The 57,671-nt window shown below is 47.3% G+C and carries 47 protein-coding genes and 8 pseudogenes (2 of these 55 cut by a window edge); 21 read left to right on the forward strand and 34 right to left on the reverse strand.

Annotation, left to right across the window (positions count from 1 at the left end; translation table 11 throughout):
* A protein-coding gene (locus TZ48_RS02690) for an Ig-like domain-containing protein (protein ID WP_112478168.1) crosses the window boundary here: on the forward strand, positions 1–398 show its final stretch. The gene continues 2,200 nt to the left of window position 1, outside the view; only the last 398 of its 2,598 coding nucleotides appear in the window; the start codon falls outside the window, past its left edge; its stop codon occupies positions 396–398.
* Positions 399–484: 86 nt separating this feature from the next.
* On the opposite strand, the gene elyC is transcribed toward TZ48_RS02690, so the two are convergent.
* Complete coding sequence (elyC, locus tag TZ48_RS02695) at positions 485–1,393, reverse strand: envelope biogenesis factor ElyC (protein WP_112478169.1); 909 nt, start codon at positions 1,391–1,393, stop codon at positions 485–487.
* 114 nt (positions 1,394–1,507) lie between these two features.
* On the opposite strand from elyC, the gene cmoM reads away from it, so the two are divergent.
* The 4 genes from cmoM to mukB are packed head-to-tail and all read left to right on the forward strand — an operon-like array spanning position 1,508 to position 8,808.
* Positions 1,508–2,290 carry a tRNA uridine 5-oxyacetic acid(34) methyltransferase CmoM gene (cmoM, locus tag TZ48_RS02700; protein WP_112478170.1) on the forward strand — a complete coding sequence of 261 codons (783 nt, stop codon included), beginning with the start codon at positions 1,508–1,510 and terminating at the stop codon, positions 2,288–2,290.
* 11 nt (positions 2,291–2,301) lie between these two features.
* Positions 2,302–3,639 carry a chromosome partition protein MukF gene (mukF, locus tag TZ48_RS02705; RefSeq protein WP_112478171.1) on the forward strand — a complete coding sequence of 446 codons (1,338 nt, stop codon included), beginning with the start codon at positions 2,302–2,304 and terminating at the stop codon, positions 3,637–3,639.
* Positions 3,620–4,363, forward strand: coding sequence for a chromosome partition protein MukE (gene mukE / locus TZ48_RS02710; protein ID WP_112478172.1), 744 nt, complete (start codon positions 3,620–3,622; stop codon positions 4,361–4,363). Before mukF ends, mukE begins: the two co-directional genes overlap by 20 nt.
* A complete protein-coding gene (gene mukB, locus TZ48_RS02715; RefSeq protein WP_112478173.1) occupies positions 4,360–8,808 on the forward strand; it encodes a chromosome partition protein MukB in 4,449 nt (1,482 codons plus the stop codon). Before mukE ends, mukB begins: the two co-directional genes overlap by 4 nt.
* Before the next feature lie 115 nt (positions 8,809–8,923).
* Here mukB and rsmS read toward each other — a convergent pair whose 3' ends face one another.
* The 4 genes and pseudogenes from rsmS to dinG all read right to left on the reverse strand — a co-directional run bounded on the left by rsmS (position 8,924) and on the right by dinG (position 12,489).
* A complete protein-coding gene (gene rsmS, locus TZ48_RS02720) occupies positions 8,924–9,100 on the reverse strand; it encodes a pleiotropic regulatory protein RsmS (protein ID WP_112478174.1) in 177 nt (58 codons plus the stop codon).
* On the reverse strand, positions 9,100–9,603 hold the full coding sequence (gene priC, locus TZ48_RS02725; RefSeq protein ID WP_112478175.1) for a primosomal replication protein PriC: 504 nt from the start codon (positions 9,601–9,603) through the stop codon (positions 9,100–9,102). Before priC ends, rsmS begins: the two co-directional genes overlap by 1 nt.
* Before the next feature lie 25 nt (positions 9,604–9,628).
* The gene (locus TZ48_RS02730) at positions 9,629–10,399 is read right to left on the reverse strand and encodes a sulfite exporter TauE/SafE family protein (protein ID WP_112478176.1); all 771 of its coding nucleotides are present in this window, start codon (positions 10,397–10,399) and stop codon (positions 9,629–9,631) included.
* A 15-nt stretch (positions 10,400–10,414) separates the two neighbouring features.
* A pseudogene (gene dinG, locus TZ48_RS02735) lies at positions 10,415–12,489 on the reverse strand (ATP-dependent DNA helicase DinG).
* Positions 12,490–13,023: 534 nt separating this feature from the next.
* Between dinG and TZ48_RS02740 the strand changes: the two are divergent.
* The 4 genes from TZ48_RS02740 to TZ48_RS02755 all read left to right on the forward strand — a co-directional run bounded on the left by TZ48_RS02740 (position 13,024) and on the right by TZ48_RS02755 (position 17,454).
* On the forward strand, positions 13,024–14,037 hold the full coding sequence (locus TZ48_RS02740) for a porin (RefSeq protein WP_112478177.1): 1,014 nt from the start codon (positions 13,024–13,026) through the stop codon (positions 14,035–14,037).
* 175 nt (positions 14,038–14,212) lie between these two features.
* Positions 14,213–14,908: a DUF2057 family protein gene (locus tag TZ48_RS02745; protein WP_112478178.1), complete on the forward strand. Its 696-nt coding sequence runs from the start codon at positions 14,213–14,215 to the stop codon at positions 14,906–14,908.
* Between the two features lie 240 nt (positions 14,909–15,148).
* A complete protein-coding gene (locus tag TZ48_RS02750) occupies positions 15,149–16,432 on the forward strand; it encodes an efflux RND transporter permease subunit (RefSeq protein WP_112478179.1) in 1,284 nt (427 codons plus the stop codon).
* Positions 16,423–17,454, forward strand: coding sequence for an MMPL family transporter (locus TZ48_RS02755; protein ID WP_112478180.1), 1,032 nt, complete (start codon positions 16,423–16,425; stop codon positions 17,452–17,454). The genes TZ48_RS02750 and TZ48_RS02755 overlap by 10 nt, the downstream gene beginning before the upstream one ends.
* 23 nt (positions 17,455–17,477) lie before the next feature.
* On the opposite strand, the pseudogene TZ48_RS02760 reads toward TZ48_RS02755, so the two are convergent.
* The 4 genes and pseudogenes from TZ48_RS02760 to TZ48_RS02775 form a co-directional block, all read right to left on the reverse strand.
* Positions 17,478–18,322, reverse strand: a pseudogene (locus TZ48_RS02760) (TonB-dependent receptor).
* A 144-nt stretch (positions 18,323–18,466) separates the two neighbouring features.
* Positions 18,467–19,267 carry a DUF4397 domain-containing protein gene (locus tag TZ48_RS02765; RefSeq protein ID WP_162674471.1) on the reverse strand — a complete coding sequence of 267 codons (801 nt, stop codon included), beginning with the start codon at positions 19,265–19,267 and terminating at the stop codon, positions 18,467–18,469.
* A 101-nt stretch (positions 19,268–19,368) separates the two neighbouring features.
* The gene (locus TZ48_RS02770; RefSeq protein ID WP_112478182.1) at positions 19,369–19,839 is read right to left on the reverse strand and encodes a DUF4397 domain-containing protein; all 471 of its coding nucleotides are present in this window, start codon (positions 19,837–19,839) and stop codon (positions 19,369–19,371) included.
* Positions 19,840–19,959: 120 nt separating this feature from the next.
* Positions 19,960–20,396 (reverse strand): annotated as a pseudogene (locus TZ48_RS02775) (dCMP deaminase family protein).
* Positions 20,397–20,698: 302 nt separating this feature from the next.
* Here TZ48_RS02775 and TZ48_RS02780 point away from each other — a divergent pair.
* Together TZ48_RS02780 and TZ48_RS02785 are read left to right on the forward strand one after the other, a co-directional pair.
* The gene (locus TZ48_RS02780; RefSeq protein ID WP_112478183.1) at positions 20,699–21,169 is read left to right on the forward strand and encodes a tetratricopeptide repeat protein; all 471 of its coding nucleotides are present in this window, start codon (positions 20,699–20,701) and stop codon (positions 21,167–21,169) included.
* A 5-nt stretch (positions 21,170–21,174) separates the two neighbouring features.
* A complete protein-coding gene (locus TZ48_RS02785; protein WP_112478228.1) occupies positions 21,175–21,477 on the forward strand; it encodes a tetratricopeptide repeat protein in 303 nt (100 codons plus the stop codon).
* Between the two features lie 86 nt (positions 21,478–21,563).
* Here the strand turns inward: TZ48_RS02785 and TZ48_RS02790 are convergent.
* A pseudogene (locus TZ48_RS02790) lies at positions 21,564–22,486 on the reverse strand (1-aminocyclopropane-1-carboxylate deaminase/D-cysteine desulfhydrase).
* Positions 22,487–22,932: 446 nt separating this feature from the next.
* On the opposite strand from TZ48_RS02790, the pseudogene TZ48_RS02795 reads away from it, so the two are divergent.
* From TZ48_RS02795 to arnF, 8 genes and pseudogenes are all read left to right on the forward strand, one after another.
* Positions 22,933–24,092, forward strand: a pseudogene (locus TZ48_RS02795) (aminotransferase class I/II-fold pyridoxal phosphate-dependent enzyme).
* Positions 24,093–24,265: 173 nt separating this feature from the next.
* The gene (locus tag TZ48_RS02800) at positions 24,266–25,093 is read left to right on the forward strand and encodes a glycosyltransferase (protein ID WP_275426402.1); all 828 of its coding nucleotides are present in this window, start codon (positions 24,266–24,268) and stop codon (positions 25,091–25,093) included.
* Between the two features lie 24 nt (positions 25,094–25,117).
* Entirely contained in the window at positions 25,118–25,876 is a 759-nt protein-coding gene (locus TZ48_RS24685; RefSeq protein ID WP_239670678.1) for a formyltransferase, read from the forward strand.
* Positions 25,824–27,101 carry a bifunctional UDP-4-keto-pentose/UDP-xylose synthase gene (locus tag TZ48_RS24690; RefSeq protein ID WP_239670679.1) on the forward strand — a complete coding sequence of 426 codons (1,278 nt, stop codon included), beginning with the start codon at positions 25,824–25,826 and terminating at the stop codon, positions 27,099–27,101. The genes TZ48_RS24685 and TZ48_RS24690 overlap by 53 nt, the downstream gene beginning before the upstream one ends.
* Positions 27,101–28,015, forward strand: a complete 915-nt coding sequence (gene arnD / locus TZ48_RS02810) for a 4-deoxy-4-formamido-L-arabinose-phosphoundecaprenol deformylase (RefSeq protein WP_112478184.1) — start codon at positions 27,101–27,103, stop codon at positions 28,013–28,015. The genes TZ48_RS24690 and arnD overlap by 1 nt, the downstream gene beginning before the upstream one ends.
* 82 nt (positions 28,016–28,097) lie before the next feature.
* Entirely contained in the window at positions 28,098–29,750 is a 1,653-nt protein-coding gene (arnT, locus tag TZ48_RS02815) for a lipid IV(A) 4-amino-4-deoxy-L-arabinosyltransferase (RefSeq protein WP_112478185.1), read from the forward strand.
* Positions 29,750–30,097, forward strand: a complete 348-nt coding sequence (locus tag TZ48_RS02820) for a DMT family transporter (protein WP_112478186.1) — start codon at positions 29,750–29,752, stop codon at positions 30,095–30,097. Before arnT ends, TZ48_RS02820 begins: the two co-directional genes overlap by 1 nt.
* A gap of 108 nt (positions 30,098–30,205) precedes the next feature.
* Positions 30,206–30,520, forward strand: a complete 315-nt coding sequence (arnF, locus tag TZ48_RS02825; RefSeq protein ID WP_239670680.1) for a 4-amino-4-deoxy-L-arabinose-phosphoundecaprenol flippase subunit ArnF — start codon at positions 30,206–30,208, stop codon at positions 30,518–30,520.
* Positions 30,521–30,557: 37 nt separating this feature from the next.
* Here the strand turns inward: arnF and TZ48_RS02830 are convergent, their stop codons facing one another.
* From TZ48_RS02830 to TZ48_RS02925, 20 genes and pseudogenes are all read right to left on the reverse strand, one after another.
* On the reverse strand, positions 30,558–31,199 hold the full coding sequence (locus tag TZ48_RS02830; RefSeq protein WP_112478187.1) for a sugar transferase: 642 nt from the start codon (positions 31,197–31,199) through the stop codon (positions 30,558–30,560).
* Positions 31,186–32,391 (reverse strand): glycosyltransferase family 2 protein, encoded by a 1,206-nt coding sequence (locus TZ48_RS02835; RefSeq protein WP_112478188.1) that lies wholly within the window; start codon positions 32,389–32,391, stop codon positions 31,186–31,188. The genes TZ48_RS02830 and TZ48_RS02835 overlap by 14 nt, the downstream gene beginning before the upstream one ends.
* 30 nt (positions 32,392–32,421) lie before the next feature.
* Positions 32,422–33,558: a glycosyltransferase gene (locus TZ48_RS02840; RefSeq protein ID WP_112478230.1), complete on the reverse strand. Its 1,137-nt coding sequence runs from the start codon at positions 33,556–33,558 to the stop codon at positions 32,422–32,424.
* Between the two features lie 176 nt (positions 33,559–33,734).
* Complete coding sequence (locus TZ48_RS02845) at positions 33,735–35,162, reverse strand: GumC family protein (protein WP_112478189.1); 1,428 nt, start codon at positions 35,160–35,162, stop codon at positions 33,735–33,737.
* Entirely contained in the window at positions 35,159–36,280 is a 1,122-nt protein-coding gene (locus TZ48_RS02850) for a glycosyltransferase (protein WP_112478190.1), read from the reverse strand. Before TZ48_RS02850 ends, TZ48_RS02845 begins: the two co-directional genes overlap by 4 nt.
* Positions 36,281–36,292: 12 nt before the next feature.
* Positions 36,293–37,021, reverse strand: coding sequence for an acyltransferase (locus TZ48_RS02855; protein WP_112478191.1), 729 nt, complete (start codon positions 37,019–37,021; stop codon positions 36,293–36,295).
* Positions 37,022–37,132: 111 nt separating this feature from the next.
* Positions 37,133–38,542 carry an O-antigen ligase family protein gene (locus TZ48_RS02860; RefSeq protein WP_112478192.1) on the reverse strand — a complete coding sequence of 470 codons (1,410 nt, stop codon included), beginning with the start codon at positions 38,540–38,542 and terminating at the stop codon, positions 37,133–37,135.
* A 169-nt stretch (positions 38,543–38,711) separates the two neighbouring features.
* Positions 38,712–39,761, reverse strand: coding sequence for a glycosyltransferase family 4 protein (locus tag TZ48_RS02865; protein WP_162674473.1), 1,050 nt, complete (start codon positions 39,759–39,761; stop codon positions 38,712–38,714).
* Positions 39,751–41,262 (reverse strand): sigma-54-dependent transcriptional regulator, encoded by a 1,512-nt coding sequence (locus TZ48_RS02870; protein ID WP_112478194.1) that lies wholly within the window; start codon positions 41,260–41,262, stop codon positions 39,751–39,753. Before TZ48_RS02870 ends, TZ48_RS02865 begins: the two co-directional genes overlap by 11 nt.
* A 130-nt stretch (positions 41,263–41,392) precedes the next feature.
* On the reverse strand, positions 41,393–42,112 hold the full coding sequence (locus tag TZ48_RS02875; RefSeq protein ID WP_338062245.1) for a P-loop NTPase family protein: 720 nt from the start codon (positions 42,110–42,112) through the stop codon (positions 41,393–41,395).
* A pseudogene (locus TZ48_RS02880) lies at positions 42,109–44,170 on the reverse strand (SLBB domain-containing protein). Before TZ48_RS02880 ends, TZ48_RS02875 begins: the two are co-directional and overlap by 4 nt.
* Before the next feature lie 133 nt (positions 44,171–44,303).
* Positions 44,304–45,081: pseudogene (locus TZ48_RS02885) on the reverse strand (OmpA family protein); the annotation flags it as partial.
* Positions 45,082–45,127: 46 nt separating this feature from the next.
* Complete coding sequence (locus TZ48_RS02890; RefSeq protein WP_112462038.1) at positions 45,128–45,460, reverse strand: STAS domain-containing protein; 333 nt, start codon at positions 45,458–45,460, stop codon at positions 45,128–45,130.
* Positions 45,461–45,733: 273 nt separating this feature from the next.
* Positions 45,734–46,669, reverse strand: coding sequence for a glycosyltransferase family 2 protein (locus TZ48_RS02895; protein ID WP_112478196.1), 936 nt, complete (start codon positions 46,667–46,669; stop codon positions 45,734–45,736).
* Between the two features lie 11 nt (positions 46,670–46,680).
* Positions 46,681–48,099, reverse strand: coding sequence for a lipopolysaccharide biosynthesis protein (locus tag TZ48_RS02900; RefSeq protein WP_112478197.1), 1,419 nt, complete (start codon positions 48,097–48,099; stop codon positions 46,681–46,683).
* Positions 48,096–48,773, reverse strand: coding sequence for a glycosyltransferase (locus TZ48_RS02905; RefSeq protein WP_112478198.1), 678 nt, complete (start codon positions 48,771–48,773; stop codon positions 48,096–48,098). The genes TZ48_RS02900 and TZ48_RS02905 overlap by 4 nt, the downstream gene beginning before the upstream one ends.
* A 35-nt stretch (positions 48,774–48,808) precedes the next feature.
* Entirely contained in the window at positions 48,809–49,282 is a 474-nt protein-coding gene (locus TZ48_RS02910) for a hypothetical protein (protein ID WP_112478199.1), read from the reverse strand.
* Positions 49,283–49,291: 9 nt separating this feature from the next.
* Positions 49,292–50,209, reverse strand: coding sequence for a hypothetical protein (locus TZ48_RS02915; RefSeq protein ID WP_112478200.1), 918 nt, complete (start codon positions 50,207–50,209; stop codon positions 49,292–49,294).
* 113 nt (positions 50,210–50,322) lie between these two features.
* Positions 50,323–50,958, reverse strand: coding sequence for a hypothetical protein (locus TZ48_RS02920; RefSeq protein WP_112478201.1), 636 nt, complete (start codon positions 50,956–50,958; stop codon positions 50,323–50,325).
* A 132-nt stretch (positions 50,959–51,090) separates the two neighbouring features.
* A pseudogene (locus TZ48_RS02925) lies at positions 51,091–53,545 on the reverse strand (YgiQ family radical SAM protein).
* A 161-nt stretch (positions 53,546–53,706) separates the two neighbouring features.
* Here TZ48_RS02925 and TZ48_RS02930 point away from each other — a divergent pair.
* Together TZ48_RS02930 and TZ48_RS02935 are read left to right on the forward strand one after the other, a co-directional pair.
* Positions 53,707–54,390 (forward strand): hypothetical protein, encoded by a 684-nt coding sequence (locus tag TZ48_RS02930; protein WP_112478202.1) that lies wholly within the window; start codon positions 53,707–53,709, stop codon positions 54,388–54,390.
* 77 nt (positions 54,391–54,467) lie between these two features.
* Complete coding sequence (locus TZ48_RS02935; RefSeq protein WP_112478203.1) at positions 54,468–54,668, forward strand: DUF4250 domain-containing protein; 201 nt, start codon at positions 54,468–54,470, stop codon at positions 54,666–54,668.
* A 90-nt stretch (positions 54,669–54,758) separates the two neighbouring features.
* On the opposite strand, the gene TZ48_RS02940 is transcribed toward TZ48_RS02935, so the two are convergent.
* The 4 genes from TZ48_RS02940 to TZ48_RS02955 form a co-directional block, all read right to left on the reverse strand.
* Complete coding sequence (locus TZ48_RS02940) at positions 54,759–55,247, reverse strand: YchJ family metal-binding protein (protein WP_112478204.1); 489 nt, start codon at positions 55,245–55,247, stop codon at positions 54,759–54,761.
* A 28-nt stretch (positions 55,248–55,275) separates the two neighbouring features.
* Positions 55,276–56,508 carry an EAL and HDOD domain-containing protein gene (locus TZ48_RS02945; protein WP_162674476.1) on the reverse strand — a complete coding sequence of 411 codons (1,233 nt, stop codon included), beginning with the start codon at positions 56,506–56,508 and terminating at the stop codon, positions 55,276–55,278.
* Positions 56,509–56,598: 90 nt separating this feature from the next.
* On the reverse strand, positions 56,599–57,330 hold the full coding sequence (gene lpxH, locus TZ48_RS02950) for a UDP-2,3-diacylglucosamine diphosphatase (protein WP_112478206.1): 732 nt from the start codon (positions 57,328–57,330) through the stop codon (positions 56,599–56,601).
* Positions 57,331–57,369: 39 nt separating this feature from the next.
* Positions 57,370–57,671 carry the 3' portion of a peptidylprolyl isomerase gene (locus tag TZ48_RS02955; RefSeq protein WP_112478207.1) on the reverse strand. The gene runs 193 nt beyond the window's last position, so 302 of the gene's 495 nt are visible here — the last part of the coding sequence; its start codon lies off the right edge, out of view — the gene reads right to left on this strand; its stop codon occupies positions 57,370–57,372.

The following is a 57,671-nucleotide window of genomic DNA, read 5'->3' on the forward strand; positions in this document are numbered from 1 at the left end:
ATGTTCAGCTTTACAACAACGGTGGGCTTGCAAACCCTTATACGACAGGAGCCGCACCTGAAGGGTCTGTGGATATGATGGTAGCAGCGTCGAGAATGCTCACAGAAGGTTTTGAGCTTGCAGATGGTAGTCAGTTTTTACCACTTCGAGATGACCAAGTTGCTATTGGACTGCCGTCTGGCCCCAGTAGCGCGAATTCAGGACAAGCGCCAATTGCCAATATTGAAGCGGCGCTCGACTGTATGATTTCGCTGAATCGTTGTGGAACGGTAGTACCTACTAAAACCTCGCCTAACTTTGGTGGCGTCATGACGTGGTCGATCAACTGGGATCAGCATGACGGTTTTAACTTCTCTGTTCCAGTGAAGGCGAAGTTGGATCAACTGAACGCGCGATAATCAGTACTTGTGGTGACAAATGTGAGTTTGACATAGTAAAAGAGCCTCGCGATGAGGCTCTTTATTTTTCGAGGAACTTTTTAGACTTACTGACTGGTAGCCGCTGCTTCACCGTTCGCGGACTCATCATTTGGCGCAAGCTGTTGTTCAATTTCTTGCTGATCTAATTGCGCGGGCTCAGCTGACTCAGTTTCAAATTCAGAGACTGAAAATGACAAATCTTGCATGCTCTCATTCGCAACCCAATCTCGAAGGCGCTGCCAAAGCTGACCTAAGGTTTCATGCCAATAGCGCTCGGTCTGTTCAAGATAACGAGCTTGAGGTGTGTAGCGACTCCAAGCTTGCTCTACATTCTCTTGAGCTAAAAAGTTAGTCGGCGCTGGATAAGGATTAAGGCCGGCAGCCTCAAACTCATACATTGCTCGCTGCATATGACTGGCTGACGTGACTAAGACTAGCTTTTTGCTTTGTACAAACGCCGACGCTTGCCTTGCTTCTTCCCAAGTATCTTTTGCCCCTTCAAGCAATATTATGTCGGGTTTTGCTACGCCAAGTGCGAGCGCTACTTTTGCCATGACTCTAGCGTGACTGACATCAGTGCCACCCGCATAACCGGACAAAATTAGTTTACTGCCAGGATACATACGCATGACGCGGATGCCCTCAGTTAAGCGCATTAACGAAGCGCGCGATAATTCTGACGTTGGAGGAACATCGTCATCGACGACGTGGCCGCCGCCAAGCACCATGACGTAATCAATGGATTCTTTAATAGGCAAAAAGGCGCTGTATTGACGCTCAAGCGGCATCAACAAACGGCTTGAGATCGGCTGGAATGCAATAAGAAATGTCCCACATAGCGATACGAGAACCAACAAGCTGCCAAACTTACGTCTTGCGGTAAACATGATAAGAAGCAATCCCAAGAAACCAAGGATTAGCATAGCGGGTAAAGGCATTAGTAATGCAGACACCAGCTTTTTCAGCTCAAACATAGAATAATAGTCCGAAAAAACACCACTTAACGCTAAAAAAGGGAGTTGCCCCTTTATTCCTGTCACTTATATGACAGAATAGCTGTACGACTGGTTATCTTAACTCAATAAACCGTGATGCAAGACCGTAATTTCGACGATATCGCCCACAAATTTGCAAAAAATATTTACGGCTCCGAGAAGGGAGAAATCCGCCAAACCATTGTTTGGGAAGATTTAACCCAAGCTCTCGCCGAGCTGGATGATACTAAAAAAACGCTGAAAGTATTAGATGCAGGTGGTGGACTCGGTCAAGTTTCGCAGCGTATCGCTGAGCGCGGGCACCATATCACCTTGTGTGACCTTTCTTCTGAAATGCTCAAGTTAGCCAAAGCAGAGGTTGAAAAAAACGGGTTACTCTCGCAATATCACTGGATCCACAGTCCAGTACAGCGTATTGCTGAGCATATGGAGCAGCAAGTTGACCTCACTTTGTTTCATGCGGTGATGGAGTGGCTGGCTGATCCAAGACCTGCCCTCGAAGCGGTATTACAACAAGTGAAACCTGGCGGTATCGCTTCTGTCATGTTTTACAATCATCATGGATTGGTATTTAAGAATGTCATTTGTGGCAATATTCCTCATGTATTAGAGGGAATGCCACATAGAAAAAGATTTAAGCTTCAACCACAAAAAGGGTTGAAGCCAGAGGACGTGTATCAGTGGATTGAACAAGCCGGGTTTGAAATATGTGGCAAATCTGGCATTCGCTCATTCAGTGATTACATTGGCAATATGCAGTACATGGGAGATTACACCGCTGAAGATGTTCTCAAACTGGAACAACAGCTGTGTCGCCAAGAGCCTTATCTCTCCATGGGTCGATACATACATGTATGGGCTAGGAAAAAACAATAACAGGAAAGACCATGAGTGATAACACTCTAAATGCTGATGACCGACCGATAGACGAGCTAGTCGGATGGGTCAAACAGCATGATTTTGCGTTGAATCTTTCCACTGAACGGTTGGCGTTTCTCATCTCCATCGCGGTGTTGAGTAATGAAAGATTTGATGAAGAACTGGGCGAGGGCGAGTTGCATGATGCATTTAAGATCGTCACCGGGCAGTTTGAGCAAACAGGCGAAGCCACCGCGTTTCGTGCGAACAATGCGATTAATGAACTGGTCAAGCAGCGTCTATTGAGCCGTTTTACCAGTGAAGTCAACGATGGGGCGAGCATTTACAGGCTAAGCCCTCTTGCCATCGGTATCACCGATTATTACGTCAGACATCGCGAATTCTCCAAGTTACGACTCTCTATCCAGCTTTCAATGGTGGCAGGTGAGATGGCAAAAGCCATTGAAGCCGCGCAAGAAGGCGGGACGGTTGCCCATTGGCGCAAAAACGTATTTGGCGTGTTGAAGTACTCCGTGGGCGAGATTTTTGATCAGATCGATCTCAACCAACGCGTGATGGATGAGCAGCAGCAATCGGTGAAATTGCAGATCGCGGAACTGCTTAATAAAGATTGGCGTGATGCCATCAATAACTGTGAAACGCTGTTATCGGAAACATCAGCCACGCTACGAGAGCTGCAAGATACGTTGCAAGCGGCAGGCGATGAGCTTCAAACCCAGATTTTAGACATTCAAGAAATCGTCTATGGCGATGATGAACTCGAGTTCGTTGGTGAAGCGCTATTTGGCTTGCAGATGAAACTTGATCGCATCATTAGCTGGGGTCAGCAAGCGATTGATTTGTGGATCGGCTATGACCGCCACGTGCATAAGTTTATCCGTACTGCGATCGATATGGATCAAAACCGCGCCTTTAGCCAAAGGCTGCGCCAATCGGTCACAGATTATTTTGATGCTCCTTGGTATCTCACTTATGCCGATGCCGAGAAGCTCACCGACCTTCGTGACGAAGCCCTTGTGCTGCGCAACGCAGAGGTAACCGGTGCCGTACCACTTGAAGTGGAATACGAAGAATTTGAACAAGTAAATGATGAGCTCGCAGAGCGCATTGGAGACATGCTGAAAGTCCATAAACAACAAGGCACTCCAATCGATCTTGGCTTGGTACTACGCGATTACCTCGCGTCACATCCACATACTCACCATTTTGATCTCGCAAGAATCGTTGTAGACCAAGCCGTTCGATTGGGTTACTCCCAGTCCGATTACTCGGCTATTCAGCCAGACTGGCAAGCTATCAACGATTTTGGCGCAAAGGTACAAGCAAATGTCATCGACAAATATTGACGAATACATGCCAGAGAAGCTGGCAAAAGCGATCACCAACCCGTTGTTTCCAGCACTGGATAGTGCACTTCGCGCGGGAAGGCATATTTCATCTGAAGATCTTGATAATCATGCTCTGCTTTGTGACTTCGAGGTTGAACTGGCGAGTTTCTATCAGCGCTATAACACAGAGTTAGTGAAAGCGCCGGAAGGCTTTTTCTATCTTCGCCCACGCTCGACGACATTGATTGGTCGAAGTGTATTATCTGAGCTTGATATGCTGGTGGGCAAGGTTCTGTGTTTCCTATACCTAAGCCCTGAGCGTCTTGCCCATGAAGGTATCTTTACTAACCAAGAGCTTTATGAAGAAATCCTAGCACTAGCGGATGAAAAGAAGCTGATGCGCCTAGTGACTAACCGTGCAACAGGCTCGGATCTCGATAAAGAAAAACTGTTTGAAAAAGTACGTACTTCACTTCGCCGTTTACGTCGCCTAGGTATGACAATCTCAATTGGCGATACTGACAAATTCCGTATCAGTGAAGCGGTGTTCCGCTTTGGTGCTGACGTGCGTGTTGGTGACGATATGCGTGATGCTCAGCTTCGTCTCATCCGTGATGGTGAAGCTGTGGTGCACACACAAGCACCGTCGCAAGGCAGCTTGATCCCAACAGATGAAGGCAGCGACTCAGTTGAGTCAAATGACAACGATACAGAGAACAATCAACAGGAGGCTGACGCATGATTGAAAGAGGTAAGTATCAATCGATGACGATGGTCAACTGGAACGGCTTCTTTGCACGTACCTTTGACATCGACACACTAGTCACCACGCTTTCAGGTGGTAATGGTGCGGGTAAATCTACCACCATGGCCTCGTTCATTACGGCGCTGATTCCAGACCAAAGTCTGCTGCACTTTAGAAACACGACGGAAGCGGGGAGCTCTCAAGCATCTCGCGACAAAGGTTTGTACGGTAAGCTGCAGCCGGGTACTTGTTACTCGGCTTTGGATGTAGTGAACTCGCGTAACCAACGCGTTTTGTTCGTAGTTAAGCTACAACAAGTGGCGGGTCGTGATAAGAAAGTGGATATCAAGCCATTCATTGTTCAGGGCTTGCCAAGTAACGTCAAACCAACCGATATTCTGATTGAAGCGGTATCGGATAACCACGCTCGCGTTCGTCCAATCAATGAAGTGAAAGACGCAGTAAGCGCGATGGAAGGCGTGCACTTTAAGGCCTTCAACTCGATTGTTGACTACCACGCGCAGATGTTTGAGTTTGGTGTACTGCCGAAGAAACTGCGTAACAGCAGCGATCGCTCTAAGTTCTATCGCCTAATTGAAGCCTCGCTTTACGGTGGTATCTCAAGCGCGATTACTCGTTCACTTCGTGACTACCTATTGCCACAAAACGGCGGCGTGAAGAAAGCGTTCCAAGATATGGAATCTGCGCTGCGTGAAAACCGTTTAACGCTAGAAGCGATCAAAACCACCCAAGCAGACCGTGATCTGTTTAAGCACTTGATCACCGAGTCGACTAATTACGTAGCCGCGGACTACATGCGCCATGCTAACGAGCGCCGCAATAAGCTTGAAACCACGATGAAGCTGCGTGGCGAGCTATTTGGGTCTCGTCAAACGCTTATCGCGCAAAACGAACTGCTTAACAAAGTTCAGCAAGAACTGACGCTGTTGGTTGAGAATGAATCAGGCCTTGAGCAAGACCATCAAGCAGCGCAAGACCACTTGTTATTGGTACAAAACGCGCTTCGTCAGCAAGAAAAAATTGAACGCTACCAAGAAGATCTTGAAGAGCTAAACGAGCGTCTTGAAGAGCAGATGATGGTTGTCGAAGAAGCGAGTGAGCGTAAGCTTGCCGCTGAAGAGCAGGCAACATTTGCTGAAGAAGAGGTGGATAGCCTCAAGACTCAGCTCGCTGATTACCAGCAAGCGCTGGATGTTCAGCAGACCCGTGCTCTTCAATATCAACAAGCGGTACAAGCTCTTGAAAAAGCGCGCAAATTGCTAGACGACGAATCATTGGATCAAGATGGCGCAGCTGAAACGCTGAGCCAACTAAAATCGCAAGAATCACAAAGTACGACTGAGCTTCTTGAACTGAAACATCGCCTTGACATGTCATCGGCCGCGGCGCAGCAGTTTGAACAAGCGCTGTCGCTGGTCAAGCAGATCGCGGGTGATGTAGAGCGCAATGAAGCGAGTCAAGTTGCGAAAGCAGTGATCAAGCAGGCGGATGAGCATCGTCAGCGACTGAAAAACGAATCTCAGCTTCGCGCTCAATATCGTGAACTTGAGAAAAACATTGAGCGCCAGCAGCAAGCGCAGAAGCTTGCAAATGATCTAGGTGAGGCTGGTATCCGTGTGGATAGCGAAGCGGATCTAGAAATGGAAGCGGAGAGCCAACGCGAACGCGTACTTGAGTGCGAGCAGCAGTTGGAAGCTCTTCGTGAAGCATCTGGCGAAATCAAACAGCGCGAACAAGAGTTTGTGTCTGAGATCAGCAAGCTAGAGAGCTACGCGCCGAAGTGGATCAAATCCTTTAATGCATTGGAAGATCTTCGTGAGCAAAGCGGCATGGAGCTGGTGGATCGCGCAGACGTTATTAGTTCAATGCAAGCCACCAATGACAATGAGCGTAAGACCTCTTTTGAGCGCGACTCGCTGGCAAAACGCCGTGAAGAGCTTGAGCTTGAGATTGAGCGCCTTGCCTCTCCGGGTGGTTCAAACGATCCGCGCTTGAAAGGGCTTGCAGATACGCTTGGCGGCGTTCTCCTATCTGAGATTTATGATGATATCACCATCGATGATGCCCCTTACTTTAGTGCAATGTACGGTCCAGCTCGTCATGCGATCGTAGTATCAAACCTAGACGGCATCAAAGAAAAGCTAGTTGAGCTTGATGATTGTCCGGAAGATCTTTACATCATTGAAGGCGACATCGATGCCTTTGATGACAGCTCATTCGATGCCGATGAACTTGATGGCGCGGTCTGTGTTCAGCTTAATGACCGTCAGTTGCGTTACTCGCGCTTCCCTAAGATCCCTCTGTTTGGTCGCGCAGCACGTGAACAGCGTTTAGAGCTGCTTCGTGAGCAACGTGAAGAAACCGTAGAAAAGCACGCAAAAGCGGCGTTTGATGCACAAAAGCTGCAGCGCTTATACCAAGCGTTCAATGCGTTCGCGGCAGAGCACATGCAGCTGGCGTTTGAAGCCGACCCTGAAGTGGAACTAGCACGCCTGCGCGAACTTCGCAGTCAGGTAGCGCGCGAGCTAAATGACAATAAACAACGTGAACAGCAAGCGAGTGCGCAGCTATCGAAATCTAAGCAGTGCGTGACCCTGCTGGATCGTCTATCTATCAGCGCCAACGTACTCTTCGATGAAACTCTAGTAGAGCGTCATCAAGAGCTTCAGTCTCAAATTGAAGATCTCAACGGTGCGAAGAGCTACATTCAGCAGCACGGTGCGGCGGCAGAAAAACTGGCGGCAGTAGTCAATGTACTGGACAGCGATCCAGAGCAATTTGATGCGCTGACGAGCCAATATCAAAATGCTGATAAAGCACTGCAAACGCTAAAGACGCAGATCTTTGCCGTTGCGGATCTTGCTGAGCGTCGTCCTTACTTTGCTTATGCCGACTCAATGGACATGCTTAACCAAAGCAGTGAATTGAGCGAGCAGCTCAAAGAGAAACTGGTGCAAGCGGAAGCGACCCGTGCACGACTACGTGAAGGGTTAAAGCAGGTTCAAGAGCAAGCGAACCAGTACAACCAAGTATTGGCGTCACTGAAGAGCTCGCACCAAGCTAAGCTAGAGACAGTTCAAGAATTCAAGGCCGAGCTTCAAGAGTATGGCATCGTTCCTGATGAGTCAGCACTAGAGCGTGCAGAAAAGCGTCGTGATGAGCTACACCTAGCACTGCAAACCTCTCGTACACGTAAGTCTGAATACGAGAAGACGATGACGTCGACAGAGCTTGAAATGAAAGGTCTGGCGAAGCGTCTTAAGAAGGTTCAGAAAGAATACATTGAGCTGCGCACCTATGTGGTTGCGGCGAAAGCCGGTTGGTGTAGCGTACTTCGTCTGGCGAAAGCGAACGATGTTGAGCGTCGCCTGCACAAGCGCGAATTGGCCTACATGAGCGCGGGCGAACTTCGCTCTATGTCGGATAAGTCTTTGGGTGCATTGCGTCTTGCTGTGGCGGATAACGAAGATCTTCGTGACTCGCTACGTCAGTCGGAAGATACCTCGAAGCCAGAGCGTAAGGTTCTATTCTACATCGCTGTTTACCAGCACCTTCGTGAGCGTATCCGTCAAGACATCATCCGTACGGACGATCCAGTAGAAGCGATTGAAGAGATGGAAGTGGAGCTAGCGCGTCTGACCGAAGAGCTCACTCAACGTGAAAACCGTCTTGCGATCAGCTCAGAGTCGGTGTCAAGCATCATCAAGAAGACGATTCAGCGTGAGCAAAACCGTATTCGTATGCTTAACCAAGGCCTGTCGAATATTCACTTTGGTCAGGTTAAGGGCGTTCGTCTGAATGTGAAGATCCGTGAAAGTCATGAGCAGTTGCTGGTGGCGTTAACGGGTGACCATAAAGATCTGTTTGAGACCTCGCGTTATACCTTCTCGGAAGCGATGGCGAAGCTATTCCAACGCGTCAATCCGCATATCGATATGGGTCAGCGCTCGCCACAAGTATTGGGTGAAGAGCTGCTAGATTACCGTAACTACTTAGAGCTAAGCGTCGAAGTAAATCGTGGCTCTGATGGTTGGCTGCAAGCAGAATCTGGCGCGCTATCGACAGGTGAAGCGATCGGTACCGGTCAGTCAATTCTATTGATGGTGGTACAAAGCTGGGAAGAAGAGTCTCGCCGTCTGCGTAGCAAAGACATTCTGCCATGTCGTTTACTGTTCCTCGATGAGGCTGCGCGTCTTGATGCGAAGTCTATTGCGACCTTGTTTGAGCTGTGTGACCGTCAGGGTATGCAGCTATTGATTGCAGCACCAGAAAACATCAGCCCAGAAAAAGGCACCACCTATAAGCTTGTGCGCAAAGTCTTTAAGGATCACGAGCATGTACATGTCGTGGGCCTGCGTGGCTTTGGTGAGAACAAACGATTAGAGGATGCTGAACAGCTCGTTGAACAAGCAACGGTTTAGTTCACAAATCCTAGGTTATTAAGCAAAATCCGATATTGGTTGCCAATATCGGATTTTTTGTTGCTGATAAACGAAATGATATCGGGGGAGGGAGTACTTTATTAAGTATGAGCGGTTAAGACGCTTCATTTTCTAATTTATTCAAAAGGTCACCTTTGACTATCTCTAGCGCCTCTAATGCCACTTTCGGGTCGATTTCGTTACTTTCTAGCAGGAAGATTAAGTCAACCGCGAGTTTTATTTCTTCCGGTGCGCCATCCAAGCCTGTTTTATTGCCCGTTTCATTCGACATTAGATAAATTTCATCCTTTGATTGATCGTGTATTGAATTTGGTTCATGGCGCTCCTGCACCGCTGCAATCTTTGCTCCGTCTCAATGAGTGCTTGCTCATCATGCTGGTTTTGTTCTTTGTCGCGAACTAACTGACAGAGCTTTTGCTCCCAGAACTTGTGCTGAGCAAGTGACGCCTTAAGTTCTGCCAATGATTTTTGCTGAACCGAATCTTGTTTATTACTGGGAATTGTTGCGAGTACTCTCTCTAGCGCTTCCAATTTGCATGAAAACTTATCAACGAGTGTTTCAGACGTACTTTGGCTTGCTGATTGCTGACTGAGCGTAACGATTTTGTTTAGCAAGGACTCGGTTTCAAGGACACAAGGTAGGATACGAAAACCACTCGATTGAAACAGATGCTCATCAAACAGTCGTACTTTTACCTGCTTATTTGATTCATCAAACGCTTTGGCTTTGTGTTTTAGTGACTGTAATCGTGACTTGAGCTGTTCGAGTTTCATCCGCTATATACTTTAATGCCGTGACCTATAGCCATGCGTCATAGGCAAGCTTGATGGCTAGGATACTCACTACTGTGACAAAAATAGGCCTAATAAACTTAGCACCGAATCGAATCGCTGAGTGGGCACCAATATACGCCCCAGCCATTAAACAAATGCCCATCGTCAGACCTAGCACCCAGTTAATATGGCCAAGCACCGCGAAGGTGACAAGAGACGTAAAGTTACTGGTGAAGTTCATCGCTTTGGATAGACCAGAAGCAAACAAAATGTTTAGGCGGTATAGAGCCATCGAACTTACTGTCCAAAACGCCCCGGTGCCTGGGCCTGCTACTCCGTCGTAAAACCCAAGTGATAACCCTTGAAGATACTGCTTGCGGTTGAATTTAGGACAGCCAACGTTAACTTTACTGTGCTCTCCTTGAGGAGAGCGGTGGAATACAGTGTAAAGCGCCGCTGCGAGTATCACCAGCGGTAGCACTTTTTCCAGCCACTCAGTGCTGATCATATCGACAACGAGTGTGCCGAGTGTGGCGCCAATTAATGTTGCTACGAAAGCTCGACGCCAACATTCAGGCTTAAACAGTCTTTTTCGGTAATAGGTAAAGGCCGCCGTTGACGAGGCAAAGGTTGCAGCAAGTTTGTTGGTGCCAAGAGCAATGTGAGGAGGAAGTCCTAATGACAGTAATGCGGGTACGGTCAACATACCACCACCACCGGCGACAGCATCAATAAAGCCCGCAGCAAAAGCCACGATAGCCAAGATAACCAACATACTTGGTTCGATAAATTCCATCGAGACGATTGACCCTTAGTATTCTATTGTTCTTTTAAATGGGGGTAGGGAATCAAGCAAAGATTTGCCATACCTTTTAGTGACGATTCGCCTATCCAGAATATAGAGGGTGCCACAGTCCCTTTCTTTCCTCAGCAAACGGCCAGCCGATTGTATCAGCTTTTTACTGGCTTCTGGAACTGTAATCTGGAGAAATGCATTGCCGCCTTTACTCTCGATGTATTCCGCGTGTGCTTGCTCAATCGGCGAGGTTGGTACACCGAAAGGAATTTTGGTGATGACGAGGTTTTCTAACAGTTCGCCCGGTAAATCCAATCCTTCTGAAAAACTTCCGGTGCCAAAAAGAACGCTGGTTTTGCCACCTTGAGTCAGGGTTTTATGTTTATTTAGGATTTCTGAGCGTGATTTTTCCCCTTGGATTTGCAAATGCCAGCCTTTGAGCGCAAATTTTGTCCTTAGCTCATCGGCTACCTTATTCATTTGCCAATAGGAAGAGAAAAGAACCAGGTTACTTTTATTCGGTTCGATAATGGTTGGAATTTTCTCAATAAGCTCATCAGTAAACTGAGGGGCTTGTGGCTCGTTTTTCATTTTTGGCACTATTAATTCGGCTTGTTCTGCGTAATTAAACGGTGAAGCGAGTGCCAAGAACTGCACACCATCGTCCTCTTTTTGGCTAATACCAGCTTGGTGACAGAAAAAGGAGAAAGAGTTGAGCGCGCGCATCGTTGCTGAAACGAGTACGGCACCGACACAACGTGACCAAAGTTGCTGATCTAACTGCCAGCCTACTTCTAGGGGGCGACACTGACCAAGTGGTCGCCTTCACGTTCTTTGCTTTTCTCAATCCATCTAGCAAGAGGTGCACCTTTCTCTTTCTGCGGTTCTGCCATTAAGCGCCAAACGGCGGCGAGATTGTCGAATCTTTGGATATAAAAGCCGAGTTCCGCCAAAGCAGGCTCAGCAATTTTGGCACCGATTTCACCGTCCTTTAATCGTTCAGATATAAGGTCTGCAATCTTTGCCGACGCTTGAGCGCCCTTCTGTGAATATTGCTTGAGCACTTTTGCTTGCTCTTCTAGCCAGGAAGGAAGCTCTCCGTTTTCAAATCGACAGCTATCCTCTTCAAAGGCGAGACCAGTACAATAAGTGTTTACCTCTCCAAGCAGTGGTATTAACTGCGGGATAGCGTCTTGTAGCTCGTTTCTAAAACGGGCAACACGCTTTTCGTCGGCTAAGCCTGAAAACTTGCTTGCTGATTGGTTCAATCTTTCTAGCCAGCTACCGGCGCCTTTTAGTGTGGCAGAAGCTGAAGCGTGGTCTCTCGCGACATGAGGAAGGTGATGCGCCTCATCGAAAATAAAGATGGTATTTTCTGGCTCAGGAAGAATGACGCCACCGCCAAGGTCGGCGTCTGCCATCACTAAGCTGTGATTAGCAATAATGACGTCGTTTTTATCCAGCTCCGAACGTGCCTTGGAAAATGGGCAGCTGCGGTGAGCGGGAAGGCTGTTATTGCAGCTGTGCTTTTCGCTGACAATGGTTTGCCAAATAGCGTCATCGATTGGCTTTGGCCAAGAGTCTCTGTCTCCATCCCATTTTCCTTGCGCCAATTTCTCGTACATCAGCTGCAATTGAGCGATATCCGAAGCTTTGGGCTTGGTTTCAAACATCGCCATTTGCCCGCCGTCTGCACCGCAAGCAACTGCTAGCTTTTCTGTACAGCAGTAACGCTGTCTGCCTTTGGCAATAATAAAGGAGAAGTTCTGGTCGGTGATTCGTCGAAACAGCGGTAAATCTTTGTTCAGCAGCTGTTCTTGAAGCGCTACGGTCGCGGTAGAAATGACGACTTTGCGATTGTTTTGTACTGCAACAGGAATGGTTGCCATCAGATAAGAAAGACTTTTGCCAATTCCTGTTCCTGCTTCTGCCACGATCATGCGTGTCGACTTGTGATATTGGCCACATAGAGTTTTAGCAATCTCTGAAACAAGGTAGTTCTGGGCACGCCTAGGAACAAAGTTATCCAGTTGGGTTTGTAGATTTTGATAACTCTGGCGAATGGATTTTTGGATTTTACTGGTCAGCATGATGAGCCCTACAAAAACGAGCGAGGAGTGTACCACACTTACAGGTGTGAAAAATATCAGCAAATAGGCGCACATTTACAGCTGTTATTTAGATCAAAATCACAAAATCTGAGTGAACTTTCACGTAAGAGGATATTTTTTAATTTGTAAAAAATATAAAACTCCAAAAAATATATTTCGCCAGTTTTTTATTCTTAATTCCGATTGTTTTTTGTGTTTGTCTTGGTGTTTTGTGTAAGTTTGCGCTTGAAAAAGGATTGTGTGGTTACAATTGAATGCTGTTCAAAAAACTTGCACTCCGTCACGTGGTCTTTCCTAAGTTTATGAAATTTAAAGATTTATATAATTTTGATTTTTTCTTTTAGAGTGTTTGACAAGTCCTTATAACTTTTGCATTCTTGGTTCCGAGATTTAAAGACGCTAAGTCACCCAAAGGACAAAAGGTTGTCGTTCTTATGGAAGATTTAGACGTCACATATATTAAAAAAGGGAACCGAAAAGGAATTCCCATCTAAGAAAAGGCAGTGGATTATCATGAAAAAAACTCTAGTAGCTTTAGCTGTACTAGCAGCGGGTTCTGCGCAAGCAGGTATCGAACTTTATAACCAAGACAAAGTAACTGTTAGCATGACAGGTGACGTTGAGGTTGTTTACCTAAAAGACAAAGCAGAAGGTGCTGAATTCCAACAAGACATTCAAGATGCGGACTTCGGTTTTGACACTCGTTACGCAGTAAACGACGATCTACAAATCGGCGCATACTGGGAGTTCTCTGGTGACGGCGGTCAAGCTGACACTGGTGACGTTTACATGGCGTTCTACTCTCAAACTGTGGGTTCTATCAAGTTCGGTAAAACTGCAACAGCTCTTGATGATGCAGGTATCGGCGGCGACTACCAGTTCGGCATCAACTCTTTCTTCAACAACGGTACTCCATTCTCTGGTGACGAAGCAGTTCGCTACGACATCGACAAAGGCACTTTCTACGGTACTGTTGCATTCCTACAAGACAAGAACGGTAACAACGACCTAGGTGAAGACGGTACTTACTTCGATGCTAAACTAGGTGCACGTGTTGCTGATTTTGACTTCACTGGTTTCGTGGGTAAAGCTAAGTTCAAAGGCACTACGTCTACAACTACTCAAAAAGCTGACCTAACTACTGGTGAGATTGTTAACACTACAGTAACTACTCCATTTGACGCTGACGAAACTCTATACGCTCTAGAAGCTCGTTACGCTGGTGTTGAGAACCTAAACCTAGCAGCTGGTTACTACTCACTAGACGGTGACGCGAATGAAGCTGGTGTAGATGTTAAGACTAACACATTCGGTCTATCTGCAGACTACACATTCAACGCAGTAACTGTAGGCGCTGGTTACAGCCGCTCTTCTTCAGACCTAGCTAACACTGATGACGTAAACAACTGGTACCTAAACGCAGCTTACTCTCTAGCTCCTTCAACTAAAGCATACGCGGAAGTTGGTGGCGACGATGCTGACAACAGCCAAACTGGTATCGCTATCGGTCTTAAAGCTGAATTCTAATCTAGCTTTAATATAGATACTCTAAGCCACCCACCCGGGTGGCTTTTTTGATCGACGAATCAAATTATGTCTCAATAAAGCTAAAAAAAGCTTTTGTTAGCCCAATGCTGTGGCATGATTGAGTGCGTACCGAGTGTTTATAGGTTTAAAGGCCTAATTAAGGAGAGTTAATAACGTGAAGAAGTCTGTTATCACGGTTTTATTGGCAGCAAGTTCTGCTTTCGCTGCAAGTGCTGCCACGTTAACGCCAATGAATGGCGTGTCATTGTTGTATGTGAATGGTCAAGAGTCTGAATCCAAAATACGTTCCAACGATGTCGAATCCGGAACCACTCAGGTTGTGGTGCGCATGGATAAAAAAGTAGGCCGAGGCAGCAGCCAGTCGGTCTATACTTCTGCACCTTATGTCATCACATTCAATATTTCGGGTGATGAGGTGAAGATTAACCACCCAGTCGCTCGAAGCAAGCAAGAAGCGAGCGCTGCATTTCGTTTACCTGAACCAGAGTGGCGTATTACTCAAGATGGTAACTCACTATCTTATACCGTTGAAAAGTTGAAAGGTCGCGAAGGGGCGTTTCCGTATTCTGGGATAGGTGAGCTAATTGCGGAATATAACGAGCAGCGTGGCATTACTTTTGGTAGCGAGTCTACTTCTGAAGTGGCTTCAGCAGCAGTCGCTGCCACAGCGACGACAGCTGCAGCAACAACAGCTGCAGTAGCGACGTCTACACCGAAAGCGGTAGAAAAACCTCAGGTCGTGAAGCCGGGTGCTAAGTCCAGTAATATGGAGCAGCTTAAAGCGCTTTACTTAAAAGCGTCTAAAGCTGAACGTAAAGAATTTCGTAAGTGGATGATTGACCAAGAGTAATTAGTACAGTCTATCTGACTTTTCTATTAAGGGGTTAACTGCCCCTTTTTTATGCCCCGCTAACAGGAATCTAACCATAATTCATCCAGAAGTAGGTTATGATTACTCTATTGTTTTGTATCTAACCTTAAGCTCGTGAACCGTCTATTCTCTCTTATTCAGCGCTTTCCTAAGCTTGTCCTTCTTTTTGTCACTCTCATTACTAGTGTCGCTATCTGGTATGGGCAGCAACATTTTAGGATGAATGCCGACTTATCTTCATTAGTAGAACAAAGTGGAGCTTGGGTTGACGACCTCGACTATTTAAATGATACCTTTCCAGAGTCTGGCAATGTCACTGTGCTCGTCACCAGCAGCAATGGATCAGACCTAAAACAACATGTCGCCGAAATAGAAAGACAATTGCGTAGCCAAACGATCTTTCGCGAGATTTTTGCGCCGCAGTTACTGGCTTGGTTTGAGGAGTACCCGCTTGGATTTGTCACTCAAGACGAATTCGACCGTATTGCAGCCTTTACTCGCGACACAATCAAGCCTGCTGCGCTTGCTGCACAAGCAGGTAGCCTTGATCTTTATTTGGCTGAGCTTGCTCAAAACGAACAGCCGAACTTAACACCGCTTTTAGAGGCAATAAACAACCAGTCCGTCGATTGGACAAAATTGGCTCAGAAAAATCTGACAAAACCCACAGCCTATGCCATTACGCTTGTCGCAGAGCCAGACTCATCAGCGACTGAACCGAATCGCGCTATTATGGAGGCCATTAATCAGAGCATTATAGCGGCGGATTTGCCATCAAACGTCGACATAAAAGTGACTGGACAGGTGGCACTCGATTTTGATGAAATTGCTGATGCGAACAACAGCATCGCTATAGCGGGGAGTGCTTCATTAGTCGGTCTTATTTTGATTTTGGCGATTGGTATTCGCTCACTTCGAGTGATAGTCGCGTGCTATTTGACGGTCTTAGTCGGTCTGGCTTGGACATTCGCAGCGGGTCTGGCCGTTATTGGTCACTACAACACCATCTCAATTGTATTTATGGTGATGTTTATTGGCCTAGCCGTCGATTTTTCTATTCACCTCTGCCTGCATATTCAAGAGCTGAGACTGAAAGGCGAGAATGACTCCTTAGCGATGCGCGATGCGATTGCTCATTCGGTTCGGCCTTTGTCACTGTGCGCGCTCTCTTCGGCACTGGGCTTTCTAAGCTTTTATCCAACCGCTTACACAGGGCTTGGTGAACTGGGCGTCGTGTCTGCGCTAGGTATGGTGCTTGGCCTTGCTGCAACCTTTATCATTATCCCACTGTTCTTTATTTTGTTTGGTTATCCGAAGGTTCGTCATCAGCGAGACACACACCGCTTTGCTTGGTTTGGCGAACAACTCATGCGCTTCAAAGGCTCGGTGTTCAGCTTAGCGACATTAATGACGGTTGTCATGGGGTACGGCGCGACGCAGTTTAAGTTTGATTTCTCGACCTTGGTTTTGAAAAACCTCAGTCAGAGTCTGTATTGGCGTTAAATCAATTACAACAAGAGGGACTGGGCTCAAGCTACCAGCTGTTTGCCATTGCTAAGAACCAACAGCAAGCCCAGCAGTGGCAAGCGAGTTTGATAAAGCAACCTTCTGTGGCCTCGGTGAGGGTAGTGAGTGACTTTTTGCCTAAAGATCTTGAACAGAGAACAGGGCAGTTGCAGGCTTTGTTCACTGAGTCAGATATAGCGACACCAATGAGTTATCTTGAGTTTGTGGATATGGCTAAAACTCAACGTTGGCAGGGTAGCGAGCGCTTACCTGATACGATAGACAACGCATCGGTTTCGGGACATTTATTTGCAAGTCTATCCAATGGCTTAAGCAGACTGACGCAGTTTGACCCTGTGACAATTGAGTCGCTACCAAAGGTTTTGAGCGAGCGCTATATCAGCGAGCAGGGTGAGTGGCTTGTGGTCATTTCTCCAAGTGAAGATATGACTAACGTCGATGCTTTGGAGCAGTTTATTACCGAGTCTAAACAAATTGCACCCAATGCTACGGGCAGAGCGGTGGCTGAAAAAGAAGTGGGCAGCATTATTGTCAGTGCGTTTCAAGCGGCAATCATGATGTCGGTGTTTGGCATTGCGCTGATTCTTATTTGGTCTGTTGAGAAAAAACGCGATGTGCTACTTATCTTTATTCCTCTGACTTTGGCATCGTTGTCGACCTTAGGGCTGATGCATTGGCTCGGGCTATCAATGAACATGGCGAACATTATAGTGATCCCGCTGATCTTTGGTCTGGGGGTGGACAATGGCATACACATTGTGAAGCGTTTTCGTGCGGTAAGAAGTTTGGAGGCATTCTTTAAAACCTCGACACCAAAGGCGTCACTGGTGAGTTGTCTGACGACGCTGGCAACATTTGGTGCTTTGATCGTAGCCGATCACCAAGGGATGCATTCCATCGGGTTGGTGCTCACCATCGCATTAAGCTGTATTTTGGTGTTCAGCTTAACGCTATTGCCGCTATTGCTTGAGGTGACAAAGAAAAAGCCCATTGAATAATGGGCTTGGTAACTCTTTGAAGGTTAGAAGCGAGCGTCGAGGGTGACGAAGAAGCTCTTTCGCTGACCAAAGCCAAGCTCGCTTATCAGCACCCAGTTGGGGGTGAACTCGTATTGCGCGCCGACTAGGCTGTTCCATTTATTCGAGAGAGACTGGTTAACCGTGAACGTGGCGTTTTCAGGGATACCTCCTGCAAGATCAGGTGGCAGTGGTAAGTCCCGGATGTTCCCCGTGAGCGTTTGCTCGATATTTTGATACTGAGCGCCAATCCATGCCCTTATCGGCCAGTCGGAATTGCGAGAAAAGTCGTAACCGATACGAGGTGAGACTACGATTGAGTCGATCTCGCCATTAATCACCGTTAAACTAGTTTTGGTATAGCTTGCATCAACCAAAGCAAATACGCTTTCATAACCGCCGGCAATAACGGTACCTACACCATAAGTGTAACCGTCTAGATCAAGTCGAAATGGCCTATCGACTGGGAGTTCGAATAAACCAGCGTCAACGGTAGTTATTGTTGTTTCAGAAAAGCCGTTAAGCTTCCCCCAATGGCATAGAAATTTAAGAAAGGTAGCACCCAAACATCTGCTTTGAGGGTGAGCACTTCACTTTCTTGAAAACCTCCCTCGGTATTGATGCCTAGTTTATCAAACGGACCCAGCCCTGATAGTTTAATTGAATCAACATTGATACCCTGAGACACATTCATATAACCAAGACTCAATCCAAAAGCTTCAGGCAGGGTGTAGCCTCGTTCTTCAGCTTCTTTCTTGAATAGTGGTAGCTCTATCGCTGAAGCTAGGCTAGGTAGCAACAGCGCTGCCAATGAGAGCGCTTTGAGAGAAAATTTGGCATTAAATGTCATAGGGGGATCTACTTTAAATGGTTGAAGATATACATCAAGATTATAGGTTGGCGGATTGTAGATGAGCAAAGTCTTGATGGAAAGAAATTTATATACAAAAAGGCCGCGGCTTTTGTCCGCGGCCAAAGTCTGTTTCGTTTGGTTTTAATTACTAATACTATTGTCCACGTTCACCTTCAGCCCATCTTCGGTGGCGAATACCGTAGCGACAAGGCCACCGGTGAGACCTACATTACTGAGAGATAGCAGCGAGTTTTTCGTTCCTGCAGCGGCAACGGCTAAGTCGTAGGTTCCCGCGTTAACTATCAGGTGCTCCTCCGTGAATCCTTTGAAGTCAACTCCCGTCAGCACTGGGCTAGCGTCGTCGATACCAACACCGGCTGGGACAACGTAGATGTCGACCTCACCAGCTTCGGGATGCGCATGCACGACTCTGACTTTTGCGTACGCCGAGACGCTGCGCATGTCATCGACAATTGGTAGGGCAGAGATAGGCTGTGGGGTTCCATCATCGTTGCCAACAGCAAACACTGTTGTCTCCGATCCAGCACTGAACGTTTGCGATCCCAAATCAATGGCCACCGTACCAGGGTCGCCCGTTGGGGATACGGTTAGGTCAAATGCTTGACCAGCTGTCAGATCTTTTGAAATGATGTTAGGGAAGGTTATATTAGTCAGTCCTTCTACGGCATTTCCCGAAGCGTTGACGTCAACTCCACCAAGCCCAAACACGGAGTGGGCGACTCTGACTGTGGCGTTTTCTCCGCTTGAGTAAACAGGCACTAGCGCATCAGTGCCGAAGCCCGCAAGCAGTGTTAAAGGAGAACCATCGGAACCCACTCGTGTATTTTGAGACGCAACCACTACAGTGTCGCTACCACTCGCTAGATTGATTGCAGTCTCGCCGGTGTCGAATAAGACCGTTTTGTCAGTCGGACCTGTCACACGGATTCGCACATCGCCGGATGGAAGTTCGCCAGAGAAGGTGTCAGAGAAAGCGAAATTATCTAGTGTTGGGTCAGCTGAGTCTAACGTTGCATCAGTCGTTAGATAGATGTCAACCTCGCCGGCACTAGGTGTGCATGCAAAACAGACAAGCGCGCCATGTCTCCGCTGGGAGCAGTAGCGCTTCGAGAAATGATTGCGCCTTGAATTGTCGGGGTAGAAGATAGATCCACGTTATCAATGGCTATAACATCGTATCTCATGTCAGCGGCAAGGTTGGTTCCAGCTAAGTCTAGAACCTGCACGGTCTGATCTCCGGGCAGCTTAGCGTCGACAGATAAATTGTAAGTGCCGGCATCTAGCGTAATAACGCCGCTACTCTGTTGGTAATCGACGTTGCCGAGTCCGCTTACAACGCTGCCATTGGCCTTTACTTCAACGAAGGGGGCGTCTGGGCTTGCGTGAGTCACGCGTACTTGAGTGGATGGATTAGCAGGGTGGTCGGAGTCGCTGCCACAGCCGACGATGGTGAGCGCTGCAGCTGCGATAACGGATGTTTTAATAATATTCATGGTAAGCCTCTATGCTCATGTTATTCGCAAAGAGGCTTACGGCACTAAAATCAAATAAGTTCAAAGTTGATGGTAAAATAAACTATCGATAAAGCATGCAGTTGCACAATTAAGCGATTGCTAATCCTCTAGTGGCAACCAGTCTACGGTCACTCCAGCTTGATCGAACATATCTTGCTTAATGAAATTTTTTCGCCCCAGCGTGACAGAAAATCATCAGTTTGCGCCGGGCAGTGGACAACAGAAATACCGGTTTGAATGATTTTTGCGGCACAGTTTGGGCACGGAAAATGAGTGACCCAAATTTCACAGCCATCGAGATCACGCTTAGCAAAAAGAATGGCGTTTTCTTCTGCGTGAAGCGTTTTTAGGTATTTGGTTTCTCTTTCGTCAATCTCGGCACTGTCAGAAATGCCATGCGGGTAGCCATTGAAGCCAACAGAAACGATGCGGTTTTGCTTGGTAATGACTGCGCCCACTTGTGTTGATGGATCTTTACTCCATGAGCCAACTAATTCAGCCATTTGAATAAATCGTTTTGCCCATTTAGACGCCATAATTACTCCAGTGTTTTGTTGTGTGCTTGGTCGTGTTGTTATTGCGTTTAAGTCTACAAAATAACGACAATGAAAACGAGTGCTATTTGTAAACGATTACAGTTTTAGATGCGTTGTCCGCGTTACTAAGATTTACAATCAATCGAGACATATTGTGCTGTCTATAATGTAACCTTTAGGGAGAGATTTTGTGATCTGGTCGGAATTCTGTGTCAGAGTAACGACAATTCTTAATAATTTGCTGAGATCATTAATAATCATATGGCAGAATTTGACGAATTCTTTAAGGATGGGAAAAGATAATGCGAAAAACACTGTTAGCGGTTTCACTATGTGGTCTGTGTTTTAGTGCAAGCAGCTTTGCGTTTGTTCAGGATTGGTCAAAGCGAAGCAACCAAGAAGTGACAACGGAAGCCAAGCGCGGCGATCTGTTTGCTCAGATCGAATTGGGTGATCGATACGCGTCAGGTAATGGCGTGGAAGAAGACGACATCACCGCGGTTGAATGGTACCGAAAGGCCGCAGCTCAAGAGAGTGAAACGGCCATGTATAAGCTTGGTATGATGTACGATAACGGTCACGGTGTTCCATATGATGCCAAAGAAGCAGCAGCTTGGTTCGAAAAAGCCTCGCAAAAAGGCAGCGTTAAAGCGCAGTACTACCTAGCTGGTATGTACAAATGGGGACGTGGCGTTCCTAAGAGCAATGAAAAAGCCGTTGAGTACTATCGTTTAGCGGCGGAGAAAGGTTTTGACGTTGCTCAGAATAGCTAGGTGTGATGTACGCGAAAGGGCTTGGCATCGAGAAGAACGATGATGAAGCGGTGAAATGGTACCGCCGTTCGGCTGAAAATGGTTACGCTTACGGACAACGAAACCTAGCATATAAGTACTCACTTGGTGAGGGTGTAGAGCTCGATAATGTTGAAGCCTACGCATGGGCATCGGTTGCTTCAACCAATGGTTATAAAACGGCTGAAAAGCTTCGTGATGATTTGGCACAAAAGCTGAGTGAGGATGAACTCACGGTTGCGCAGCAAAAAGCGACAAAGTACTTAGCAGATTACTCGTCTCATAAGTAGCCATTAATCAAGCTGTATTAAGGAAGCCAAGTGCTTCCTTTTTTAGTTTTGGGATGATTGTTTTTATTGAGATGCAGGCTGCTGCCTTACCAGCCGGCTTGTTGGTCACCGTATTTGCGTCGATAGCGAGCTAACATGGTTTCATTGCCAAGCAGGCCACCTTGATGGACATAGATGATGGTGGTGTCGATATTCTCCTCCAGCCATGGGAGTAAACAGCGCCACATCATTGGGTCATAAAGCAGGTCGAACTCGACGTGCGTCTCTTCCTGCAATGACTGCCAAAGTTCATAGTCCTCTCGGTATAATTTTCCAAAGTGATGTTTGGATGGCAGTTCGAGTATTGTCGGGTAGTGTTTGGTCTCGCCAAGCTCGACAAACTGGGACAGTAGGTAGTCTTTTCCCGAAACGCAAGGACAGGTTAGCACCTCAATACCTTGTGGTTTTAACTGCTGGCTGAGGTAAAGCGCGGTTGTACCGGTTCCTGATGGCAGCGCAACTTTGATATTGCGACCTTTTTCAAACCTTGACCAAGAGAGGATCTCATCGGCGAGTTTGCTGATTCCTTGCTTGGCATCTTGAAAATGCCCCCTTCGGGAATGACTAAGCATTCGGAGTCATTTTCATGTTGTTGCGCGATAAATGCTGAGGGATGAGGGGCCTTCTCACCAAACATGTCACGAAGTGAAACGACTTCAGCCCCCAACTCCAATGCGGTGCGGTAATTCCCCATGGGTTTTTCATCCAACCAAGCTGGCTTATGCGCCACATAATAGGACAGTTTGAGCCCTTTTATTTTAGCTAAAGCAGCCAGTGAGGTTAGCGAGTTCGCTTGAGCGGAACCCCAACCAATGAGTCGAGTCTTTCCTTCTAGTGGCTGTTCAAGCGTCGCCATGAATTTTCGAGCTTTGTTGCCGTTAAAGTGTCCGTGAAGCAAATCATCTCTCTTTAGGAAAAAATGATGCCCCTGAAAATGGTGTTCGGTGACTGGGCTGTCATTGAGTTTCATGGGCGCTACCTTTGTGTGACACTGGGCAAAAACTGGGGAGCGAAGTGTACTCTTTGATGTTGATAGTTACAAACGAAGAGACGACAAATCGTTACATATTCAAACCAGTTGCTGTGCCAGAATAGCGAACATAGGGATAGCTTGTCTGCTCGCTAAATTGACACAAACTTGACGTTGCGCCATTTTGCCGGTTTTTTGGGGCAAAATTGCAGGGCAAACGTTCAGTTGTGGAGCTTTCTTGGACGAAACGTGTCATTAGCGCTATTTTGCTAATGAAAATGGGTGAACAACGATTTGTTTTGCTAATGGTTGTCGACTATATGTACAGAATGTCAATGTTTTGTGTGGTAAGTCGATATCAAGCCTTTTAATTCTTTGAACGCCCTAGTAAACTTTAGTGTCAAATTTTCGTGCACAGCGTCACGAACTAACTGTGAGTTTAAAAAATGAGCCAGTCCTTTCTTCCATTGTGTCGACCTGCTGTCGACGAGCAAGACATTCAGTCTGTAGTGGATGTCCTTCGTTCAGGTTGGATCACCACCGGTCCTAAAAATGCAGAATTAGAATCTAAGATCTCTCAGCACACCGGTGCACCACACAGCGTTGCATTGAGCAGTGCGACGGCTGGCATGCACCTTGTTCTCCTTGCGATGGGCATTGGTCCGGGCGATGAAGTTATCACGCCTTCATTAACATGGGTTTCAACGGTCAACATGATCACCTTGGTGGGTGCGAAACCTGTCTTTGTGGATGTGGATGCGGATACCTTAATGACCGACGCAGCGAAGATCGAGCCACTTATTACCGATAAGACCAAGCTGATTATCCCTGTGCACTATGCAGGTGCTGCGCTGGATCTTGACCCTATTTACGCCCTTGGCGAGAAGTACAATATTCCTGTGATTGAAGATGCGGCGCATGCTCTCGGCACAGAATATAAAGGTCAGCCAATCGGTCACCGCGGTTCTTGCTTGTTCTCGACGCATGCTATTAAGAATGTAACGACAGCAGAAGGCGGCATTTTTACCACTCATGATGCAGAGCTGGCTGATAAAGTACGTCGCCTTAAATTCCATGGTTTAGGCGTAGATGCTTTTGACCGTGAAACACAAGGTCGTGCACCGCAAGCTGAAGTGGTTGAACCTGGCTTTAAGTACAACATGCCAGACATCTGTGCCGTGCTAGCACTTGGCAGATGGATCGTATCGATGACATCACCGCCAAACGCACCGAGCTTGCACTCTCTTACCGCGCTAGGCTTGAGTCAATCAAAGGTGTTGCGCCACTTGGTTTGGCTTCTCACGATCACAAACACTGCTGGCACCTAATGATCGTCAGAGTGGATCCTGCGGTTGCTGGTTTGACTCGTGATGACCTTATTGCAGCATTAAAAGAGAAAGGCATTGGTGCCGGAATTCACTTCAAAGCTTGCCACACTCAAAAATACTACCGCGAGAATTACGCGGAGCTGTTTGGGGACATCAACCCAAATCTTCAGAATACCGAACGTAACAGTAATCAAATTTGCTCGTTGCCGCTTTTCCCTGATATGACTCAGGATGATGTAGAGCGTGTAGTGAGTGCCGTGTCAGAGATAATTGGATAAACCATGAAACACACTGAAGCCATTAACTTCGTGTCTATCGTTATACCGGTATACAACGAAGAAAACTGTTTGCAAGAACTGATTGATCGCACAACGAAAGCGGGTGACAGCTAGGTAAAGACTACGAGCTGATCCTAGTTGATGACGGTAGCCGTGACCGCAGCGCAGAAATCATCGAGCAAGCATCGGAGAAGGAAGGAAGCCACGTTGTAGGCGTTATCCTTAACCGCAACTACGGTCAGCACAACGCGATCATGGCGGGTTTCGAGCAGGTGCGCGGTGATTTGATTATTACTCTCGACGCGGATCTTCAAAACCCACCAGAAGAGATCCCAAATCTAGTTGCTAAAGCAGAAGAAGGTTTTGACTCTGTGGGCACGGTACGTAAGAACCGTCAAGACAGCGCACTTCGTCGCTACCCTTCTAAACTCATCAACAAGATGGTTAAACGCTCTACAGGCGTTGAGATGAATGACTACGGCTGTATGCTTCGTGCTTACCGTCGTCACGTTGTTGATGCGATGCTAGAGTGTCATGAGCGCAGCACCTTTATTCCTGTTCTGGCGAACGGTTTTTCTCGTCACACGACAGAAATTGACGTTCACCACGACGAGCGTGCAGATGGCGAGTCGAAATATAGCTTTATGAAGCTTATTAGCCTAATGTTTGACTTGATCACCAGTATGACAACCGCACCATTGCGTTTACTAAGCATTGTTGGCGGTGGTATTGCTGCGGCAGGTATCGCATTTGGTATTATCTTGATGCTGATGCGCATTATGTTTGGTTCTGAGTGGGCAGGCGATGGTCTGTTTACGCTATTTGCTATCCTATTTGTATTTGTGGGTGCGCAGTTTGTCGGTCTAGGTTTACTCGGTGAGTACATTGGCCGCATATACTCTGATGTTAGAGCGCGCCCTCGTTTCTACGTGCAAGATGTGTTGGTGGGCGAAGCCACTAAGCAAGCGCGTGAAACTGATGAATTGAAGAATAAAGAATAAGATTTATATCCAGAGGAATAATCCATGAAAGTAGTCGTGTTTGCTTACCACAATATCGGTTGTACTGGCGTTCGTAGCTTGCTTGAAGCAGGTGTGGAAATCGAAGCGGTATTCACCCATGTTGATGACAGCAACGAGAATGTGTTTTTTGAGTCTGTAGCAAAACTTGCCGCGAAAAACGGTATTCCAGTTTACGCACCAGAAGACGTAAACCACCCTCTATGGGTTGAAAAGATCCGTGCAATGAAGCCAGATGCATTGTTCTCATTCTACTACCGCAACATGATCAGCCAAGAAGTGCTGGATATTGCACCAAAAGGTGGCTTTAACCTACACGGTTCTTTGCTTCCTACTTACCGTGGCCGCGCTCCAATCAACTGGGCACTGGTAAACGGTGAGACAGAGACGGGTGTGACGCTACACAAAATGGTTCAAAAAGCGGACGCTGGTGACATCGTAGGTCAAGAGAAGATCGCGATCACTGACGAAGATACAGCTGAAACGCTTCACAAGCGCATGAACGTTGCATCTAGCGAGCTGCTAAGCAAAGTACTGCCAACCATCGTTGATGGTTCTTTCAAAGCAACGGCTCAAGACGAAAGCAAAGCCACTTACTTTGGTCGTCGCACTCCTGCTGACGGTGAAATCAAGTGGTCAAACGACTCTCGCACCGTATTTAACCTAGTACGTGCTGTGACTGAACCATTCCCAGGTGCATTCACTTTCCTAGGTGAGCGTAAGCTTATTATTTGGAACGCAGAAGCAAGCGACAAAAACGTATGACGTGACTCCAGGCACTATCGTTGCTACATCACCACTAACTATCGCTTGTGCTCAAGGCTCATTGATTGTTAAGTCTGGTGAAGCGGAAAACGGTCTTTACCTAGGTGGCGAGCAACTCGCTGCTGAGCTTCACCTTGTTGAAGGCATGCGTTTTGGCCCTCAAGCAAGTGCACTTATTAACGCTAAGAAGCGCCAAAAGGTACTTATCCTTGGTGCTAACGGCTTCATCGGTACTCACCTAACTAAGCGTCTTCTAGACGACGGTGGTTACGAAGTTTATGCAATGGACATGAACTCGAACCAAATCGAAGAGCACCTAAGCCACCCGGATTTCCACTTCGTTGAAGGTGATATCACTATCCACAACGAGTGGATCGAATACCACGTTAAGAAGTGTGACATCATTCTTCCACTAGTGGCTATCGCAACACCAATCGAATACACGCGTAACCCACTTCGCGTATTCGAACTAGATTTCGAAGAGAACCTGAAGATCGTTCGTGCATGTGTGAAATACAACAAGCGCATCATCTTCCCATCGACGTCTGAAGTGTACGGCATGTCGACGGATCCTGAGTTCAACGAAGATACTTCACCACTGATCGTTGGTCCTATCAACCGTCAGCGTTGGATCTACTCAGTCTCTAAACAGCTACTTGACCGTGTTATCTGGGCTTACGGTAAGAAAGACGGTCTTAAGTTCACGCTATTCCGTCCGTTCAACTGGATGGGGCCACGCCTAGATAGCTTGAACTCTGCACGTATCGGTTCTAGCCGCGCGATCACTCAGCTTATCCTAAACCTAGTTGAAGGTACGCCGATCAAACTTATCGACGGTGGTGAGCAGAAGCGTTGTTTCACTGACATCTCTGAAGCGATTGAAGCGCTATTCCGCATCATTGAGAACAAAGAAGGTCTGTGTGACGGTCAAATCATCAACATCGGTGCACCAGAAAACGAAGCGAGCATCAAAGAGCTTGCTGAGACACTGGTTGAGAAGTTTGAGAACCACCCACTGCGTGATCAGTTCCCTCCATTTGCTGGCTACAACCTAGTAGAAAGTAAAGCGTTCTACGGTGACGGCTACCAAGACGTTCAACACCGTAAACCAAGCATCGCTAACGCGAAGAAACTGCTTGATTGGGAACCAACAGTTCACATGAACGACACAATCGAAGAAACTCTAGATTTCTTCCTTAAAGGTGCAGTAGCAGAAGAGAAGTAATGGAACAGAATGAAGTCACTAAAGTCGGTCTTCGTATCGATGTAGACACTTTTAGAGGCACCAAACTTGGTGTTCCTAAGCTACTCGACATCTTCGAGAAGCACGGAGTGAAGGCTTCATTCTTCTTTACTGTTGGACCTGATAACATGGGGCGCCATATATGGCGCCTTTTGCGTCCTGCATTTTTGAAGAAGATGCTTCGCTCAAAAGCGGCAAGCTTATACGGTTACGACATCCTGATCCGTGGCACTATTTGGCCTGGGCCTGTCATTGGTAAAAAGCTCCGTCACATCATTGAAGCGACCGATACTGCGGGCCATGAGATTGGCCTACATGCTTGGGATCACCACAAATGGCAGATGAAAACTGACACTATGTCAGCCGAGCAACTGCGCAGTGAGATCACTAAGGGCTACGATATGCTAAAGGCAATCACTGGTCGTGACCTGCCTTGCAGTGCGGTTGCCGGTTGGCGCTGTACAGACCAAACCTTGATCGAAAAAGACGCGTTTCCTTTCCAATATAACAGTGACTGTCGTGGTGATTCTATCTTCTCTCCTGGTGAGGGAATGGCACCGCAAATTCCTGTTACACTTCCTACGTATGATGAGTTAGTCGGCCAAGATGGTGTCGACAATAGTAACTACAATGACGCTATCCTTAAGCTCATCAAGCGTGATGCTCTAAATGTTTACACCATTCATGCGGAAGTCGAAGGGATAGTTTGCGCTGACATGTTTGAAGAATTGATTGTCAGAGCTAAGCAACAGAATATAGAATTCGTGCCCATGATAGATCTGCTTCATGAAGCAGAGACGCCACTTCCAAAAGATTCGATAAAAAACATCGAGATGGAAGGGCGAGAAGGGTGGCTAACGCACCAAGCGTCTTTTGTTGAGCGCATGGGGCTTTAGTTGCGGCGCGTTGGGTTTAGTGTCTCGCGTGCCATCAATCAGAGCCCATGACTTCATGGGCTTTTATTCAATTGGATGAAGAATGCAACAATCACGAATTAACTGGGCGGTATGGGTACCGCTGTTTTTTATCGCGCTTTACATATTACCGCTCGATTTGCGTCCATTGTGGTCGCCAGACGAACTCCGTTATGGTGAGATCTCTCGTGAGATGGTCGCGTCAGGAAACTGGATTGTTCCTACCTTCAACGACTTGCGCTATTTTGAAAAGCCGATCATGGGCTACTGGTTCAATGCTATTGCTCAAGTAGTATTCGGTGATACTAATTTCGCTGTGCGTATTGCGTCAGCATTGGCAACCTTAGGTGGTGCGCTATTCCTGGTGTCGCTGGTAAGTCGAATGGCAGACCGACGTCAAGGCTGGCTAACGGCAGGCGTGTTTTTGAGCATGTTTATGGTGGCCGCAATTGGTACCTATAGTGTCCTTGATGGCATGCTCGCATTTTGGCTAACGGCTTGTTATGCGGCGTTTTACTTTGCTACAGAAGCGACAAGTACCAAGCAGCGTTGGCTCCACTATGGTCTCGCGGGTTTCTTCTGTGGCTGTGCTGTTCTTACTAAAGGCTTCCTTGCTCTAGCACTGCCAGTGATTGTCGTTGTGCCATACATGATTTTGCAAAAGCAGTTCCTCGAGATCCTTCGTTGGGGCTGGTGGGTGATGCTGGTGGCATTTATCACTTGTCTACCTTGGTCACTTGCGATTCATGCTGCCGAACCTGATTACTGGAACTACTTCTTCTGGGAAGAGCACATTCACCGCTTCTCAGCAGAAGATGCCCAACACGCAGCGCCGATTTGGTATTACGTTCCGTTCCTATTTTTAGGGACGCTTCCTTGGGTGTTTTGGGCACCATCAGCGACTGTTCAGCTTAAAGGTGAGCTTAGCAAGCCGCTGATTCGTTACTCCATTTTGTGGGCATTGATGCCGTTTCTACTGTTCTCTTATGCGAGCGGTAAGTTGGCGACCTACATTTTGCCTTGTATGGCACCGATTGCGATTTTGCTGACACACGGCATCCTTAAAGCGTATAGCAAGAAAGCGAAAGGCTTAACGATTGGCTCACTAATTAACGGTGCATTCTTCGCGATTGTGGCGATCACCTTGATGGTTATGTTCTTCATGGGCAAACTACCATTGGATGAGACCGAGTCGTACCGTCCTTGGATTGCTTTGTTTATTTTAGGTTTTTGGGCAGCGTGTGCATTTTTTGCCGCTAAAGCTCAGGCGTTTGAGCACAAGTTTGCAGCCTACATGCTATCTCCACTGGCGTTGTTTGCACTGTTCTCAACCGTGGTACCAAACACGACCATTGATTCAAAAATGCCAGGTCGTTTCATGGAGGAGCTAGCACCGAAAGTGACCGACGAAATGGTGCTGATTGCTGATTACCCAGATACCATGTCAGCGCTAAACTGGTATCTAAAACGCACCGATGTCTACCTAACAAAAGGTATGGGCGAAGTCGATTATGGTTTGGCTTACGACGATGCTAACCATCGTTGGGTACCGTTTGCAGAGCTTGGTGACTTTATTAAAGAGAAGCAAAAGACGGCACCAGTGCTGCTTCACTTTAGGAACTTGCCGGCACTGCCAGCTGACTTCCCGGTGGCAGATGATCACGTTGATCGCGGTCGTTACCATGCTTTGATCTTCAATAAAATATCGGCAGAGTAATGACGGTACTGCTGTACATTATTTCTGTACTGGCTAGCTCGCTCAGTCAATATTGGCAAAAGCGAGCAGCTATGTACTTTGAAGAGAATCCGCAGCTGACGATGATGGGTAAGCTATTCAGTTTTCCAATGATCTTAGGTATTGGTTTTTTGGGCACGAGTGCGATTACTTGGCTTGGTGTATTGAGCCAGTGGGACGTGTCAGTCGCTTACCCTCTTCTTAGCGTTAACTTCGTCATCATGTTATTGGTGTCTAAGTTTGCTTTTGGCGAAGTGGTCCTGCCAAGACAGTGGCTTGGTGTCATGATGATCATGATTGGTATCGGTATCATTGGAGGCGCGCACTGATGGTATTGAAAGATCTCAAAGCTGGCCTTCCTATTGCACTGGTGAGTGTACTGCTTATTTCTGTCGCACAACTCGCAATGAAATGGGGCATGGGGGATTGTCCGCCGGGTGGGGACACTTCAACCTGCTCTAATGGCAATCGATGTGATAACGATTGTCGCTGAGTTTTGGCCTGCGCTACTTTGCGTCGCTATCGGTCTTGGATGCTACGCACTGTCTATGGGTTGCTGGGTTATGGCATTGAAGCACTTACCGCTTGGTGTTGCTTACCCGCTGCTCAGTCTAAGCTATGTCATCGTTTACGCCCTAGCGGTCACGCTTCCTTGGCTTGATGAGCCATTTAGCTGGGTTAAGCTTTTAGGTATCGGCTGTATTCTTCTTGGCCTTACTCTCATCTTCACTGCAAAAAAATCCAGCTCTTGAGCTGGATTTTTTTGAAATGCCGGTCTTTGATTACGTGTTAACGACCGCGCCCATCCACCATAATCTTCAGTGTTTTGAACACAATATGCAGATCCGTCATTAGCCACGATTTATACGATGAAAGCGACAGTGCGTAACTGTGGTCAAATCCCACTTTGCTGCGCACATCTTCAATACAGGTATCATAACCTTGGTTAACTTGCGCAAGCCCTGTGATACCAGGAAGCACATCATAAGTGCGTTCAACAAAGAATGGGATATCGTTTTCTAGTCTCTGATAAAAGTCCGGACGCTCTGGGCGCGGGCCAATAAGCGACATGTCTCCACGAAGTACATTAATAAATTGTGGCAGCTCATCGAGACGCGTTTTGCGAAGGAAACGGCCAACAGGTGTAATACGCGGGTCGTTTTCCGTTGCCCAAGTTGCACCTGTACGTGATTCTGCATCGATGTACATGGTTCTGAATTTAAGCACATGGATAAAGTCCATTTTTGTTGGGCTCCATTTACCAACGCGAAGCTGCTGATAAAAAATCGGACCTTTTGAGGTTAGCTTTATCGCTAACGCAACAGGGATAAAGCACATGCCGAGAATGAGCATACCTACACTCGCGCCGACCAAGTCAAAGATACGCTTTGAGGTACGAATCAGAGTTTTTTCCATATTAACCTTTTTCATGTTCATTCTCCTGTTGTGGTAGACGTTTCCATGCGCCGTTCTCTAAGCCAATTAGATAGCGAAGACCACCGATTAAGTTTGCAGTGTGTCCAACAACTAGGTAAGTAAATGCTCGTACTAGCTTAATGGACTGTAGTTTTGGGATAAGGACGCTGATAGCTACAGAGCCATAGAGCGCCACTTGTAGTAGTAGAAAACTGGTAAATAATGCGCTACTTGGCGCCAATATGGCTGAGGTAATCAGGCATATGAGCATCAAATAAGGGGTGAGCACTCTTAATCCTTTTCCGGAAAAGAAGGTAAGCGCGGTGCCCTTGTGCTGCGGTGCAAACAGCGACATTAGTGCGATAATTTGCTGCATGTTGCCAGCAGAGATACGTAATCGGCGTTTAAAGTCTTGGCTAGTGCCGCTGCTTTCCATTTCAATAGCGTTCATGTGTGGTTCGTATACGGCTCGATGACCACGACGAACGATGTTCATAGGAATAATGAAATCATCATTGATGGTGTTGTAAGGCAGCACTTCAAATAAGTTTGCTCTAATGAAGTAGAGCGCACCGTGGGCACCAATCGTAGAGCCTAGCGTAGACTCGCTGTATTTCACCTGGTTCTGGTAGCGCCAGTACAGAGACTCACCACGTTCATCTTGCTCTAAGAGCTGATACGTCGAGTTAACCACGCCAACATGTTTGTCCTGAAAGTGATGCGCTGCGAGTTTGAGGGCATCAATAGAAATCAATGCTGACACATCGGAGATACATGTGATGTCCGTTTCAATGGCCGACAAATGTTGATTGAGTCGGAACACTTTTCCTTGGTTATCCTCATTGTCGATGATCCTAAACAGAGTATCGCAGCAGATGGCTTCTTGAATGGTTTCTTCCGCAACATGGATAGTGTTGTCAGTGCTGCCGTCGTTGATGATGATGACTTCAAGCTTGTCGCTAGGGTAGTCGAGTACTGCACAGTTACGGATCTTATCGGCTATCCACTTTTCTTCGTTGTAAGCAGGGATAACGATAGTGATCGATGGCAGCGCAGCATTGTTGTCTAGTTGATAAAGCGACACTCGCTTTGCTTTAGGTAGCGGATGTCGTGACGCCCACCATTTTAGTAACATTGGGTAAATAGCGTGGTGATAGACAATAAAAAAAGCACTAGTCCAAAACAAGCTGATAAGTAGTGTTTGCATATCTATTCCTTGAATTGCGTGAGTCATCATTTATGCCTTAACCGCCAGTGCGCGGTACGCTTGGCTCATGGTGCGAACATCGTTATGCTCGACCACAAAATCTCTTGGTGTAAATAAGTGGCGAGTCGCCATGGCTTTCTCAAGTGTGGCCAATAGCGAAAATACGCGTTTGGATTTGGTCGTAAGCCCGGAGAGAGGGCACAACGTTTCTCGCGCTGCGCCTACGTCGGTGACCACGACAGGGATATTGCACGCCTGAGCTTCCAGCGGAGACAGTGGAAATCCTTCACAGCTTGATGGTAAGCAGAACAAATCCAGTGATTGATAAAAACTGGGCATATCGCTCACGAGTCCCAAGAAGTGCACGCGATGGCGAATGTTTAGGTGTTGGCAAAGCTGTTTTAACTCTTGCTCTAAAGGCCCTGCGCCAGCAATCGCCAAGTGCGTGTTCTCTGGCAGGCGTGATACCGCTTTAATGAGCGTTGTATGGGATTTAACGGGAACTAATCGGCCGGCAGTACCAATGATTAGAGTGTCTGCTGGTAGCCCTAGAATACGTCTCGCAGCGGCTTGGTTGGCAGGAACAAAGCGGTTGCAGTCGATACCATTTTTAATCACCTTTGATTCTGTAAATGGAAATAGCTCGTTCAACTGCTTGCTCACTTCATCTGCGTCTGCAACCAATATAGGGTTCACAAGTTTTAGCGCGAGCGTTTCAACGTGGCGACGCTTGGTGTTTTGCAGGTGCCACATGTCGTGTTCGGTATGAATGCAAGTCGTGATGCGTGCCATTCTTGCGGCGATACCACCATACAGCAATGGACCAATATGATGAGTATGTACTACGTCGGCACTGAGGCGTTTCAGCTCGGCGCTGAGCTGTTTAATCAGCGATAGTTGAAACCCCTCAGCTTTGTCTAAGAACACCAACTGCGACTGGAAGTGTCTTAAAATAGGCCAGTGTTGAATGGCCTGTTGCTGAGTACCTTCCAAGCTGATGATGTAGCAGCGCTCGTGAGCGGGAGTTTGCTTTAGGAGCTCAATGACCATGGTTTCAAGGCCGCCTGGCGCTAAATGTTGAACAACATGCACTGTGGTCAGTGTCGCTTTTCTGCCTTGGTTTTTTATGGATTGCTTTTTTGTGGATTGATCACGCTGAGTTGCCATCATTCTCGTCTCCTTACTTGTCTTATTCGCCGTTCTCGTCGTGTTGCAAATCAACGATGGCAGCGTTATTGACTAGGAGAATTGCACTTAGTGTGCCAAGAATTTAATGTATTTTAAAACAGAGAGTTAGGAAAGGTTGCATGCCATTTCTCGAAATGACATGCAAAATAGCAAATCTAGAAACTGATTTTGGGAATGGCAGTGATGACAGGCAGTTTGGCGTCTTCGAGCTGTTGGCGACGACGAATGGTCGTATCAAATAGCTCAAGGAATATCGCGGTGCCAATCCCAAGCGCGATCCCGGCAATGACCCCCAGTATAGCGAACACAATAGCTGGCAAATTGGTCGAGCTGCTCGGGGTGTAGGGTAGGTCAATCACTTTGACGCGTTTATTCTGCTCGAATATACCCAGTGAGCCGGTAAGTTCGGCCATTTCGTAGCGCTCTACCAGTTCGTCATACAGTTCACGTTTTAACGTGACGTCACGTTGCAGACGCAATAACTGTTTGGCGTTGCTACCATAGTTTTTAGCATTGGCGGTCAGTTCGGCAATCATTGACTCTAGACTTGAGGTTTCTTGTTTCAACGACTCGTATCGTCCACGCACTACTTGAAGATTTTGAAGTTGGGTAATCAATAGCGGTTGAAATTCGCGGCTACTGCTGCCAGTACCTGCTGCGCTGGCAATATCCCATAGCTGGTCGGAATCGAGTCCAGTTTGTTCACTGCTGAGTAATACTGATCGCTCTTGCTCTAGCCTTTGAAGTTCACGCAGCTTGGCCTGTACGGCGCTATGGGAGGTGGTGTACTTGGCTTTCAGCAGAGTCAATTCACTACGGATTTCAATGATCTGTTCTTCTAAACGACCAACGATTGGATTGGTTTTTGAAAGCTGCTGGTCTAAGGTACCGAGGCTTTTCTCAATACCCGCAAGCTCAGCCTGTTTTTCTGCAAGCTTTTGTTTGAGTTTAGCCAAGCGGCTTAAATTCTCACTTTGCATTTCAGGAGTCGCAGCCGAGTGCGCATTGTAATACTCCGCTAATGCTTGCTCCGCTTGCTCTAAAGCTTGTTTGCGTTTCTCAATATGAATGGTGAGAAACTCACTTGAATCGCGTATAGATGAACGCTCTGGCGCTAGCAGTTCCTCAATAAAGTGTACACTTACCGACTCTAGTAACGCTTTCATGCCATCCGGTGAAGAAGCTGAATGTTCGATTTTGATAAAGTCCTTACCGAGCTGACTGACCGTTAAGTTAGATGATATCTTCGCAATGACTTGGTCTTGCTCATAAGGGCTCATGGTGTCGTCAATGAGATTCAAGTCACTTGCGACTGAGAGCAGCACATGGCGACTGTTAAGTAGGGTTTTGAGTGCCGATAGCCTTTCTTTGAGCATGGTGGAGACCGCAATATCCTCAAGGAACGGGTTCATTTTCGCAGTTTCTTGAATCAACATGCTGGTGTGAGATTTGTATTTAGGCGGCGTCATCGCACCAACGGCATAAGCAATGATTGGCATCACAAGAATAGGGATGACAATCGCGTAACGGCGACGCCACGCCGCTGTCAGTATCACTAATAGACGTATCTTAAGCTCGCTCATAGTGCCTCCAAATATAGTTCGAGTGTGCTTGCTCTATTATCCCAGCTGTCACAGTCGACTAACCCCTTGGGTAAGGTTTGGTTCTTACTGGCAATCCGGTTTAGCGTGACCACCATACCTTCGACATTGCTGACCACATTTACATGTTCGCGATAACCAGTGATAGCTGGAAAGTCGGTGCTGACGATAGGCGTTCTTGCCGCTAGATACTCTTTCAGCTTTAGCGGATTACAGGCCTTAATTTGCTCATTGAGTACAAATGGCAGCAAGCTTACGGTCCAGTGCTGACTGTATCTTGGCAGCTCGTGATGAGGCTTTGCTCCGAGATAAAATACATTATCTGCCGCAGTAATTGGCAGCGAACTAAGCTCAATTTGACCGATAAAGACAAAGTCCCAGTTTGGTAAAGCAGCAATGGTTTGATTGAGTAGTGCATAGTCGAGCCAGTTTGACAAACTGCCGTAAAAACCAGCAATCGGCCTACCTCGATTGGGTAAATCTAAAGCGCGTTTGGCGGGCTTAGAAAATTGTTCGCTATCAACGCCATGGCTGAGCAAACGGGTTTTGTGGCTTGGAAATTTTGAGCACAGCTTTTCACTGGCGGTGATCACCAAATCTGCCTGATCGACTAATCCACTTTCATGCTCGAGAACGGTGTCGTGATCCACGCCGGCCAGTGCACCAAAGTCATCGCCGCAGTAATAGACAATAGAACGCTGTCCGAGGAGCTTACAGACATCGGATGCGGTAGGCAGTGATGTCCAAACAATAGGATCGTTAAGCTGTAGGTTATCGATCATCGGCTTGAGTTGGTATGCCATCGCTTTTGCCGCTAGCGTACGGCTCCAAGCCGCTCGCGGTGCTGGCAAGGTGTGAATATTAGCGATGGTCATGCTAGCAGGCTTATCGATGCGCGAGGGCTGAAACTGGCTAGCTTTGCCCTTGCCAAGCACTTTGCCAAGTGCGCGTTTCATATCATTTGTCGTTAAGCGTGGCTGTCTGAGGCCAATCGAATTGATCCACAAAACTTTTCTTTTGCTCGCTAAGCGCTTTATCAAATGCTGCGTACTGGAAGGTAGCGCTCCGTAATCCTCACCGAAAACAATCAGATCTCGCATTGCTCTATCCTCTTATTGGGTGATGTGTTTGACCGCTTTAGCAGGTGAGCCCGCAGCGATCACATTAGCTGGCAAATCGTGTGTTACCACGCTCCCAGCAGCGACGATAGTCCCTCTACCAATCGTCACGCCGGGCTGAACGGTGACTCCTGTTGCCAGCCAAACGTCTCGCTCTAAGACTATGTCACCCAGTCTATGATCTTCATCTGGAGCGCCTAAAGCGCGCTGCTCGGCATTCAAAGGGTGCCCTGAATAGCCAAACAGCTGACAGCGACCCGCGATGCGCACGTTGTCTTGAATTTCCACTTTTCCTGCTACAGCAATGGACACTTGCCAACCGATATCAACATTGCTGCCAACCTTGAGGGTTGGAGTGACCGATGGGTCTGGATGAGGCGTCGTGCGGCCACTCAAGGTGGTGTGACCGGATACACGGCATTCGTTGCCAAGCTCTATTTTTAGTGGACCAGTTACCAATGGGAGACCGCTATAGAGATAGAGTGAATGCCCGCAGCTAGCGAGACGTCCCTTAAATGCTGGCGTGTAAATGAAAAGTCGAGTTAGCGTATCGAAGCCGCCTTTTAATACTGTAATGAGACGGTACATAAGTTTGTTGTAAATGCTGGGTGTTGGGATCCCTGCTGCACGCGCTCGTTTCAACATGGCAAACAGGCGACGCATTTTAGGATTCGGGTGGCTTCGAAGCCAAGTTTTGAAATCAAACGAAGTTGCTGTAGCCATAATCATGTTCCTTGTTCTTTCCCTGAACTGGCGAGACGTCGCCAGTTTCAACTGTGTACTTTGTTCAATTCAAGAACTGAGCCAACAAATTTTTATAATAAAAACAGTCAATTACTTTACTTTTGCGCGCGAGGTTTTGCTTTTCTCAAATTGAGAAGCGATTTGTGAGACAGCAATAGTGAGTGCGGCGAGGATGTAAATGGGCCATACGAACCCTTGTGTTAAGAAGGTGCCTGATACAAAGGTGCCAACAAGCCCGCTATAGACGGCCATGGCCATTGAACGAAGGTAAGGAGGGATATCTTCACCACCATCAAGGTTTCGAAGCGTTTGCCTAGCACACTTAATCAAACTGGTGATAAAAAGCAAAAACACCGTGAGGCCGAGAAAGCCAGACTCTGCAAGCACGCCAAACCAGGTACTGTGCACGGCGTGGTTCAGCCCATCCCAATGAGGGCTATAAAAGAAGTAGTTGTAGTAGAAGTTGTCTAACCCAACCCCGAGTAGGGGATTATCGACGGCCATTTTAAACGCCGCTTCCCAAGCATAAACGCGTCCCATTGCTGACTCATCGATACCCGACTCGGCCGCGCCCCCTGAAGAGCGGCTTGAAATACCGGCAACGGCGTAGAGTACCACCGCGCCAATAAAGCCCAGTGAAAAGAACAACACTTTCGATTGGATAAATCGCCAGCCAAACACGCCAAACACAGCGAGCGAGCCTAGCAGGCCGCCTCGACTTTGCGTGGCAAGAACCGCAAAAATAGCACGATGGAAAGTGGCGGCTGCGAGCAATCGCATCGGTATGCCAACACCACGAGTAGTGGCGGTGGCGACAGTAAAGGCCAATGGGAACATCAGCACCAGTGCTAAATCATTGGGATCGCCGAGCATAGAACCAAAGCTGCGTCCGATGGTGACTCGCGAGCCTTCAACCAAACCAATGCCGTTGATCGAGTTGGACAGCGCTTTACAGCCCACAATGAGCCCTGCGATAACAATAGCCAAAGAAAAGCGAGACAGCTCCTTTGATGAGGTGATGAGCCAAGATACCGCAAGCGTCATAATGATGATTTTTACATAGTTGCCGGTGAACATGGAGATGGCGACACCTTTATTCGACGCAAACGGGATACCGATGATCACAAGTCCCCAAAACACCAACAGCCAAAAGTAGGTGGGGTGCCAATAGAGCCTCAGTTTCTGGCTAAACACGGTATGCCAAATGAGCGCAGCCAGGGCGCCTGCTGAGAGCATCAAAGGGATCTTGAGTGGGTAAAGTACCGGGAAGACTTCGTGTATTCGGAAGAACGAAAATACGATAAATAGAGTCACCAGCCAAAAAGTTTGGCTAAGTACCACTAAGATCCCAATCGGCAGTAGTGCGACCACCAGGCCGATCACAGGATGGGGTGCCAACACCCATGCCGCCCCAACCAAACCACACAAGACCAAACTCAGCACAATATGTTTGCTGTGTTTAGTTTGGTCGATTGAAGATGTGGTGGATGATTGAGTCATATTTACCTAGCACTGTGTTTGTCGTTAATGACTAACTAGGCAAATAGAGTGCCAAACATGGAAATGTTCTGTAGGCCTTGTACAGTGGGCTTTCTAGAGGGAGTCGATTAAGTCCAAATTTGAACAGCAGAGTGTTTCTCATTTTGGGAATCAAATTGAGCGGCGAGATTTACGCTTTGAGCCCATACACCCCGAGCATCGTCGGTATGACTACATCGGTAGAGTAATTAAGTTCAATGGTTTGCTGAGCGTGATATTTGATTTGCGAGCGTTTGGCGTCTGAAAGTGAAAACCAAGTGTTTAGTGTGGCTCTCATATCTTCGGGAGATGAGGCGATCCAGCCGTTGCTACCAGTATCAATAACACTAGGAAGCTCACCAAGCTTGAAGCTTATCACGGGTATTCCTCTGGACATGGCCTCTAGAGCCGCCATCGGTAACCCTTCATAGCGAGACGTGATCAGAACAAGGTCGACGCTTTGCCAAACGTCATTCATATTCGATTGGTGCCCGTGAAACTGCACATTTGGCGGAGCAATCTCTTTTAACAGCGATTCCATCGGTCCTGAACCATAGATATGAAAGTCCTGGTTTGGAAAATGGGTGGCCATTTCAATAAAGGTATCTGGGCCTTTTTCTTCACTTAACCTGCCGACAAACGCGACATTGCGCGACGCAAGTGACACAAGCGGCGCTTTGGGAACAAAGTTTTTTACCAGTATGCTCTTGTAGGGAAGCTTCGATTGAATAGTGCGACTGACGCAGATACGTTGCTCGCTAAGGAAAGCACTGAATCTATCGAGAGCATCATAAAATTTGACGCGACCTTTCGGGGTTTCTCCAGCGTGAAAGCTTGAGACAATGCGGATTGAGTTGGTATAGCCAATAAGGCGAGTGACTCTCGCTAAAAGGCTGCCTTTATAACCATGAGTATGAATCACCGCTGGGCGTTGATTGTGCTGCTCAGCGCTAGAAATGGCCTCTTTCAGACGCAACAGTGGGTGGGTGTTGGGATACTCACGGCTCAGGGTCATGTTAGGAATTGAATTCTGGTTTAGCGCTGTTTCGAGCGGTGGGGTTGGGTGGTATTCGTTGGAAAATACCACTTTTACCTGGTAGTTATGAGCGAGCAATCCCTTGGCGAGCTCCAAGACATGAGTCTCAATGCCGCCAAATGAGCGGCTATCGAGCAGTAACCAAATCACCGGATTAAGAGGCACTGTCTTCGGCTTCCCATGCTTGTTTTTTACGATAGACGGTGGAGGGGCTGAGCTCCAGTAACACCGCAGCATTGAGTACATTACCATCGCAGTAGTCAATGGCTTGCTGAATGGTCTCCCGTTCTATTTGCCACATCGGACGGATGGTTACCCCTTGTGAATGGCTGGGTTCTTCATTTGGCGGGGTGTGACTAGCAGGGCTCTCCATCGGCATTGAAGTCGTGGCCATATCAGGGGCTGCTTCTACTACCGGGCTAGGCGTTGGGCTGGTCTGCTGTACGACAGAAAGACGGTTATTCGGTGCCTGTGACGCCGATGATTTAGTTGCCGTTGAAGTCATGATTTCGGGCGGAAGGTGTGATACTCCGAGTGACTTTTCATCATTAAGCACGACAATATTGCGGATGATGTTTTGCAGCTGACGCACGTTGCCAGGCCAAGTATAGCGTTTCAGGTAGCGCTGTGCGTCTTTCGTTATGGTTTCAAATTTGCGTCCATCCTGCTTGGAATAGATACGTAGGAAATGTTCAGCAAGCGTGACGATGTCACGGTCGCGTTCTCGCAGTGGCGGCATATGGATGGGAACAACGTGGACGCGATAGTAAAGGTCTTCTCTGAAGCGGCCTTCTTGAACCTCTAAAAGTGGGTCACGGTTGGTCGCGCAGATAATGCGTACGTCCACTTTTTGCTCTTTGGTGGCACCTAAAGGAGTAAACGTGCCCGTTTGTAGAAAGCGCAGCAGTTTTTTCTGCATTTCCAAATCCATCTCGCAAAGTTCATCTAAGAACAGCGTGCCGCCATCGGCGAGTGAGGCGGCGCCTTTTCGGTCAGTGGCTGCGCCAGTAAACGCCCCTTTTACATGACCAAACACTTCACTTTCCATCAGATCTTTTGGAATAGCACCACAGTTAATGGCAACGAATGCTTTGTCTTTGCGGTTACTTTCATTGTGAATGGCGTTGGCGCATACCTCTTTACCTGTGCCGCTTTCACCTATGATGAATACGCTTGCGTTGGTGTCGGAGACCGCATCTATGATTTTATACACCCCCTGCATTGGGATGCTGGCACCAATAAAATCGTGGAAGCGTTCGCGATCCATTTTTTGCTGAATATCATCCAGCATGGTTTCAAGCTCAGCTTGCTTAAGGTGGATCTGGATCGAAGTTTTGAGTCTGTCAGCGCGGATAGGTTTCTCGAGGAAATCTTTCGCGCCTTTTTGAATTAACTTCACAGCCGTGTCAACGCTGCCGTGCGCGGTAACGACCACAACGGGTATGCTGATGTTTTTCTCTTCAAGCCACTCTAAAATCTCGTCGCCTTGCATATCGGGTAGCTGAAGGTCGAGGATGATAAGAGAAGGAATCGTACGTTCAAGTATGCGCTTTGCTTCACCGCCTGTTGCAGCATGAAGTAAGTCAAAAGGTTCATTCTTTAAGTATTGCTTGTAGAGAACGGCGAGAGAAGACGAGTCCTCCACCAAGAGTACCTTGGGTGTCATACTTACAATCCTTTGTTTTATTCGACGATGTTGTTTTAATGATAGTACAGATTGTCAATTTGCAACAAAGTATCGCATGTTAAGGTACTGAATAATAACAATTTGACAAGGAGCCTCTCAAAATGAAGGCTCAAATCGATTGAGATAGGAAGCGGTTGTTGCGAACTTTAGTTTTCATCCAGTTGGTGACACGTTTGGGTAGCCAGCTTAAGCGATCGATTTCTCGACAGATCTCGCTGGCAAGCGACGGTTGATCTCGATAGTTGAGTACAGATCCAAGCAACTGAACGGACGTGGCGTCGTTCAAGATTTGTGTCGCTTCTGTCACTTGATTGGTCATAGTCACGCCGCTAAGCACCACTAAAAAGGTACCGTCGCAGGCATTGGCGACCACTTGAGCCGGTATGTTGTTTTGATTGACGTTGAGAATGGGGGAAGTATCAAACACGACACGGTCATATTCTTCCAACCAACGTTCAGTCTGCTTGCGAAGCTGAATTGGATCTTTAAACTGCAAACGTGTTTTCGGGTCGCTCGGTACACTGACCCCCAAAAACACCTTGGGAGACGAGGTGTCACTGTCTTGCTCCTGAAGCAATTGACTAGAGGTATCACTGTTGTCCGAAGGCCTATCAAAATCGAGTGGTACTAAACTGGGTCGAAACATATTTAAGTCGACGAGCAGTGTTTTGTAGCCAGCCAGCAGATAACGTTCGGTCAGCGCTTTTGCGAGTGTCGTTGTACCTTCCCCACTATTGCAAGCGGTCAGGCAAATAGAGCGGCACTGCTTTAACTCAGCATTTAGATACAGCTCTTCAATCTCAGCATGAGTGGCAGGTATCGTCATCATAGGGCTCCGATAATAGCGATTGTCGAAACGATTCGGAAAATATCAGTGAGACCCAATCGTGCTTGTTCAGCAAAGCTGTTGCGGCGATCGGGTACATAAACGGTATCGCCAGCGCGAAGTACAGGTAACATACGGATGTCTGCTGTTTTACTAAACTCAACCAAATCAAATGAGCGAGCTTGCCCTTGACAGCACGACATGTTGACGATGCTGATTTTGCTGATGTAAGCACGCTCATCAGGGCCGCCAGCTTCGGCTAAGATATCCAAAATAGTCATGTTGTCATTGAATACATAACGGCCTGGGCTTTTTACTGCACCAAGTACTCGAACCGTTTTTTCTTTTGGCTTATCAAGCCAGTTTTTGTTTTTTTCCGGGACGTAGATAGTATCTCCCGGCTTCACCAGCGGTAGAATGGACTCGTCACCTGTTTCAAAGTAAGTCGACAAATTGAGCCTACTGACTTTTGCATAAGGTTTGTCACGATGTGTCACACGAATGTTGTGAATGTCGGCGTCTTTAGTTGGTCCATCTGCAGCGGAGAGAATGTCTAGGAAATGCATCTCATTGGTAAAGCGATACCGTCCAGGTGCATTAACCTGACCAAATACGTAGATAGACGCATCAGAGCTCTGTCTTACCCATTGAGCTTTGTTGTCAGACGGGTCTTGTGGAAGATCGTGTACCCTTACTACCGCACCCGCACCGATAAAGGGAAGTTCAGATTGTGGTGCGCCTTTTTTAATGAATTCATCGAGGTTAAACACAACGGTTTTCCCGCCGTTTGCGACTTCGATTTTAGAGGTATCTGCGCGCCCCTTAGGGCCGCCAACGTGCGCCAACAGATCCATCAGATCCATTTCATCTGACCATTCGATGCGCCCAGTCTGACGACTTCACCAATAACATTAACTGCGCGATCAGGTGAGATTTTCAACCATGACTTTTCATTGATATCTGTTTTCTCAGGTACAAAAATCGCGTCACCAGCTTCGATAAGGGGGCTTGAGCGGTGCTGAGACCCTCAGTGTAAGCGGTCAAATCAAAAGGTATGATGGAACCATCTGATTTAATCACTCGCATTTGACGAGATTCGGCAAAACGCGTTGGACCGCCGGCATTGGCTAGAATATCCATAAAGGTCGCACCTGGCTTACCCTCGAACGCGCCTGGTGCGGCCACTTCACCCATGACATAAACGGTGTTCGAGCCGGATTTGATTTCTTCTTCCTGCTTAGGAACAAATATGGTTGCGCCTGGCTGCAATGGTGGAAGTAGAGAAGTGTCTCCACTGTCCAAGTAACGTTTTAAGTTGAACAGAATAGGGGAGTTATTGCTGATAACTCGAATTTGCTCGACGCTGGCATAGCGCGTGACACCGCCTGCGCGCATAAGAACATCGACAAGGTCGGTATTGGCTTTGTATGAAAATGAGCCTGGCGCGTTGACCTCACCGAACACCTTGATCGCTTGGCGTGAATCTGCACTGTCACCAGAGTCGGCGAGCTTTGCTGCATCAAACTCTTGTTCCACGTTACCAACAAGCGGCGAAGCTGGGACAAAAAGAATATCTAAGGACTCTAGTGCGGGTAAGTCGCTGTCATCACCAGTATCAAGGAACTGTTTGTAATCAAACTCAATACGATCTGCTCCGCGACGGTGAATCATTTTATTGAGCTGCGCCCCAGCTCTTAGTCCACCAGCGGCTTGCAACGCCATTTGTACGTTCGAATTATAAGGGATGGTGTACTCCCCAGGTGCCTCAACATAACCCTGTACGGAAATTAGGATCTGGCGCTCGGCGATGAATACTTTGACGTTGGTGGTATCGCGAAAGACTGTGCCCAGAGCATCTACTACGATAGATTCAAGCTGGGTTTCATCAAATCCAGCGACGAAGACTTGTCCTACTTCAGGAAGGTTAATGCGACCGCGTTTGTCGACTTGAAATGCTCGGTTAAGGCTCGACTCTCCGGGTAGATCAACTTGGATAAGGTCGCCAACTTGGACGTTGTTTTCGTCAGTGAGTGCAGCAGGGCTAAACACTACCACGATCATTGCCAATAACAGTGTTGCTAGGGTATTGAGAAGCTTCATTATTGTGCTCCTTTGTCAGCAGCTCCATATCCAGTATGGCTACTTTCTTTGGCGCTATAACTTTCTGCAGCGCTATAGTTATCAGCAATGACATCAAGCTTACGCGGCGGTTGGTGAGCATGACGCCCGGTGTGTTTCCTTCATATAAGGCAGTTCTTCGCCTAATGAATGGGTGTCGATTCGATTCGGCGCTAATCCAAAGATGGTTAAGTAGCGTTTTACCTGTTGCGCCCGTCCTTTGGCGATTCGCTCGTTATATTCCTTCGTTCCGGTCGCATCTGCGTGACCTGTGACCGATAAGCGAATGTTTGGATACTGTTTTAAAATGTTCGCTGCCTCGGCTAGGTGCCCCATATACTTGGGATTCACTTCTATAGAGTCATAGGCGAACTGGTTGTCGACATTCAAAAGGTTGTAGATTCGTTTCACCACAGACATCTGTCATCAAATGCCGCTCCTTTTGCTGGTGGTGCGCAGGTTGCTTGGCTCAATACGTAGTCTAGTCGTAGCTCTAGGTCGTTCAATTTTTTTCGCTGGATAACGATGTCGTTGGCGGCGTCAATCCAGAGTCCGCCCTCAAGCTCTCGTGCGATACGGTTTTGCTTCTCCTGAGCTTGCAATACTGCAGCGGGAAAGCACCATTGAGCGCCTTCTTGTATTAGCGAATCTAAGTGGAGTTTAGTCAGCTTCCAATCGAAGCGCAGCCCATGCTCTGGGCCGAGTGGTTCGTCTGGCATAACAGGTGAAAAATCGGAGCCTACATATTGTTCGGCAATGCCTCCGGTTCCATCATCAGGATAACTGGTACATGCAACCAGAAGACTTGCCAAAATACAGGTTAATGCTTGTTTAATACCCGTGTTTACTTCCATGTAGTGACCACCTATTTTGCCAACTTTTTTGTCTAATATTTTGAGGCTACAAGTACTCGTTACTGGCGTGAGTATTGACTGGAATCGCCTGACCAATTCGAAGTAACTTTATGATTTGCAGGGGCTGTCCTGTGACATTTTCCAGACGCATTTTTCGTTCACGTTCAACGAGTCGCTTATACAAATAAACAATAGCACCGATGCCAGAAGAATCCATAAAGCGCACTTGTTCTAGGTCGATTTCTATTTCTTGGTGTCCATCATTGTGAATGATGTCATCAATTTGAGCTTGAGCCGATCGACTGCCTCGAGCATCAAAATCGCCTAAAACTTTTACTTGAAGGGTTTGAGTGTTGGTTTCTGCTTTTAGTAGTTCCATGGTCTTGTCCTCGTCCTAAATGGCTAAATTGTTTCTACATCCAATAGATTGCATGGAGTGTGCCAATAATTTAGTTGTTATATTTCAATCGCTTGGGATTTTAAGGCGGAGTGTTTATCAAATTGAAGATGTGATTCTCAATTTGAAAATAGAAATTGCAGGGTGAGAAAGGAAAAAAATGGAACGGAAGGCGCAAATAGATAGCTGTAATAAGGCTATAGGGAAGACTTGCAATCTAGCTCTGCCACTCGCGAGTGGCAGAGCTAGATTCAACTAATAGACAATCGCCGTTTTCACCATGGCCTTGAACCGGCGAACGCTCGGGTAGGTGATGAAGGTTTGCACATGTTTTGCTGTGCGATGGAAATATCCTTTGTGCTGCGAAGCATACTCGCAATAGGCGTCCATCAGACGCTCATCGACAAAGCGCTTCGCTTTAGAGCACTGGGCTTGAGCACAGCTGACATGACGCTGAGCAATCGTCTTCATTGCTTCAATGCGTTTTGGAACATTCGAAGAGACGCTGCCTTGGCGCATCAGGTAGTGCATACGAATTTCGTTGGTAAACGACACGTCACCAATCTCACTTAGCTTTAACCACAGATCCCAATCACTGGCACTTGGTAATTCACAGTCAAACCCTTGCACTTGAAGGTAAGCATCACGGCGACACATGACCGAAGAAGTACCGACAATGTTCTCTTTGAAAAGCATCGCCGTTGCATGCTTTAACATTTGATAGCCGGAAATCGCAGATTGCGATTCAATATGGCGTTGAAACTCGGGCCAGTATTGAAAGCATGGAATAATAAACTCGTTCGCTTCATTGATGTGCTCATAATTGGTGAAGCTGAGTACGCAGTTGGGGTGATTACTCATAAAAGCGACTTGTTCAGCGAGTTTACTATGTGTCCATAGATCATCAGCATCTAAAAATGCTATCCATTCCCCTTTGGCTTGTGCTACGCCAAGATTGCGAGCGGCACCTGGGCCTCCACGCTCACTGAGGATAAGTGAGATATGTGGATGGGTATGACTTAATTCAGTTAAGTACTCACGTGAACCGTCCGTGGAACCATCGTCAACGAACAGGATTTCGTAATCGGTATACGTCTGCTGCTCGATGCTATGTAAGCACTGAGAAAGGTACGCCAAACAGTTGAAGTTTGGAATGACAATACTGACGGTTGGGTTTGCATGTGAAGTCATGTTGGGATTCCTTATAAACGTTTAGCGAACGTATCAGTGTGGATGGCGTTGTCGGCTTGTTTCGCTTTAGGTCGCCAGCTGTTCATCAGCCAAAAGCTGAATAGGGCGGTTTGTACCAGCCAGCCCGCAACCAGGTAAATGGATGACAATTGGTTTAGTGCGATAAAAATTGTTACCCAAACTAGGTGAATAGCAAGTTGGATGTAGTGATGATTCAGTACCAGACGTTTTTGGCTGGCACGGTCAAACAGATAGGCACGCAGTGCATAGATGGCGATAAAGGCAAATACAACGCCTTGGATTCCAAATAGCCAGCTTGAGATGGTAAACGCACTAAGCGCTGCTATGGCCATAATCGTATTGATTTTTAGGACAATTTTAGGCTGTTTCTCAATATAGCAACCCGTGGTCAAGGTATGGGAAATTTGCTTAAACGCGATGCCCAGTGCTAGCCACGGAATCCATTGTGACGCTTCGTGGTAGCGTGCCGGAAACCCGTTTTCAATAATAACAGGAGCAAACAGAGCGATACTCATTGCGAACCAAATAGTGGTATGGCACAGGGTTTCGGCGATACGTACGGTTTTTACTTTTCCGTTCTCTTCATTGAGTATCTGAAAGCGCTTTGGAAACCACCATAGGGTGAGGGGTTCACACAAAAAGGCGACAATAAGGGCGAATTGCATCGCGATGGCGTACTGAGCTAATGATTCTAGCCCAACAGATGCAGCCAAGATCCAGCGCTCAGCACCAGCCGCGACAAATAGTAGCGATCCAGAGAAGATAAGAGGTAGCCCATAATGTCTCATTTGTTTTGCGATATGTGCATCCCAGCTAAATGAAAGTGAACACCATTGTTTGACTAACAGAAGGGTTGCTAAGTACAGAGAGGAGAGCAGAGCGGAGAGCAATACGCCAGTCAATCCTAAACCATAATGTAGGAAAGCAAAGGTCAAAACGGCTTGAATCACAGCTTTACTACTGGTTAGCAAAAAGAACAAGCGAGCATTGTCGACTAATCTTAGCCAGGTTAGCGGCATGTTGATGGTACAGCTGACGATCAGGGTCAAAGTGACCAAAATAAAATCTGTGCTGCTGATTTGCGTCCATGTGGACAGAACAACAAAACCAATGGGTACGGCAGCGACGAGTGCCATGGCGGCGATAATGAGCTGTTGAATCGTGGCGGTGCTGTTTGAGGTGTCAAACGTTCTGCCTTTCGCCTCTCCAGCTTGCTTGTAAAGCGCTTCTACCAAACCAAAACCAAGAATAATGCCACCAACGTTTAATATGGACAGCCATAGATCAAGCTGACCGTAGTCCGTGGTAGACAGTGCCCCAGCAACAATTGGCAGCATGATAAACGATACGCCTTTCATCAAAACTAGCCCTGCGGCGTAGTAAAGCGACTGTTGAATAGCGCGGCTCATAATGTTGCTCCTTGTAACTGGTCGTTGCCTTCAATGGCGGTGGCCAGTTTCTTGGCTGAGCTGCGAGCACTGTAAAGTCGAGTCACACGAGTTCGTGCTTTGTCTAACTGGCTCATTCGCTGCGAGATGGTAAGTGAGTACGTTTTGACGATGGCAGCCGCCAAACTTTGTGGATCTTTTGGTGGTACTAACAGTCCGGTACCTTCAACGATCATTTCCTTGCAGCCCATGAAGTTACTACAAATAACTGGCAGCCCGAGAGCCATCGCTTCTTTTACGACAACGGGTCCGGTGTCTCTATCTCCGTCACGCGCTTCACAAAAGGGAGTGCAAAGCGCTAAATAGTGTGAAGCATTATCAATGATCCATTCTGAAGGGCGGCTGCCGAGAAAGTGCACTTGCTCAGCAATGCCTAACTGATTGGCTAGCGCGACGAGCAAGGACTTCTGTTCACCATCACCGACAAGGTCTAAATCGGGACGTTCATCATCCGGAAGTAGCGCAATGGCTTGAAGGAGATCAACCAGCCCTTTTTTCTCCGTCAGGCGACCGACAAAAAGTAACCGCCCATTGTGATGTTGGCGAGGATGAAATGGATAACGGCTAAGCTCTATGCCGCATTCAACGATATGTACTGGGTGGTTAGGTGCAAGCTCTAAAAACTGGTTACACATATCTTCACAAACGCAAACTGAAAAGCTGGAAGATTCTAGCTTGAGGCCAAATCGGCCGGGCGCGCATAAACATCGTAACCGTGGCCGACAAAAGAGACTTGGCAACCTGAAAGCTTGCTTGCTGCAATCGCTGTCGCCGCGGTATGCAGAGCAAAATGAGCATGAAGGTGGTCACAGTCATTCTCTATTGCCACTCGTGCGAGTTGTCCTGCACTGCGAATCAGTGATTTTTTTGGAAGGCCATTTTGACGAACAATGAATGACAGAGCTTTGACGCTTCTGAAAGGGTTACGAAGCCAAATAGCAAGAGCAGAAAAATTGCTAATGCTAGAAAGCGCAACGGCCTTATCGAGCAGTGGCTTATCAACAGGCTGACCACCACTTTGATGGATGTTGAAGGCAAATGGCTTCACTTGATACCCGAGTGCTTCCATCGCACGTATTTCTGTACCGACGAAGGTTTCTGACAGAACAGGGAAATCGCTGAGTACGTAACCTAGAGTCTTCATTGCTTGCTCCTATGCGCCAGTGATCGACTGAATAGCGGTTAGCGGCTTCGATTGCGACCAAACCGCGCTAAAGCCAAGAGTCGGTAAATGCTGCTGAACGCGTTGCCATGCCTGATCATCTTTGATGTTGTTTAGACAGTTCATCTGACGCAAGCTGCGCTCAAGGGTACCGCGAGACAGATGCTTTGCTAGCTCGCTGTAGTTATACATAGGCGTGCTGTTTTTGCCCCAGTTTTCAATGCCTAGGCGACTCGTCAATGCAGGGTAGCGGTAACTTAGTGGCAATCCGTGGCTAAGCGGCTGATCGGTTTTGTCCCAGCGAACATTAGCAAGCTTTGGAGACAGCTTCTGTATCGCTTTTCGATGAAAGCGGCTCGCGAGTTTATAGCGCACTGGTAAGTGAGCAATCTGATACAGCGCATCTTTGTTGAGAAATGGATGGCTGCGAAGGTAGTGCGAATCTAACATTTGTTGGCCGCAAGCGACAAACCGAACCACGCGATTTTGTAAATAGAAGTTGTCCAAAAAACGTGCTGGTGTATCAAATTGATGGGCGTGACGTTCAATGATTCTATTTAGGTCACTGAGCATGGTTTTTTTGTATTGAGGTGCATAGCTGAAAAACGGTGTGGCTGATTTCGAATATTCCTCACGAATGTAGCGCTTAGCTCGCTCCATCAGTGATGTGTGACCTACCATGCCTTGACCGAAGATGCTAAAACCGGGAAAACCACGGTCGTAGTAAAACGCTCTTGCAACTTCAGCACCGGTGCCAGTGAGAAGCATGCGCCCAGTGGTTTGTGCCAACAATGAAGAATCAAGAATCGAGTGGGCATGATGAAGAGGGACTTCACCATTGCCGAGATCCGCGACTCGTTGAATGGTGCTGGGTTCTGTGGGCGTCGCGAACTCGCTTCCAGTAATCAAACGAAGCCCTGCACACTCGGCAAGGGTTTTGGCAATTTGATGGTCACTAGAAAGTGGTGAGCCATAGGTTAGCGTCGTTGGCTTTTTCCCCAGTGCTGTAGCAGCAGACAGAATTAGGCGAGAGTCGAGCCGCCACTTAATGACACCATTGGGTCACTGTCGCAGTTAAATGCTTCGCGAACAGCTTCGACAAAGGCTTCCAAAGCATCATCAAAGCGGGTGATGTCGTTGCCTAACATCGGGGTATCTTGATGAGATTCGACGCTGGTACGCTCTGAATCTATGGTGACGGTTGTGTTCCCATTTAGGCAGCGGATCTCATCCCATAATGTTTGCTCATCAAACAACTGGCCGAACGCCACTAATGTGCGTTGAGCGCTCGATGTTTTAGGCTGGTGCTGCGTAAAGGTGCTAAGCGCTTGACGACTGGTATAAAGTATTGTGCTGTGTTGGTGTTCGCCAACCCAAACCGGGAAAATACCTAGACGATCGGTGCATGCTTGTACGGTTTGCTCATCGTTATCAACAACAATCCAACTGCGACCCCAATAAGATTGGCTTCGGTTTAGACTCACATCGGCGATGATGTCCGCATCGCTGGCAGCGCTGGCGGGGTCACCCCAACAAATCACGGTTTTATGGCCAAGGTTCCAAATGGTCGCACTATCCAGTTCGCCCTCATTGGCGGTGTTAGTCATGCCGACTGCTTGGTTGGTCGCTTTTGGAATTGTAATGAGATAATGTGCCATAACCCTGCCTCAGAAGTTTTATTGATACCTCTGTATTGCAACAGCCGTGCCCAAATTTAAGTTCAATAAATACAGTTAGTTATGTTTGTTTCTTGAAGTGGTAACGGTGTTTTATCATTTTGACAATCAAAATCAGATTGAGAATTGGCATAGAGATAGGATTGAGAGTGGACAAAAAAAGAGAGTCGCAAGTGACTCTCTTTTATGCAGCGACAATTCGCTAAATGTTGGCATCGGTGCGTTAAGCACGCGCGCGGCGTTTAGGTGCGCCTTTACCGTTTGGTTTGCCAGCTGGTTCGCGCCTGATCTTTGTTGACCATTTGGTTTGCTATTTGGCTTACCGTTACCTTGTTTACCGCTACCTTGCTTACCAGAGCCTTTAGTACCTTGAGTACCATGACCTTGAGCACCATGGCCTTGATTCTGACCACCTGCAGAACGTTGACCTGGTTTCTTGCGGCGCTGACCGTCGGTTCGGATATCCGGTTGTCCCTTAGTGTGCTTGGTGGCAAATCGATTCGCACCGTGACGGCCAGATTTACGGCGCTGGCTGGTGTGCGTGAATCAATATCTTCAGCCGGCACCAAGCAGCTCGGCTTATCACCAATGAGGTATTGTTTACCCATGTTGACCAAGGCTTCACGGATCAGTGGCCAGTTGTCTGGATCGTGATAACGCAATAGAGCTTTGTGCAAACGGCGCTGACGTTCGCCCTTGGCCACTGGCAAGTCTTCACGTTTCTTGTATTTGACGCGTTTCAGTGGGTTCGTTTCTGAGTAATACATGGATGTGGCATTACACATTGGTGACGGGTAGAAGTTCTGAACCTGGTCACACTCAAAGTTGTTCTTTTTCAGCCACAGCGCTAGGTTGAGCATGTCTTCATCTTCCGTCCCTGGGTGAGCAGAGATGAAGTATGGGATCAGGTACTGTTTCTTGCCCGCTTCGGCGCTGTATTTTTCAAACATCTCTTTGAAGCGGTCATAGGTACCCATACCAGGCTTCATCATCAGATCCAGTGGGCCTTTTTCAGTATGCTCTGGTGCGATTTTTAGATAGCCACCCACGTGGTGGGTCACCAGTTCACGAACGTATTCTGGAGATTCAATGGCCAAGTCATAACGAACACCAGAGGCGATCATGACCTTTTTCACACCATCAACTTTACGCGCTGCACGGTATAGGTCGATGGTGTGCTTATGATCTGTGTTGAGCTTGTTACAGATGCCCGGGAACACGCAAGAAGGACGTCGGCAGTTAGCTTCTGCTTTTGGATCCGAGCAGCCTAAGCGATACATGTTGGCTGTTGGACCGCCCAAATCAGAGATGGTACCTGTGAAGCCTGGTACTTTGTCGCGGATCTCTTCAAGCTCACCAATGATGGATTCTTGTGAGCGGTTTTGAATGATTCGTCCTTCGTGTTCGGTGATTGAACAGAAAGAGCAACCACCAAAACAGCCACGCATGATATTAACCGAGGTTTTGATCATGTCGTAGGCAGGGATCTTGGCTTTACCATATTTAGGGTGAGGTACACGCGCGTATGGCAGGCCAAACACGTAATCCATCTCTTCTGTGGTAAGCGGGATCGGTGCTTGGTTTACCCAAAGCTCGCGGTTTCCATGGCGCTGAATTAACGCTCGACCCGAATAAGGGTTGGTCTCAAGGTGCATCACACGGCTGGCATGGGCGTAAAGAATACGGTCATTATTGAGTTTCTCGAAAGGTGGCAAGCGCACCGCCGTCGAGGCAGCATCATGACGAGATGGACGAATAGTAATCGGCTTCGCTTCAGCTTCGGTCTCTGACTTGTTGGTGTCGCAGTTTGATTCCACCTGATATGGGTTTTGTGGCACGAATGCTTTGCCCGGCTTTTCGATACGAGATGAGTCAATGATGGTGTATTGCTCAGGCTCTGCTGCTAAGTTGACTGCAGTGCCGCGAATATTGGTCATATCAGCGACGCTTTCACCATCGGCTAATCGGTGTGCGACCTCGACGAGCGCACGTTCGGCGTTACCAAACAGCAGGATGTCTGCTTTGGCATCAAACAGTACTGAGCGACGAACTTTATCTGACCAATAATCGTAGTGAGCAATACGGCGCAAGCTGGCTTCAATACCACCCAGTACGATAGGGGTTTCTTTGTAGGCTTCTCGGCAACGCTGTGAATACACCAATGTTGCACGATCTGGACGTTTACCACCTTCGTTGTTTGGTGTGTAAGCATCGTCGTGGCGCAGTTTTTTATCCGCGGTGTAACGGTTGATCATCGAATCCATGTTGCCAGCAGTGATACCGAAGAAGAGATTCGGTTGACCGAGGCTCATGAAGTCATTTTTATTGCTCCAGTCTGGCTGAGCAATGATACCAACGCGGAAGCCTTGCGATTCAAGCAGGCGGCCAATGATAGCCATACCAAAACTAGGATGATCCACATACGCATCCCCGTGACAATAATGATGTCACAGCTGTCCCATCCAAGGGCGTCCATCTCTTTTCTGCTGGTGGGCAAAAAAGGAGCAATACCAAAGCATTCCGCCCAGTATTTTTTGTGCTCATGGATTGGGGTAATGTCGTTGTGCATATTTTAACCTCTAGTTTGAAGGCGGGCATTATATACTTCAATTCCAGTGACTTCAAAGCCCAAACAAAGTGTGGTTATTTTGGTTTACGACGAGTCAATGGCATTCATCCTCAAGCTGATATATCATCAGCGCCAATGATTTTTGCTTTGAACTCATACCCATGATTACCGCTGTTTTGACATTACTTGCTCCGGCACTTGCCGTTGCGATGCTCGTTCTCACTCTTATTTTAGCAAAGGGTGACATTTGCCCTGGGCAAAGGGGTCGCATTCACAAGCTACTGCCGGCAATGGGCATACTTTGGCTTGCCATCGCATCTTTAAGGATTGAAGCCTTTTTGGTGGTGTTTGCGCTGTTCTTTTTCTATTCCAAAGTACAAACAGGTAAAACTCGAGAAAAAGGGCCTTTCTGGGCTTTGCACCTCGCTAATGGTATGGCTATGACGTTCTCGGTTATTTTGATCGCCCAACAACCAAATCTAGCCCAATCTTTGTCGCTCGCCAGCGCGGGGTTACTACTGGGCGCCGCTTTTGCCCATCTACTGCTGACAATGGCGAAGACACGACTTCAAGCTTTTCATCGCATCTTACCGGTGTCAGGCGTCGTCTTTGCCATGCTATTGGCATTAAGTTTTGTGTTTAATGCGTATCAGTGGGAGCCAGAGGTTGTTGCTAACTATACACCCGCGGTGATCATTTCCTTGCTCATGCTAATGGCGGGTATTGTGATTTGGAGCTGGCACATTATTCGACATCAAGCGCCAGCGAAAGGTCAGCTAGCGGTCGCGTTTTTGAGCCTGTTGGTGACCAATATCGGGCTGTTGCAGCTTTACTGGCTTGCTTGAACTGTAAACCAAGTCACTTTCTATTCCGTAATAAACAGCTAGTCTTTAAGGGCTAGCTTTTTTTATGGAGTGCAGTTATGGATCTAAGTAATGTGAGCGGTTTTGATAGTATTATTTTGCTTGGTATCGTCAACGAAAAATTGCGCTTAGAGTGCGACTCGTTTGATGAGTTGGTGAGCATGTATGAAATGGACGTAGAAGGCGTGGTAGGCAAATTGGATATGCTCGGTTACCAGTATGATCCATTGACCAATCAGTTCAAAGCGTATGAACGCTAAAACGCTGACCATAGAAAAAGGTCGCATAATGCGACCTTTTCGTTCTTTATAGAGCCTGTTGTTAGACAGCGCTGTATCTAGTGTGGCTTATTAGCCGCAGCATTTTTTGTGCTTTTTACCACTACCACATGGACAAGGGTCATTACGACCCACTTTTACCGATTCAACGGTGAGTGGTTTAGGGGGAATGCTATCATCGATTTCACCATCGACGTAAAACCATTGGCCTTGTTCGAATAGAAAGCGCGAACGCTCTGCCAAGCAGTACTCATAGCCATTGTCTTTAAGAAAAGCGCGAAAGCTCACATAGCCTTCGTTTTCATGACTGCCATTCTCGGTGCTAATGACCTCAAGCTTGAGCCAATCACTGTTTATAGAGTCGGCAATCGCTTCTCGCTCACTCTCAGCTTGACAACTTGGGTGGTAGGTTGCGACAACGAAGTCAACATCCTTGGTTAAATGGGCACTATAGCGAGCGCGCATGAGCTGCTCAGGTTGTTTCGCTAGGGTGACATCTTGGTGGATGGGTTGGCAGCATGTTTCGTAGCTTTGATTACTGCCGCAGTAGCATGGTTTCATGTTTAATCTTTGGTTCGGTGTTTAACGTTCAAGCGTGAACGTGGTATTCGGACTCAATTGCCAGTAGGTCTTCAGTCCACTTAATGGCGTCATCATAATGCTTCGCCAGCTTTTCGTCACTGATCCCGAGCTTATCTCGATAAGCAATAACGGTTGTCCAGTCGGCATTCTCATACGCTTTGACCAAGGACAGAATATTGCCAAGCTTGCCTTGCTTAGTTACTAATGCTGATTTGACCATATGGTCGATAGGCATCTTTTCAACCAACTCTTCCAAAGGTTGATCAAACAGCGAGTCTAGTAACGAGAACATACCTGTGAGAAAGCCGAGACCCTCGTCGAGATTCGTGTTCATGTCACGCAACAATAGCTCACAAAAGCGTGCACGTTGAATCGACAAGCTGTAGAGGCTATCTGGTTTGTCATCTTGAGTAGAAGTAATCGCGACTAAGGAGATAAATTTGCGCAGTCTCTCTTCACCCAGATACACCAAGGCTTGTTTGAACGATTTGATTTCTGAGCGGATCAGATATGAGGCATTCACAAACGTCAGCAGTTTGTAAGATAAGGTGACATCGAGGGAGATCAGTCGCTCGAGTTCATCGTAATTGATGTCTTGGTTGGCAATCTCTTTACACAGCTGTACTACGGTCAAAAAAGAAGGTTTGATTTGCTTTCGGCGAATCAACTGCGGACGGCTAAAGAAATAGCCTTGAAACTGATCAAAGCCGACTTGCTTGGCTAGTTCAAACTCTTCGTAAGTTTCAACTTTCTCGGCTAGGAAAGTAATGTTATGCGGTCGTAACCTTTCGATGAGCGCTTGAGCCTTTCTTAACGAGTATTGGCGAATATCAATTTTGATAATCGATGTATAAGGCAAGAAAGGCAGCCACTCTTTGCGCGGTACAAAATCATCAAGGGCAATGGTGTAACCCGCTTGAGACATTTTCTTAATTGCAGCCAGCAACTCAGTTGTCGGCTCACAACTTTCTAAGATCTCGATAACCAGATTTTCTTTAGGGAATAGGGTCGGGACTAAGTTCACCAAGCTTTGGTAAGGGAAGTTCACGAAGCCCAGTTTATCGCCTATCGTACTGTAATGTGTTGCAAGGAAGTGCTCAGAGAGTAGTCGGTTGGTGGCCAATTCCGGGTCAATATCTGGAAAGGTATTGTTAGGCCCATCCCGAAATAGCAGCTCATAGCCAACAGTTTTTTGTTCGCTATCCAAGATAGGTTGTCTAGCGATGTACGAGTATTTCAAATTCTGCATGGTTATCTCAAAAACGTTGACTCATAGTAACGTTTTATTACTTTCTTTGACTATGAAACTATTGGAATTTCGAGGGGTAGTTCATGGTTTGCTAAAAAAACGGCGCTCAAGACGCTGTGATTCTGGCTCACACACCAATACCGAGCCTTGTTGATACCAATCACCGAGCACGATTCGTGTTGCGACTTGTCCTTGAACGGTAAACTCATGGGTTCCTGGCCTATGCGTGTGACCATGGATCATAAGATCAGTACCAGTCTCTCGAAGCAGTGCCTCTACTTCGCTTTGGTTTACGTCCATAATGTCTAGTGACTTACTGGACTTGACCTCTTTGATATCGCCCTGAATTTTATTTGCAATACGGCGTCTTGTAAAGAATGGAAGGCGATTAAATAGCCATTGCAGCCAAGGCATATGTACTTTGGCGCGAAACTTCTGATATCGCACATCATCAGTACATAGCGTATCCCCATGTAATATCACCGCTTTCCTACCGTATAGGTCGATAACACTGTGTTCATCGAGAAGGGTAATACCGGTTGCTTTGCAAAAACGTTCTCCCAATAAAAAGTCGCGATTACCTTGTATAAAGTAGGTATCGACGCCGCGCTGAGTCAGGGCAAGAAATTCTTGCTTAATCTTAGCGGCAAAAGGAGAAGGGTCATCGTCACCAATCCAAAATTCGAACAGATCACCGAGTACATACAATGCGTCTGCGTGAATGGCTTCTTCGCGCATGAACTTAACAAAGCAATCCGTGGTTTGGGGTAACTGAGGGGAGAGGTGTAAGTCAGAGATGAATAATGTTGTCATAATATACAGCAAGGGAGGGCAAGCCCTCCCTTTTAACGATTACTCGTGAATCGTAGAGCCAGTGATGATCACTTCTTCTAGAGGTACGTCTTGGTGCATACCCATAGAGCCAGTGCTCACACCTTTGATCTTGTTAACGACGTCCATGCCTTCAACAACTTCTGCGAATACACAGTAACCCCAACCGTCTAGGCTCTCAGAGCGGAAGTCTAGGAAGGTGTTGTCGTTCACGTTGATGAAGAACTGAGAGCTCGCAGAATGCGGTTCCATAGTACGCGCCATAGCCAAAGTACCGACTTTGTTGCTTAGGCCGTTGTTTGCTTCGTTTTTAATTGGGGCAC

The sequence above is a fragment of the Vibrio variabilis genome (assembly GCF_003263785.1).
In the GTDB taxonomy this organism is placed as follows: Bacteria; Pseudomonadota; Gammaproteobacteria; order Enterobacterales; family Vibrionaceae; genus Vibrio; species Vibrio variabilis.

Excerpts from the sequence above, each read along its gene's own strand:
- elyC (WP_112478169.1), bottom strand. The coding sequence starts at position 1,393 with ATGTTTGAGCTGAAAAAGCTGGTGTCTGCATTACTAATGCCTTTACCC.
- mukF (WP_112478171.1), top strand. The coding sequence starts at position 2,302 with ATGAGTGATAACACTCTAAATGCTGATGACCGACCGATAGACGAGCTA.
- mukE (WP_112478172.1), top strand. The coding sequence starts at position 3,620 with ATGTCATCGACAAATATTGACGAATACATGCCAGAGAAGCTGGCAAAA.
- mukB (WP_112478173.1), top strand. The coding sequence starts at position 4,360 with ATGATTGAAAGAGGTAAGTATCAATCGATGACGATGGTCAACTGGAAC.
- rsmS (WP_112478174.1), bottom strand. The coding sequence starts at position 9,100 with ATGTCGAATGAAACGGGCAATAAAACAGGCTTGGATGGCGCACCGGAA.
- priC (WP_112478175.1), bottom strand. The coding sequence starts at position 9,603 with ATGAAACTCGAACAGCTCAAGTCACGATTACAGTCACTAAAACACAAA.
- TZ48_RS02730 (WP_112478176.1), bottom strand. The coding sequence starts at position 10,399 with ATGGAATTTATCGAACCAAGTATGTTGGTTATCTTGGCTATCGTGGCT.
- TZ48_RS02740 (WP_112478177.1), top strand. The coding sequence starts at position 13,024 with ATGAAAAAAACTCTAGTAGCTTTAGCTGTACTAGCAGCGGGTTCTGCG.
- TZ48_RS02750 (WP_112478179.1), top strand. The coding sequence starts at position 15,149 with ATGAATGCCGACTTATCTTCATTAGTAGAACAAAGTGGAGCTTGGGTT.
- TZ48_RS02770 (WP_112478182.1), bottom strand. The coding sequence starts at position 19,839 with ATGAATATTATTAAAACATCCGTTATCGCAGCTGCAGCGCTCACCATC.
- TZ48_RS02780 (WP_112478183.1), top strand. The coding sequence starts at position 20,699 with ATGCGAAAAACACTGTTAGCGGTTTCACTATGTGGTCTGTGTTTTAGT.
- TZ48_RS02785 (WP_112478228.1), top strand. The coding sequence starts at position 21,175 with ATGTACGCGAAAGGGCTTGGCATCGAGAAGAACGATGATGAAGCGGTG.
- TZ48_RS24685 (WP_239670678.1), top strand. The coding sequence starts at position 25,118 with ATGAAAGTAGTCGTGTTTGCTTACCACAATATCGGTTGTACTGGCGTT.
- arnD (WP_112478184.1), top strand. The coding sequence starts at position 27,101 with ATGGAACAGAATGAAGTCACTAAAGTCGGTCTTCGTATCGATGTAGAC.
- arnT (WP_112478185.1), top strand. The coding sequence starts at position 28,098 with ATGCAACAATCACGAATTAACTGGGCGGTATGGGTACCGCTGTTTTTT.
- TZ48_RS02820 (WP_112478186.1), top strand. The coding sequence starts at position 29,750 with ATGACGGTACTGCTGTACATTATTTCTGTACTGGCTAGCTCGCTCAGT.
- TZ48_RS02830 (WP_112478187.1), bottom strand. The coding sequence starts at position 31,199 with ATGAAAAAGGTTAATATGGAAAAAACTCTGATTCGTACCTCAAAGCGT.
- TZ48_RS02835 (WP_112478188.1), bottom strand. The coding sequence starts at position 32,391 with ATGCAAACACTACTTATCAGCTTGTTTTGGACTAGTGCTTTTTTTATT.
- TZ48_RS02840 (WP_112478230.1), bottom strand. The coding sequence starts at position 33,558 with ATGGCAACTCAGCGTGATCAATCCACAAAAAAGCAATCCATAAAAAAC.
- TZ48_RS02845 (WP_112478189.1), bottom strand. The coding sequence starts at position 35,162 with ATGAGCGAGCTTAAGATACGTCTATTAGTGATACTGACAGCGGCGTGG.
- TZ48_RS02850 (WP_112478190.1), bottom strand. The coding sequence starts at position 36,280 with ATGCGAGATCTGATTGTTTTCGGTGAGGATTACGGAGCGCTACCTTCC.
- TZ48_RS02855 (WP_112478191.1), bottom strand. The coding sequence starts at position 37,021 with ATGGCTACAGCAACTTCGTTTGATTTCAAAACTTGGCTTCGAAGCCAC.
- TZ48_RS02860 (WP_112478192.1), bottom strand. The coding sequence starts at position 38,542 with ATGACTCAATCATCCACCACATCTTCAATCGACCAAACTAAACACAGC.
- TZ48_RS02870 (WP_112478194.1), bottom strand. The coding sequence starts at position 41,262 with ATGACACCCAAGGTACTCTTGGTGGAGGACTCGTCTTCTCTCGCCGTT.
- TZ48_RS02875 (WP_338062245.1), bottom strand. The coding sequence starts at position 42,112 with ATGATGACGATACCTGCCACTCATGCTGAGATTGAAGAGCTGTATCTA.
- TZ48_RS02890 (WP_112462038.1), bottom strand. The coding sequence starts at position 45,460 with ATGGAACTACTAAAAGCAGAAACCAACACTCAAACCCTTCAAGTAAAA.
- TZ48_RS02895 (WP_112478196.1), bottom strand. The coding sequence starts at position 46,669 with ATGACTTCACATGCAAACCCAACCGTCAGTATTGTCATTCCAAACTTC.
- TZ48_RS02900 (WP_112478197.1), bottom strand. The coding sequence starts at position 48,099 with ATGAGCCGCGCTATTCAACAGTCGCTTTACTACGCCGCAGGGCTAGTT.
- TZ48_RS02905 (WP_112478198.1), bottom strand. The coding sequence starts at position 48,773 with ATGTGTAACCAGTTTTTAGAGCTTGCACCTAACCACCCAGTACATATC.
- TZ48_RS02910 (WP_112478199.1), bottom strand. The coding sequence starts at position 49,282 with ATGAAGACTCTAGGTTACGTACTCAGCGATTTCCCTGTTCTGTCAGAA.
- TZ48_RS02920 (WP_112478201.1), bottom strand. The coding sequence starts at position 50,958 with ATGGCACATTATCTCATTACAATTCCAAAAGCGACCAACCAAGCAGTC.
- TZ48_RS02930 (WP_112478202.1), top strand. The coding sequence starts at position 53,707 with ATGATTACCGCTGTTTTGACATTACTTGCTCCGGCACTTGCCGTTGCG.
- TZ48_RS02935 (WP_112478203.1), top strand. The coding sequence starts at position 54,468 with ATGGATCTAAGTAATGTGAGCGGTTTTGATAGTATTATTTTGCTTGGT.
- TZ48_RS02940 (WP_112478204.1), bottom strand. The coding sequence starts at position 55,247 with ATGAAACCATGCTACTGCGGCAGTAATCAAAGCTACGAAACATGCTGC.
- lpxH (WP_112478206.1), bottom strand. The coding sequence starts at position 57,330 with ATGACAACATTATTCATCTCTGACTTACACCTCTCCCCTCAGTTACCC.